Source organism: Enterobacter sp. AN-K1 (assembly GCF_020971765.1).
In the GTDB taxonomy this organism is placed as follows: Bacteria; Pseudomonadota; Gammaproteobacteria; order Enterobacterales; family Enterobacteriaceae; genus Enterobacter; species Enterobacter hormaechei_C.
Genome location: NZ_CP087390.1, coordinates 2,803,000 through 2,860,670 on the forward strand (window position 1 = coordinate 2,803,000; position 57,671 = coordinate 2,860,670).

General features: G+C 53.5%; 46 protein-coding genes, 1 tRNA gene and 1 pseudogene (1 of these 48 running past the window's edge). 28 read left to right on the forward strand and 20 right to left on the reverse strand.

Annotated features, from left to right (window positions below; all coding sequences use genetic code 11):
• The first annotated feature begins 232 nt into the window (after positions 1-232).
• From LOC22_RS13410 to LOC22_RS13430, 5 genes are all read left to right on the forward strand, one after another.
• Complete coding sequence (locus tag LOC22_RS13410; RefSeq protein WP_015572526.1) at positions 233-685, forward strand: YhcH/YjgK/YiaL family protein; 453 nt, start codon at positions 233-235, stop codon at positions 683-685.
• A 236-nt stretch (positions 686-921) separates the two neighbouring features.
• Positions 922-1,830, forward strand: coding sequence for a 2-keto-3-deoxygluconate aldolase (yagE, locus tag LOC22_RS13415; RefSeq protein ID WP_023302991.1), 909 nt, complete (start codon positions 922-924; stop codon positions 1,828-1,830).
• Between the two features lie 14 nt (positions 1,831-1,844).
• Positions 1,845-3,812 (forward strand): xylonate dehydratase YagF, encoded by a 1,968-nt coding sequence (gene yagF / locus LOC22_RS13420; protein WP_045344401.1) that lies wholly within the window; start codon positions 1,845-1,847, stop codon positions 3,810-3,812.
• 226 nt (positions 3,813-4,038) lie between these two features.
• A complete protein-coding gene (locus LOC22_RS13425) occupies positions 4,039-5,421 on the forward strand; it encodes an MFS transporter (RefSeq protein WP_063157504.1) in 1,383 nt (460 codons plus the stop codon).
• Positions 5,422-5,432: 11 nt separating this feature from the next.
• Positions 5,433-7,043, forward strand: coding sequence for a glycoside hydrolase family 43 protein (locus LOC22_RS13430; protein ID WP_230238958.1), 1,611 nt, complete (start codon positions 5,433-5,435; stop codon positions 7,041-7,043).
• Positions 7,044-7,047: 4 nt separating this feature from the next.
• Here the strand turns inward: LOC22_RS13430 and xynR are convergent, their stop codons facing one another.
• The 3 genes from xynR to argL all read right to left on the reverse strand — a co-directional run bounded on the left by xynR (position 7,048) and on the right by argL (position 9,089).
• Positions 7,048-7,806, reverse strand: a complete 759-nt coding sequence (gene xynR, locus LOC22_RS13435; RefSeq protein ID WP_032652348.1) for a DNA-binding transcriptional repressor XynR — start codon at positions 7,804-7,806, stop codon at positions 7,048-7,050.
• A 213-nt stretch (positions 7,807-8,019) separates the two neighbouring features.
• The gene (gene argF, locus LOC22_RS13440; RefSeq protein WP_230238959.1) at positions 8,020-9,024 is read right to left on the reverse strand and encodes an ornithine carbamoyltransferase; all 1,005 of its coding nucleotides are present in this window, start codon (positions 9,022-9,024) and stop codon (positions 8,020-8,022) included.
• The gene (argL, locus tag LOC22_RS13445) at positions 8,994-9,089 is read right to left on the reverse strand and encodes a putative translational regulatory protein ArgL (RefSeq protein WP_213083700.1); all 96 of its coding nucleotides are present in this window, start codon (positions 9,087-9,089) and stop codon (positions 8,994-8,996) included. Before argL ends, argF begins: the two co-directional genes overlap by 31 nt.
• A 99-nt stretch (positions 9,090-9,188) precedes the next feature.
• On the opposite strand from argL, the gene rraB reads away from it, so the two are divergent.
• The 10 genes from rraB (at position 9,189) to pglZ (ending at position 24,040) form a co-directional block, all read left to right on the forward strand.
• Complete coding sequence (rraB, locus tag LOC22_RS13450; RefSeq protein WP_015572533.1) at positions 9,189-9,614, forward strand: ribonuclease E inhibitor RraB; 426 nt, start codon at positions 9,189-9,191, stop codon at positions 9,612-9,614.
• 46 nt (positions 9,615-9,660) lie between these two features.
• Positions 9,661-10,419 (forward strand): tRNA isopentenyl-2-thiomethyl-A-37 hydroxylase MiaE, encoded by a 759-nt coding sequence (miaE, locus tag LOC22_RS13455; RefSeq protein WP_230238960.1) that lies wholly within the window; start codon positions 9,661-9,663, stop codon positions 10,417-10,419.
• 30 nt (positions 10,420-10,449) lie between these two features.
• A complete protein-coding gene (locus tag LOC22_RS13460) occupies positions 10,450-11,172 on the forward strand; it encodes a topoisomerase II (RefSeq protein WP_230238961.1) in 723 nt (240 codons plus the stop codon).
• A gap of 106 nt (positions 11,173-11,278) precedes the next feature.
• Positions 11,279-11,363, forward strand: a tRNA-Leu gene (locus LOC22_RS13465).
• Between the two features lie 487 nt (positions 11,364-11,850).
• Entirely contained in the window at positions 11,851-12,612 is a 762-nt protein-coding gene (locus LOC22_RS13470) for a hypothetical protein (protein ID WP_230238962.1), read from the forward strand.
• 4 nt (positions 12,613-12,616) lie between these two features.
• The gene (locus tag LOC22_RS13475) at positions 12,617-13,159 is read left to right on the forward strand and encodes a BREX protein BrxB domain-containing protein (protein ID WP_126349336.1); all 543 of its coding nucleotides are present in this window, start codon (positions 12,617-12,619) and stop codon (positions 13,157-13,159) included.
• Between the two features lie 14 nt (positions 13,160-13,173).
• Positions 13,174-16,647, forward strand: coding sequence for a BREX system P-loop protein BrxC (gene brxC / locus LOC22_RS13480; RefSeq protein WP_230238963.1), 3,474 nt, complete (start codon positions 13,174-13,176; stop codon positions 16,645-16,647).
• A 95-nt stretch (positions 16,648-16,742) separates the two neighbouring features.
• Complete coding sequence (locus LOC22_RS13485) at positions 16,743-20,204, forward strand: Eco57I restriction-modification methylase domain-containing protein (protein ID WP_230238964.1); 3,462 nt, start codon at positions 16,743-16,745, stop codon at positions 20,202-20,204.
• Positions 20,201-22,000, forward strand: coding sequence for a DUF262 domain-containing protein (locus LOC22_RS13490; RefSeq protein WP_230238965.1), 1,800 nt, complete (start codon positions 20,201-20,203; stop codon positions 21,998-22,000). The genes LOC22_RS13485 and LOC22_RS13490 overlap by 4 nt, the downstream gene beginning before the upstream one ends.
• A 3-nt stretch (positions 22,001-22,003) precedes the next feature.
• Positions 22,004-24,040, forward strand: coding sequence for a BREX-1 system phosphatase PglZ type B (gene pglZ / locus LOC22_RS13495; RefSeq protein WP_230238966.1), 2,037 nt, complete (start codon positions 22,004-22,006; stop codon positions 24,038-24,040).
• Between the two features lie 67 nt (positions 24,041-24,107).
• Here the strand turns inward: pglZ and LOC22_RS13500 are convergent, their stop codons facing one another.
• The 3 genes and pseudogenes from LOC22_RS13500 to LOC22_RS13510 all read right to left on the reverse strand — a co-directional run bounded on the left by LOC22_RS13500 (position 24,108) and on the right by LOC22_RS13510 (position 29,598).
• Entirely contained in the window at positions 24,108-25,922 is a 1,815-nt protein-coding gene (locus LOC22_RS13500; protein ID WP_230238967.1) for a DEAD/DEAH box helicase family protein, read from the reverse strand.
• Between the two features lie 81 nt (positions 25,923-26,003).
• Positions 26,004-28,001 (reverse strand): DEAD/DEAH box helicase family protein, encoded by a 1,998-nt coding sequence (locus LOC22_RS13505; protein ID WP_230238968.1) that lies wholly within the window; start codon positions 27,999-28,001, stop codon positions 26,004-26,006.
• Between the two features lie 598 nt (positions 28,002-28,599).
• A pseudogene (locus tag LOC22_RS13510) lies at positions 28,600-29,598 on the reverse strand (IS3 family transposase).
• 504 nt (positions 29,599-30,102) lie between these two features.
• On the opposite strand from LOC22_RS13510, the gene LOC22_RS13515 reads away from it, so the two are divergent.
• Positions 30,103-30,708: a hypothetical protein gene (locus LOC22_RS13515; RefSeq protein ID WP_230238969.1), complete on the forward strand. Its 606-nt coding sequence runs from the start codon at positions 30,103-30,105 to the stop codon at positions 30,706-30,708.
• Positions 30,709-30,861: 153 nt separating this feature from the next.
• Here the strand turns inward: LOC22_RS13515 and LOC22_RS13520 are convergent, their stop codons facing one another.
• Together LOC22_RS13520 and LOC22_RS13525 are read right to left on the reverse strand one after the other, a co-directional pair.
• Positions 30,862-31,377: a hypothetical protein gene (locus LOC22_RS13520; protein ID WP_230238970.1), complete on the reverse strand. Its 516-nt coding sequence runs from the start codon at positions 31,375-31,377 to the stop codon at positions 30,862-30,864.
• 748 nt (positions 31,378-32,125) lie between these two features.
• Positions 32,126-32,995 carry a phosphorothioated DNA-binding restriction endonuclease gene (locus tag LOC22_RS13525; RefSeq protein ID WP_047736971.1) on the reverse strand — a complete coding sequence of 290 codons (870 nt, stop codon included), beginning with the start codon at positions 32,993-32,995 and terminating at the stop codon, positions 32,126-32,128.
• Positions 32,996-33,295: 300 nt separating this feature from the next.
• Between LOC22_RS13525 and LOC22_RS13530 the strand changes: the two genes are divergently transcribed.
• The gene (locus LOC22_RS13530; protein ID WP_196359071.1) at positions 33,296-33,769 is read left to right on the forward strand and encodes a SymE family type I addiction module toxin; all 474 of its coding nucleotides are present in this window, start codon (positions 33,296-33,298) and stop codon (positions 33,767-33,769) included.
• An 89-nt stretch (positions 33,770-33,858) separates the two neighbouring features.
• Here the strand turns inward: LOC22_RS13530 and LOC22_RS13535 are convergent, their stop codons facing one another.
• The 4 genes from LOC22_RS13535 to trpS form a co-directional block, all read right to left on the reverse strand.
• Entirely contained in the window at positions 33,859-34,107 is a 249-nt protein-coding gene (locus tag LOC22_RS13535; protein WP_063151063.1) for a bacteriocin immunity protein, read from the reverse strand.
• Between the two features lies 1 nt (position 34,108).
• Positions 34,109-35,767: an S-type pyocin domain-containing protein gene (locus LOC22_RS13540; protein ID WP_196359072.1), complete on the reverse strand. Its 1,659-nt coding sequence runs from the start codon at positions 35,765-35,767 to the stop codon at positions 34,109-34,111.
• A 3-nt stretch (positions 35,768-35,770) separates the two neighbouring features.
• A complete protein-coding gene (locus tag LOC22_RS13545) occupies positions 35,771-36,253 on the reverse strand; it encodes a hypothetical protein (RefSeq protein ID WP_196359073.1) in 483 nt (160 codons plus the stop codon).
• Between the two features lie 251 nt (positions 36,254-36,504).
• On the reverse strand, positions 36,505-37,506 hold the full coding sequence (gene trpS, locus LOC22_RS13550; protein ID WP_230238971.1) for a tryptophan--tRNA ligase: 1,002 nt from the start codon (positions 37,504-37,506) through the stop codon (positions 36,505-36,507).
• A gap of 199 nt (positions 37,507-37,705) precedes the next feature.
• Between trpS and fosA the strand changes: the two genes are divergently transcribed.
• Positions 37,706-38,131, forward strand: coding sequence for a FosA/FosA2 family fosfomycin resistance glutathione transferase (gene fosA, locus LOC22_RS13555; RefSeq protein ID WP_126495422.1), 426 nt, complete (start codon positions 37,706-37,708; stop codon positions 38,129-38,131).
• On the opposite strand, the gene LOC22_RS13560 is transcribed toward fosA, so the two are convergent.
• Positions 38,117-39,124 (reverse strand): LacI family DNA-binding transcriptional regulator, encoded by a 1,008-nt coding sequence (locus tag LOC22_RS13560; protein ID WP_047745270.1) that lies wholly within the window; start codon positions 39,122-39,124, stop codon positions 38,117-38,119. The two genes, fosA and LOC22_RS13560, sit on opposite strands and share 15 nt — an antisense overlap.
• A gap of 185 nt (positions 39,125-39,309) precedes the next feature.
• Between LOC22_RS13560 and LOC22_RS13565 the strand changes: the two genes are divergently transcribed.
• A complete protein-coding gene (locus LOC22_RS13565) occupies positions 39,310-40,398 on the forward strand; it encodes a cellulase family glycosylhydrolase (protein WP_017383880.1) in 1,089 nt (362 codons plus the stop codon).
• Between the two features lie 45 nt (positions 40,399-40,443).
• Positions 40,444-41,838, forward strand: coding sequence for an MFS transporter (locus LOC22_RS13570; RefSeq protein WP_032647113.1), 1,395 nt, complete (start codon positions 40,444-40,446; stop codon positions 41,836-41,838).
• Positions 41,839-41,877: 39 nt separating this feature from the next.
• Here LOC22_RS13570 and LOC22_RS13575 read toward each other — a convergent pair whose 3' ends face one another.
• The 4 genes from LOC22_RS13575 to LOC22_RS13590 are packed head-to-tail and all read right to left on the reverse strand — an operon-like array spanning position 41,878 to position 46,624.
• Positions 41,878-42,699 carry an alpha/beta fold hydrolase gene (locus LOC22_RS13575; protein ID WP_015572558.1) on the reverse strand — a complete coding sequence of 274 codons (822 nt, stop codon included), beginning with the start codon at positions 42,697-42,699 and terminating at the stop codon, positions 41,878-41,880.
• Between the two features lie 30 nt (positions 42,700-42,729).
• Entirely contained in the window at positions 42,730-44,349 is a 1,620-nt protein-coding gene (locus LOC22_RS13580) for an MFS transporter (RefSeq protein WP_023303025.1), read from the reverse strand.
• On the reverse strand, positions 44,346-44,753 hold the full coding sequence (locus tag LOC22_RS13585; protein WP_023295860.1) for a DoxX family protein: 408 nt from the start codon (positions 44,751-44,753) through the stop codon (positions 44,346-44,348). The genes LOC22_RS13580 and LOC22_RS13585 overlap by 4 nt, the downstream gene beginning before the upstream one ends.
• A complete protein-coding gene (locus LOC22_RS13590) occupies positions 44,753-46,624 on the reverse strand; it encodes an amidohydrolase (protein ID WP_047732735.1) in 1,872 nt (623 codons plus the stop codon). The genes LOC22_RS13585 and LOC22_RS13590 overlap by 1 nt, the downstream gene beginning before the upstream one ends.
• Positions 46,625-46,844: 220 nt before the next feature.
• On the opposite strand from LOC22_RS13590, the gene LOC22_RS13595 reads away from it, so the two are divergent.
• The 5 genes from LOC22_RS13595 (at position 46,845) to LOC22_RS13615 (ending at position 54,070) form a co-directional block, all read left to right on the forward strand.
• Complete coding sequence (locus LOC22_RS13595; RefSeq protein ID WP_230238972.1) at positions 46,845-47,531, forward strand: hydrolase; 687 nt, start codon at positions 46,845-46,847, stop codon at positions 47,529-47,531.
• 61 nt (positions 47,532-47,592) lie between these two features.
• A complete protein-coding gene (locus LOC22_RS13600; protein WP_017383875.1) occupies positions 47,593-47,814 on the forward strand; it encodes a DUF1427 family protein in 222 nt (73 codons plus the stop codon).
• The gene (locus tag LOC22_RS13605) at positions 47,811-48,071 is read left to right on the forward strand and encodes a XapX domain-containing protein (RefSeq protein WP_003863056.1); all 261 of its coding nucleotides are present in this window, start codon (positions 47,811-47,813) and stop codon (positions 48,069-48,071) included. The genes LOC22_RS13600 and LOC22_RS13605 overlap by 4 nt, the downstream gene beginning before the upstream one ends.
• 23 nt (positions 48,072-48,094) lie before the next feature.
• Positions 48,095-48,475, forward strand: coding sequence for a response regulator transcription factor (locus LOC22_RS13610; RefSeq protein ID WP_047056636.1), 381 nt, complete (start codon positions 48,095-48,097; stop codon positions 48,473-48,475).
• 9 nt (positions 48,476-48,484) lie between these two features.
• Positions 48,485-54,070 carry an ATP-binding sensor histidine kinase gene (locus LOC22_RS13615; protein ID WP_230238973.1) on the forward strand — a complete coding sequence of 1,862 codons (5,586 nt, stop codon included), beginning with the start codon at positions 48,485-48,487 and terminating at the stop codon, positions 54,068-54,070.
• 3 nt (positions 54,071-54,073) lie between these two features.
• Here LOC22_RS13615 and LOC22_RS13620 read toward each other — a convergent pair whose 3' ends face one another.
• Both LOC22_RS13620 and LOC22_RS13625 read right to left on the reverse strand, forming a co-directional pair.
• Positions 54,074-54,691 carry a response regulator transcription factor gene (locus LOC22_RS13620; protein WP_032104365.1) on the reverse strand — a complete coding sequence of 206 codons (618 nt, stop codon included), beginning with the start codon at positions 54,689-54,691 and terminating at the stop codon, positions 54,074-54,076.
• A gap of 179 nt (positions 54,692-54,870) precedes the next feature.
• Positions 54,871-55,257 carry a VOC family protein gene (locus tag LOC22_RS13625; protein WP_017383871.1) on the reverse strand — a complete coding sequence of 129 codons (387 nt, stop codon included), beginning with the start codon at positions 55,255-55,257 and terminating at the stop codon, positions 54,871-54,873.
• Positions 55,258-55,345: 88 nt separating this feature from the next.
• Here LOC22_RS13625 and LOC22_RS13630 point away from each other — a divergent pair, with 88 nt between their 5' ends.
• Together LOC22_RS13630 and LOC22_RS13635 are read left to right on the forward strand one after the other, a co-directional pair.
• The gene (locus tag LOC22_RS13630; protein ID WP_015572566.1) at positions 55,346-55,948 is read left to right on the forward strand and encodes an ATP-dependent Clp protease proteolytic subunit; all 603 of its coding nucleotides are present in this window, start codon (positions 55,346-55,348) and stop codon (positions 55,946-55,948) included.
• Positions 55,949-56,082: 134 nt separating this feature from the next.
• Positions 56,083-57,204 carry a cupin domain-containing protein gene (locus LOC22_RS13635; protein WP_015572567.1) on the forward strand — a complete coding sequence of 374 codons (1,122 nt, stop codon included), beginning with the start codon at positions 56,083-56,085 and terminating at the stop codon, positions 57,202-57,204.
• A 38-nt stretch (positions 57,205-57,242) separates the two neighbouring features.
• Here LOC22_RS13635 and LOC22_RS13640 read toward each other — a convergent pair whose 3' ends face one another.
• Entirely contained in the window at positions 57,243-57,428 is a 186-nt protein-coding gene (locus tag LOC22_RS13640) for a hypothetical protein (RefSeq protein ID WP_015572568.1), read from the reverse strand.
• 219 nt (positions 57,429-57,647) lie between these two features.
• Between LOC22_RS13640 and LOC22_RS13645 the strand changes: the two genes are divergently transcribed.
• Positions 57,648-57,671, forward strand: the 5' end (the start) of a protein-coding gene (locus LOC22_RS13645; protein ID WP_003863067.1) for a DUF2171 domain-containing protein. Its footprint extends 210 nt past the window's final position; the window shows 24 of its 234 coding nt (coding positions 1-24); its start codon is at positions 57,648-57,650; its stop codon lies beyond the right edge, outside the window.

A 57,671-nucleotide genomic window follows, 5' to 3' on the forward strand; every position in this document is an offset into this window, starting at 1 on the left:
GTTTTGTGAGTTATGTTTTAAATTCAGTGAGTTAGATCCTATGTGCAAAGTGCATGAAATGAGGTTATGCATAACCACTGCATAAATGCCTGTGTGCAATTAACAGTGGATTAACACATTTCCCGATAAACATGCGCTGACGCAAATCTTGTCAAAAAAGGGCTGGTATGGAAGAGGCAACTCTCGTATAAAACATAAAAATGAAACAATGTTTTAATCTGAGGGTTGTATCATGATTATTGGCAATATTCATCATCTCCAGTCCTGGCTGCCAGAAGAGCTGCGCCAGGCCATTGAGCACGTTAAGGCCCACGTTACCGACGCAACGCCGACCGGTAAGCACGACATCAATGGCAACAGCCTGTTTTATCTGGTTTCGGAGGACATGACCCAGCCGTTCGCCGAGCGTCGCGCTGAATACCATGCACGCTATCTGGATATTCAGATTGTGCTAAAAGGTCAGGAAGGGATGACCTTCAGTACCCTGCCGCACGGTACGCCGGACACCGACTGGCTGGCGGACAAAGACATCGCGTTCCTGCCGGAAGGCGAGCAGGAGAAAACCGTGGTGCTGAGCGAAGGGGATTTTGTAGTGTTCTGGCCGGGCGAAGTGCATAAGCCGCTGTGCGCGGCGGGAGCGCCGGCGCAGGTGCGTAAGGTTGTGGTGAAGATGCTGGTAGAGTAACCCCTCACCCCGGCCCTCTCCCAAGGGGAGAGGGTGTAAAAGTTCCCTCTCCCCTTGGGAGAGGGTTAGGGTGAGGGAACCAGACCGCACCCACGCATAATGTGATCCAGCTTAAACTTCCCGCACTCCCTCCTCATCTCCCATTTACCTGCGCTTTTTCTGCGTCATAGTATGATCGTTAAATTAATGAACGCTGTTCTATAATGTAGAACAAAATGATTCAGCAAGGAGATCTCATGCCGCAGTCCGCGTTGTTCACGGGTATCATTCCCCCTGTCTCCACCATTTTTACCGCCGATGGCCAGCTCGATAAACCGGGTACCGCCGCGCTGATCGACGATCTGATTGCTGCGGGCGTCGACGGCCTGTTCTTCCTGGGCAGCGGCGGCGAGTTCTCCCAGCTCAGCGCCGAAGAGCGTAAAACCATTGCCCGGTTTGCGATCGATCATGTCGATCGTCGCGTGCCGGTTCTGATCGGCACCGGCGGCACCAATGCCCGGGAAACCATTGAGCTGAGCCAGCACGCGCAGCAGGCGGGCGCGGACGGCATCGTGGTGATCAACCCTTACTACTGGAAAGTATCGGAAGCGAACCTGATCCGCTATTTCGAACAGGTGGCCGACAGCGTCACATTGCCGGTGATGCTCTATAACTTCCCGGCGCTAACCGGGCAGGATCTGACCCCGGCGCTGGTGAAAACCCTCGCCGACTCGCGCAGTAACATTGTCGGCATTAAAGACACCATCGATTCCGTCGCCCACCTGCGCAGCATGATCCACACCGTTAAAGGCGCCCATCCTCATTTCACGGTGCTGTGCGGCTACGACGATCATCTGTTTAATACCCTGCTGCTCGGCGGCGACGGGGCGATCTCGGCCAGCGGCAACTTTGCCCCACAGGTGTCGGTAAATCTTCTGAAAGCCTGGCGGGATAACGACGTGGCGAAAGCGGCTGAGTATCATCAGACCCTGCTGCAAATCCCGCAGATGTATCAGCTGGATACGCCGTTTGTGAACGTCATTAAAGAGGCGATCGTGCTCTGCGGTCGTCCTATTTCTACGCACGTCCTGCCGCCAGCCTCGCCGCTGGACGAGCCGCGCAAGGCGCAGCTGAAAACCCTGTTACAACAGCTCAAGCTCTGCTGAGCCGGACGATAACGATGACCATTGAGAAAATTTTCACCCCACAGGACGATGCGTTTTATGCGGTGATCACCCACGCGGCGGGGCCGCAGGGCACGCTGCCGCTGACCCCGCAGATGCTGATGGAATCCCCCAGCGGCAACCTGTTCGGTATGACGCAGAACGCCGGGATGGGCTGGGATGCCAACAAGCTCACCGGCAAAGAGGTGCTGATCATCGGCACCCAGGGCGGCATCCGCGCCGGAGACGGGCGTCCGGTTGCGCTGGGCTACCACACCGGACACTGGGAGATCGGCATGCAGATGCAGGCGGCGGCGAAGGAGATCACCCGCAACGGCGGGATCCCGTTCGCCGCCTTCGTCAGCGATCCGTGCGACGGCCGTTCTCAGGGCACGCACGGCATGTTCGACTCCCTGCCGTACCGCAACGACGCGGCGATCGTGTTTCGCCGCCTGATCCGCTCCCTGCCGACGCGCCGGGCGGTGATCGGCGTGGCAACCTGCGATAAAGGGCTGCCCGCCACCATGATTGCGCTGGCTTCCATGCACGATCTGCCGACCATTCTGGTGCCGGGCGGGGCGACGCTGCCGCCCACCGTGGGGGAAGATGCGGGCAAAGTGCAGACCATCGGCGCGCGCTTCGCCAACCATGAGCTCTCCTTGCAGGAGGCCGCCGAGCTGGGCTGTCGCGCCTGCGCGTCGCCGGGCGGCGGGTGTCAGTTCCTCGGTACGGCGGGCACCTCGCAGGTAGTGGCGGAGGCGCTGGGTCTGGCGCTGCCGCACTCTGCACTGGCGCCGTCCGGGCAGGCGGTGTGGCTGGAGATCGCCCGCCAGTCGGCACGCGCGGTCAGTGAACTGGATAACCGTGGCATCACCACGCGCGATATCCTCACCGACAAAGCCATCGAAAACGCGATGGTGATCCACGCGGCGTTCGGCGGCTCCACTAATTTACTGCTGCACATTCCAGCCATCGCCCACGCGGCGGGCTGCACGATCCCGGACGTTGAACACTGGACACGCGTCAACCGCAGGGTGCCGCGCCTGGTGAGCGTGCTGCCCAACGGCCCGGACTATCACCCGACCGTGCGCGCCTTCCTCGCGGGCGGCGTGCCGGAGGTGATGCTCCACCTGCGCGATCTCGGCCTGTTGCATCTGGACGCCATGACCGTCACTGGCCAGACAGTGGGCGAGAACCTCGACTGGTGGCAGAGCTCGGAGCGCCGTAAGCGCTTCCGCCAGTGCCTGCGCGAGCAGGACGGCGTGGAGCCGGATGACGTGATCCTGCCGCCGGAGAAGGCAAAAGCGAAAGGGCTGACCTCGACGGTCTGCTTCCCGACGGGCAACATCGCGCCGGAAGGATCGGTGATCAAGGCCACGGCGATCGACCCGTCGGTGGTGGATGACGATGGCGTTTACCGCCACACTGGCCGGGTACGGGTGTTTGTCTCGGAAGCGCAGGCCATCAAGGCCATAAAGCGGGAAGAGATTGCGCAGGGCGATATCATGGTGGTGATCGGCGGCGGGCCGTCCGGCACCGGTATGGAAGAGACCTACCAGCTTACCTCCGCGCTGAAGCATATCTCGTGGGGCAAGACGGTGTCGTTAATCACCGATGCGCGCTTCTCGGGCGTGTCGACGGGGGCCTGCTTCGGCCACGTATCGCCGGAGGCGCTGGCGGGAGGGCCGATTGGTAAGCTGCGCGATAACGACATCATTGAGATTGCCGTGGACCGCCTGACTCTGACCGGTAGCGTGAACTTCATCGGTACCGCGGACAACCCGCTGACGCCGGAAGAGGGCGCGCGCGAGCTGGCGCGGCGGCAGACGCACCCGGACCTGCACGCTCACGACTTTTTGCCGGACGATACCCGGCTGTGGGCGGCATTACAGTCCGTGAGTGGCGGCACCTGGAAAGGCTGTATTTATGACACCGATAAAATCATTGAGGTAATTAACGCCGGTAAAAAAGCACTCGGCCTTTAATTATTTTTTGAGAGAAAGTCGTCTGCGGAAAATATTCCGCGGGCGGTTTTTGCTTGTCTTTAATTTACTAATTTAAACAATGACTTATGATATATCGTTGGCGTCACAAAAGCGAAATAACGTAATTCAGAAATAAGATATGATCATTGCTGGTTAATTGAGCATCTCATTACACTCCATTAACACGATGTTGTAATTCAGCACACTACATAAGGGTGTAATTCTGATGACGCAATTAACCATGAAAGACAAAATTGGCTACGGGCTGGGTGATACCGCCTGCGGCTTCGTCTGGCAGGCCACGATGTTCCTGCTGGCCTATTTCTACACCGACGTGTTCGGTCTCTCCGCGGGCATAATGGGGACGCTGTTTTTAGTTTCCCGCGTGCTCGACGCCGTGACCGATCCGCTGATGGGGCTGCTGGTAGACCGCACCCGCACCCGCTACGGCCAGTTCCGCCCGTTCCTGCTGTGGGGCGCCATCCCGTTTGGCATCGTCTGCATGCTGACCTTCTACACGCCGGACTTCTCCGCGCAGGGCAAAATCATTTACGCCTGCGTGACCTACATTCTGCTGACTCTGGTCTACACCTTCGTTAACGTCCCGTACTGTGCCATGCCGGGGGTGATCACCGCGGACCCGAAAGAGCGTCATGCCCTTCAGTCCTGGCGTTTCTTCCTCGCCGCCGCTGGGTCGCTCGCCATCAGCGGCATCGCGCTGCCGCTGGTCAGCATCATCGGCAAAGGGAACGAGCAGGTGGGCTATTTCGGCGCCATGTGCGTGCTGGGTCTGAGCGGCGTAGTCCTGCTTTATGTCTGCTTCTTCACCACCAAAGAGCGCTACACCTTTGAGGTGCAGCCGGGTTCGTCGGTGGCGAAAGATCTTAAGCTGCTGCTGGGCAACGGCCAGTGGCGGATCATGTGCGCCTTCAAGATGATGGCGACCTGCTCCAACGTGGTGCGCGGCGGGGCGACGCTCTACTTCGTGAAATACGTGATGGATCACCCGGAGATGGCGACCCAGTTTTTACTTTACGGCAGCCTCGCCACCATGTTCGGCTCGCTCTGCTCCTCCCGTCTGCTGGGCCGATTCGACCGCGTCACCGCCTTTAAGTGGATCATCGTCGCTTACTCGCTCATCAGCCTGCTGATTTTCTTCACGCCAGCAGAGCATATTGCCCTGATTTTCGCCCTCAACATCCTGTTCCTGTTCGTCTTTAACACCACCACGCCGCTACAGTGGCTGATGGCCTCTGACGTGGTGGATTACGAGGAGAGCCGCAGCGGTCGCCGCCTCGACGGGCTGGTGTTCTCCACCTACCTGTTCAGCCTGAAGATTGGCCTGGCGATTGGCGGGGCGGTGGTGGGCTGGATCCTGGCCTGGGTGAACTACTCCGCCAGCAGCAGCGTGCAGCCGGTCGAGGTACTGACCACCATCAAAATTCTGTTCTGCGTGGTGCCGGTGGTGCTCTACGCGGGCATGTTCATCATGCTGTCGTTCTATAAGCTCACCGACGCCCGCGTGGAGGCCATCAGCCAGCAGCTGATCAAGCACCGCGCGGCGCAGGGTGAGGCCATTCCCGACGCCGCGACAGCCGCATCCCATTAACCGGAGGCAACATGGAAATCACTAACCCGATACTCACCGGCTTCAACCCGGACCCGTCCCTGTGCCGCCAGGGCGAGGACTACTACATCGCCACCTCGACCTTCGAGTGGTTCCCGGGCGTGCGCATCTATCACTCCCGCGACCTGAAAAACTGGTCGCTGGTCAGCACGCCGCTGGACCGCGTGTCGATGCTGGACATGAAGGGCAACCCGGACTCCGGCGGTATCTGGGCGCCGTGCCTGAGCTACGCCGACGGCAAATTCTGGCTGCTCTACACCGACGTGAAGATTGTCGATTCGCCGTGGAAAAATGGCCGCAACTTCCTCGTCACCGCGCCGTCCATCGAAGGGCCGTGGAGCGAGCCGATCCCGATGGGCAACGGCGGGTTCGATCCGTCCCTGTTCCACGACGACGATGGCCGCAAATACTACCTCTACCGCCCGTGGGGGCCGCGCCATCACAGCAACCCGCACAACACCATCGTGATGCAGGAGTTTGACCCGCAGACCGGCACCCTCTCGCCCGAGCGCAAAACGCTGTTTACCGGCACGCCGCTCTGCTACACCGAAGGGGCGCATCTTTATCGCCACGCGGGATGGTACTACCTGATGGTTGCCGAAGGCGGCACCAGCTACGAGCACGCCGTCGTGGTGCTGCGTGCAAAAACCATCGACGGGCCGTACGAGCTTCACCCGGATGTGACGATGATGACCAGCTGGCACCTGCCGGAGAACCCGCTGCAAAAGAGCGGCCACGGCTCGCTGCTGCAAACCCACACCGGGGAGTGGTATATGGCCTACCTTACCAGCCGCCCGCTGCGCCTGCCCGGCGTGCCGCTGCTGGCCTCAGGCGGACGCGGTTACTGTCCGCTGGGGCGCGAGACCGGCATCGCCCGCATTGAATGGCGCGATGGCTGGCCGTACGTGGAGGGCGGTAAGCACGCGCAGCTGACCGTGAAAGGCCCGCAGGTGGCGGAGCAGCCCGCCGCCGTTCAGGGTAGCTGGCGGGATGATTTCGACGGCAGCACGCTTGACCCTGAATTGCAGACTCTGCGCATTCCGTTCGACGACACCCTCGGCTCACTCACCGCGCGCCCCGGCTATTTACGGCTCTACGGCAACGACTCGCTCAACTCGACCTTTACCCAGTCGACGGTGGCGCGCCGCTGGCAGCACTTCACCTTCCGGGCCGAGACGCGGATGCAGTTCTCGCCGGTTCACTTCCAGCAGAGCGCGGGGCTGACCTGCTACTACAACAGCAAAAACTGGAGCTACTGCTTTGTGGACTACGAGGAGGGGCAGGGCAGAACGATTAAGGTTATTCAGCTCGACCACAACGTGCCGTCGTGGCCGCTGCACGAGCAGCCCATTCCCGTGCCGGAGAGTGCGAAGAGCGTCTGGCTAAGGGTGGATGTGGATGCGCTGGTCTACCGCTACAGCTACTCGTTCGACGGCGAGACGTGGCATGCCGTGCCGGTGACGTATGAGGCGTGGAAGCTGTCGGATGACTATATCGGCGGGCGCGGCTTCTTCACCGGCGCGTTTGTGGGGCTGCACTGCGAGGACATCAGCGGCGACGGCTGCCACGCGGACTTCGACTACTTCACCTACGAGCCGGCCTAACGGCTCAGGCCGGGTAGCCCAGCGCGCGTGAGAGCTGGAGCCCAGCCTGCTGAAGCTGCTCGCGGAAGTTAGCCAGCTCAGCGTCGTCCACGCGCGAGGTCAGCGTCGACAGGCTCAGGGCGGCGATGACGCGGGACTCGTGGTTCCACACCGGCACCGCCACGCAGCGCACGCCCTGCTCGTTCTCTTCGCTATCCAGGGCGTAACCCTGCTCGCGGGTCTGCGCCAGGGCACTCATTAAGGCTTCGCGAGAGGCAAGGGTAGAAGGGGTATAGGTGGTGTACTGATAGCCCTCCAGCAGGGCGTTCAGCTCGGCCTCGCCCAGCCAGGCAATCAACACTTTGCCGATGGCGGTGGCGTGAACCGGCAGGCGGCGGCCGATGCGCGAATAGGCGATGGCAGCGAGCTTGCCTTCAATCTTCTCGATATAGACCCCTTCACGCCCGTCCAGGATCCCCAGATGGGTCGTCTGCCCGGTCCGCCGGGACAGCTCCGTCAGCCAGCCTTTCGCCTTCTGCCGAATATCCATCGAGCCCACGACAAAATGCCCGCGCTCGACCAGCTTCATGCCGAGGCGATACTTACCGTTCTCCGGGTTCTGATCGATATAGCCGTGAAGCTGGAGGGTTTTCAGCAGCGAGTGGAGGGTACTCTTGCTCAGCCCCATCAGTTTGCTGATGTCGGTGATCTTAAGCTCGGTGGCCTGCTCGTTGAACAGGTCGAGGATCTGCAACGCACGTTCAACAGACTGAATAATCGGCATAATGCTGGTATGTCCACGCTGGAATTAAGGCGAAAACGTACCTTTTTCGGGGTGAAAAATCAATTGAGTAGAGCGGGTTGTGGGAGAAAGGGCATCAGCCGCATCGTCGCCTGATTTGCCCGGCGGCGCTGCGCTTGCACGGGCCTACGGGCTGGGTTTTCTCCCTCTCCCTGTGGGAGAGGGCCGGGGTGAGGGCACCAACGCGCAGAGGACTCAACCCCCAAGCGTCGCCACCATCACCGCCTTAATCGTATGCATCCGATTTTCCGCCTGGTCGAACACGATGCTCGCCGGCGACTCAAACACCTCGTCCGTCACTTCCATCCCGCCGTGCAGATCGAACTCTTTCGCCATCTGCTTGCCGAGCGTGGTCTGGTCGTCATGGAACGCCGGCAGACAGTGCAGGAACTTCACGTTCGGGTTGCCGGTCAGCGCCATCATCTGCGCGTTCACCTGATACCCGCGCAGCAGCGCGATACGCTCCGCCCACTTCTCTTTGGCTTCGCCCATCGACACCCACACGTCGGTATAGATAAAGTCCGCGCCCTTCACGCCCGCCGCCACGTCTTCCGTCAGGGTGATTTTCCCGCCGTGCTTTTCCGCCAGCGCGCTGCACTCTGCCACCAGGCTCTCTTCCGGCCAACAGGCCTTCGGGGCCACCAGGCGTAGATCCAGCCCGGTCAGCGCCGCCGCTTCCAGCATCGAGTTGCCCATGTTGTTGCGCGCGTCGCCCGCGTAGACCAGCGTCATCTCGTTAAACGCCTTGCCCGGCAGGTGCTCCTGCATGGTCAGCAGATCCGCCAGCAGCTGCGTCGGGTGGAACTCGTTGGTCAGCCCGTTCCACACCGGCACGCCAGCATACTGCGCCAGCGTCTCGACGACTTCCTGGCCGTGGCCGCGGTACTGAATGCCGTCGTACATCCGCCCGAGCACGCGTGCGGTGTCCTTAATTGACTCTTTATGCCCAATCTGGCTGCCGCTCGGCCCTAAATAGGTAACGCGCGCGCCCTGGTCAAATGCGGCAACTTCGAAAGAGCAACGTGTACGGGTCGAGTCTTTTTCGAAGATGAGCGCGATGTTTTTGTCAGTAAGCTTTTGTACTTCCTTGCCCTTTTTTTTATCGGCTTTGAGCTGTGCGGCAAGGGTCAGCAGAGAAGTGAACTGTGCAGGGGTAAAGTCGAGCAATTTCAGAAAGTGTTTCTTGTACAGATCAGACATTTTATCCTCGCATGGCGAACGCCACTTATTGAATTAAAATTCACTTTATATGTGTAATTATTCATTTGCAACCCCGTTTCACAAATCTTTCCAACAAAGGTGGAGGCAAACCCGTCCGTGTGTGAAAATAGAAGTATCTGCCGCACTTTAAAGAGGATTGAGCCATGGCAAACCCGGAACACCTGGAAGAGCAACGCGAAGAGACGCGTCTGATTATTGAAGAGCTGCTGGAAGACGGTAGCGATCCGGACGCGCTGTACACCATCGAACACCATTTCTCTGCGGACGACTTTGAAGCGCTGGAAAAAATGGCCGTGGAAGCCTTCAAGCTGGGTTACGAAGTGACCGAGCCGGAAGAGCTGGAAGTGGAAGAGGGCGACACCGTCATCTGCTGCGACATCCTGAGCGAAGGCGCGCTGAAGGCGGAGCTGATCGACGCGCAGGTGGAACAGCTGATGAACCTGGCCGAGAAGTTTGAAGTGGAATACGACGGCTGGGGAACCTACTTCGAAGATCCGAACGGTGAAGACGGCGAAGAAGGCGACGACGAAGACTACGTCGACGAAGACGACGACGGCGTGCGTCACTAAGCGTTTCAGGCGGTGGCGTGCGCCACCGCTTTTTCAAGGCAGAACCATGGATTACCCGCAGATACTCGCCCCCGTACTCAACTTCCTCCAGTGCCCGACCCCGCAAGCATGGATTGATAAAGCCCGCGACCCGGCGAACCTGCCGCTGCTGCTCACCGACCACATGGTGTGCGAGCTCAAGGCCGCCCAGACCGCGCTGCTGCTGGTGCGTAAATACGTCGCCGACGAAAGCGGTGCCGACGCGCTGCTCGACTGGCTCAAACCCTATGAACAGTTCACCTTCCGCGACGGCCCGGAGCCGGACTTCATTGCCCTGCACAGGCAGATTGGCAAAAGCGTGATGCCCAAAACCGACGACCCGTGGGGCCAGGCGCTCATCGACAGCATGGTGCTGCTGATTAAAGAGGAGCTGCACCACTTCTGGCAGGTGCGCGAGGCGATGCTAGCCCGCGACATTCCGTACGTCAAAATCACCGCCAGCCGCTACGCCAAAGGGATGCTGAAGGAAGTGCGCACCCACGAACCGCTGACGCTGATCGACAAGCTCATCTGCGGCGCCTACATCGAAGCCCGTTCCTGCGAACGCTTCGCCGCGCTGGCCCCGTTCCTCGACGATGACTTACAGAAGTTCTATCTCTCGCTGCTGCGCTCGGAAGCGCGCCATTATCAGGACTACCTGACGCTGGCCCGGCGGGTGAGCGACGACGATATCTCACCGCGCATAAAGCTTTTTGGCGAAATTGAAGCCACACTTATCTCGACACCGGACCACGAGTTTCGCTTCCACAGCGGCGTGCCGGTGTAAACCGGCACAACTCAAGGATAAGGATGCGAGATGAAAAAAACGTGGATCAGTACGGTCGTTGTTATTGTCGCGGCCGCCGCCGTGGCGTTCTGGGTGTTCTTTGACAGGCAACGCCCTCCGGAAGCGCAGATTGATACCACCCTTAACGCGATGCCTGCCTGGCAGGTGATTAAGGAGCAGGAGCCCGCGCTGCATGAGCGCATCCTCGACCAGATGGCAGCCCTGCAAAAAGCGGGCGAGCCGGAGCAGCAGATTATCGACACCATCCAGCCGCAGATCCTGCATTTGCAGATGTCGCGCCTGCAAAACGCGCCGGACGCCAACGTGGTGAACTACATGACCATCAACATGGAGCAGACTGCCGCCATCCAGAAGGTGAGCGACGACGCCTGCTTCCGCTTCCTCTACCCGATGGTGAAGGGCGGCGTGAATCCGATGCGCATGCTGGATAAAGACCTGATGACGCGGCGAATGCAGGCCGACGCCGACATGATGCGCGCGGCCTACGGCAAAAACCGCCACACCGTGACCCCGGCCGAACGCGAGGCGGCAGTCGAAGATGTGCGGCCGATTATGAAACAACTAGCCGATAAGTACGGCGAGGACATCCAGCTGTTGCAGATGCCGGAGAAGGCGGTGGGCAAGGAGAAGCTCTCCTGCGATATGGTGCAGGACATGTGGGCGAAGGTGCTGGCGCTGCCGGAGCAGAAGGCGGCGGGGGTGATTCGGCTGGCGGTGTCTGAGCTGGAGTGACGAAGGGCGCTGGTTTTTTGGGCACTTAGCGCGGGTTTCGCGCGTCGTCGCTTGCAAGGCGGCGCGCGACAGGTATAATCCACAACGTTTCCGCATCCCCTTCAGTGCCGAAGTGGCGAAATCGGTAGACGCAGTTGATTCAAAATCAACCGTAGAAATACGTGCCGGTTCGAGTCCGGCCTTCGGCACCATCGGAACATCAATAGACGTCAACGGACGTCTTTTTTTGTGCCTGAAATCCAGTATCCGCAAGGCTTTCCTCGCTTTTTCAATCTTGCAAAGTCAATCTACACCTTAGTGATGCCGGTGCAACTACGGGTTAACATTTGCACCCTCATCGAACAATTGAAAGGATACTCAACATTGCTATGAGGAATGTCAATGTTCGTACAGCCAAGCCTGAAGCAAAAGCTTGTAAACTGACCGAAGGAAAAGGCATGTTTTTGCTGGTTCACACTAACGTTGTTACTGCGATTGTGGGCAGATTTTCAGGATAAAAAGCGTGAAAGTTGAGCTAGTCAATTTGACTTTGGTAATCTTTTTTTCAGTTAAACCAAGATAGTTGCAGAACATGGCTTTATATGTCTGCGAACAATATAATTGGGTGCTAGAGCAGAACGGAAGCTATGTTTTTAATAAAAAATGGCTTTTGGTACTCGGATACGAGGAGGTCTCCTGATGAACCATGAGCAGTTAGCTCAGTATGGATTCAAGTTTGGAAAAAATGGACCTCATGCAGCGCGTTGCATGATGATCGAAGAATTGAAGATATTGCTCCAGGCACGGCCTGAGAACACCTTACAAGAAGAATATAGGGTAAGCATTGTGGATGACAATATTCTCCATAAACCCAGTTCTAGTGCCAGGAAACTAACTTATCGGCACATGGTTGGTCTTTATGGGATGTCTCCGCACATACCTTTGTTCAAATTTTTTCGTCAACTTTGGGAGCTATCTGAAGAAGCTCAGCCTCTACTCGCACTGCAATTGGCTATTGCAAGAGATCCACTACTTCGAGAATCTGTTGGAGTCATTACGGCACTTAAGCCTGGGCAAATCTTACCCAGAAGCGTTATGGAAGAACACCTAGCAAAAGACGATCCAGATCGATTTAGTCAGGCATCACTTCAGTCATTTGCTCGAAACATTAGTGGCACCTGGACTCAATCAGGTTATCTTTCGGGTAAGGTTAAAAAACAACGTACTGACCCAAAAGTAACGTATGTGAACGTGGTTTTTGCTCTACTTCTTGGGCACTTCCAGGGGCTTTCAGGTAAACGTTTGTTTGATAGTTTTTGGATGAAACTATTACCAGTTGATGAAACAACTTTGTATGAGCTTGCATATAGAGCAACTTTGCGCGGCCTGATTAATTTCAAACAAGCCAGTGAGGTCGTTGAAGTGTCTTTTGCACCTCTGAATCTCCTAGTTAAGGAATAACGTAATGTCTGACAGATTGTCAAAATTACTGAAAAGTTTTTCCAGTCACATCAGTGTGCCATGGGGTAAAAATATCTCAGCTGAAGAGAAAGCTATCTTTGTCGTATATGACAAAGAGGATGAGCTTAAGCTTCGTGCTCGCATGACTGAATTTGAGCATGCATGCATCGAAAGCGAGCACCCATGGCTGTTGTTGGACTTGACCAATGAGTTCCCTTACTGGATGGCCCGACAGGACTACAAAGAGGCTTATTTCGAAGATCCAGAGTATCTGGAAGGAAGCTATGACTATTTTGCTGAAGAGCTTGTGTCGAAACTCCATGAGCAGATTAATGCGCACCAAACACCTGAATCTGTAGTGGCTCTTATGGGATGTGGGACCATGTTCGGCTTTGTATCAGTCTCCGCTTTAGTTAAATCTTTAACGACTCAAGTACAGGGACGCTTGGTGGTATTTTTCCCCGGAGAATATCATGAGAATAACTACAAACTGCTCGATGCCAAAGATGGCTGGGGATATCAAGCCACTGCGATCACCATAGCTTAACTAGGTAAAGAATAATGCTAAACCGCGAAATTTATAAACTTGACCCTCTGGAAAGCAAATTGGCCAACAACGGTGTGGCTGAGGTAAAAGATGATCTCTCCAAAGGGGCTCTTGAAACATTAGATTATGAGCTGCGGACGTTTGTCTGTAGCGGGGCTTATGCCAAAGGCATGGCTGATATTCTTAGCAACTACTTACGAAACGTTAAAAGTTCTGGTGAACAACCTGCAGTTTGGATTTCAGGCTTTTTCGGTTCTGGGAAATCGCATCTAGCTAAAATGCTCAGAACCCTTTGGGTGAATCAGAAAATGGAGAGCGGAGCAGATGCTCGCTCATTGGTTGAGTTACCCGATGATGTACGACAATATTTTGACGAACTTTCAACATTGGGAAGTCGACTGGGAGGACTTCATGCCGCGTCAGGAACTTTGGGGGCGGGAGCAGAAGACAAAGTTCGATTAGCCTTGTTGGCGATCATTTTCAAATCAGCTGGGTTGTCTGAGCAATATCATCTTGCCCAATTTGAACTTTGGTTAAGATCTGAAGGGGTGCTTGAGCAAGTAAAAGCTTACATCCAACAGCATGCCAAAGGTAAAGAAGGCGAAGACCTTTGGAAGAAAGAACTGCGCAATCTCCATGTTTCACCAGTCATGGCGAATGCGCTGTTACATGCTTTACCATCTCTTGGAAGTGATGCTAAAGAAGTACGAGATATGCTGCGTGCGCAATATAAAATTGTTGATGATGTATCAAATACGGAAATGGTTCAGTCGATTGTTGATGCATTGTCAAATGAAGGCGAAATGCCCTTAACTTTGGTTGTTCTTGACGAGGTTCAGCAGTATATCGCTGATGATCCAGATCGTGCTCATCTTGTGCAAGAGACCGTTGAAACATGCTGTAAAGCTGGCGCACTTAAGTCGAAATTGCTTTTCGTCGCCACAGGGCAAAGTGCCTTATCCGGGTTGCAAAACCTGCAACGCCTTATGGGGCGTTTCCAGATTTCTGTTCAGCTTGAGGATACTGATGTCGATGCGGTAATCCGGAAAGTTATTCTCCAGAAGAAAGAAACTGCCAGAGCTGAGATCGAATCCGTGGTACATCATAACCTCGGTGAGATTAATCGTCATATGAGTGGTTCTGTTATTGAAGCTCATAAAGACGATGAAAAATGGATGGTTGCAGACTATCCGTTACTGCCAGTGCGTCGTCGTTTCTGGGAGCGAGTCCTTCCTGCGCTGGATAAAACCGGAACCGGATCCCAACTTCGAAATCAGTTACGTGTAGTGCATGAGGCCACAAAATCTACGGCGCTTAAACCGTTGGGTTCAGTTGTCCCTGCCGATTTTATCTATGAACAAATTGCAATCAACCTGCTACAAACGGGTGTTATTGGCAAAGAGATCTACGAAAAGATAGCTCGCTTCAAGGCTGGGGACGAAGATGAAGTCCTCCAGGGTAGAGTGCTTTCGTTGATACTACTCATTAGTAAACTACCAACGGATATTAATCACGGTATTGCCTCAACGGAAGCTTTCCTCGCTGATTTGCTTCTGGAACATTTAAGTGATGGTAAGCATGAACTGAGAGCAAAATTGCCACATTTAATTCAACAACTGGTTGATGACGGCGACTTACTGCCAATGAATACTAGTGCAGGTGTTGAATACAGGTTGCAAACGCTTGAAAGCCAGCAGTGGCATGATACTTTCAAACAACAACAAAATGATCTACGCGGTAACCCACAGCGTTTAGAAACGTTCCGCAGCCTCGAAATAAAAAACCGTGTTAACACTGCCCTAGGGTTTGGTAGCGTTAATCAAGGGGTCAGTAACGAACCCCGTAAGATCACCGTGTGTTTCGAACAGGATCTTCCTGCCGATGCTAAAAAAAATCTCTATGCTCATGTACTTGAATGTAAAGAAAAAGCTTTCGAGGATGCAGTGCGTAGTGCGAACCCTGATGACGCCACTATTTTCATTCATGTTCCATCCATTCGCCGTAATGAGCTACTGAGCGCAATTGTCGATTTTAAAGCGGCGGAAACAACTCTGGAAGTGAGTGGGATACCCTCTACGGATGCGGGTAAAGACGCTCGCGCTGCAATGGAGCACCGGAAGTATGAAGCTGAGCGCACCAAGAAACTGATCCTCAAAGAAATTATTGATGGTATCCAGGTACAAATGGCTGGTGGGAGCGAAGTATCTGGCGACACGCTAGTTGAGCAGTTCCAGAACGCAGGTAAGAAAGCATGTGAACGGCTCTACACTGAGTTTAAGCCTGCAGATCAAAAAGGATGGGATAAGGTATTTGAGCGTGCAAGTAAATTCGCTGATGCCAATGCGCTGGAAGCTGTAGGTCATAATGATGAAGTGGAAAAGCATCCAGTCTGTGTCGCCATTAAACGCTACATCGGTGTTGCAAAAAATGGGGCTGAGATACGAGATAAATTTATGTCAGCTCCTTTCGGCTGGCCGAAAGATACCGTTGACGGCGGGCTCTTTGCCATGTTGGCAGCCGGTGTGCTGAAAGCAAGTGATTCTCAGGAAAAATCAGTTGATGCGAAAAGTTTGGAGCGCAGCAAGGTATCTCAAACTAACTTCCGTCCTGAGACCGTTAGTCTGTCGCCACGACAGCTGGCGGGCATCAAAAGTTTGATTCATGCGATTGGTTTGAACTGCACAAACGGTGAAGAACAATCCAAATTACGCGATGCGATAGATGCAGCCAAGCAACTGGCGCGCAAAGCAGGTGGAGATGCCCCACTACCGCTGCCGCCAAAAGCAGAGCTGCTTGTCGAAGTCGAAAGGCTTTCTGGTAATGAACAGTTAATGGCTGCGTATGAACGACATAGCAACATCATCGATGAAGTGGAGCGTTGGAAAGGGCTTGCTGAAAAAGTATCCGCCAGACAGGCGCGTTGGGGGGAACTGAAGGCTGCGCTTAAATTTTGCCAAAACTTAGTTGGCTATGATGAGCTAATGAAAGAGGTGCATGCGATTGAGCAAAATCGAAGCCTGCTGGTCGATCCTGATCCCGTACAGCCGCTGCTGAAGCAGGTAATAGAAAAAATTCGCGTTGCCATTTTGAAAAAGTACGAAGATTTCCAAACGGAATATAACGAGTGCTTAAAAGATGTGCAGGAAGATGCAATTTGGAACCAGCTTTCTAATGAGCAGCAGGAGCAATTGCTGAAAAAGCACCATCTGGATAACCTGGAAATGTCACCTTTGTCCGGTAATGACAGAGTACTCGAATGTATTGAAAACACTTCATTAGCGCAGTGGAGCGATAAAACCTCAGCCTTGGCAGGCCGTTTTAGCCGTATGCGTCAGGATGCGGTTGATCTGTTGGTGCCTAAGGCACAAATCGTCCATTTGCCAAGATCAGTCATTGAGACCGAGGCGGAGCTCGATATCTGGCTGGCAAAGGTTCGACAAGACGTTATGGCTGCTTTGGCAGAAAATCGCCCCGCATCTCTGAAATAACTATTCACCGCATTTGGGCCCTGACAATCATGTCAGGGCTCCTGATTTGAATCGAAATGCATAATTAGAAATTAAACTTCATTTAAGAGTTCTACATGCGACAGCCACTGGATAAAACACTTAGAAATCAACTGGAAAAAACCGTTGTTAGGGCCCGTGAACTGATAGAAAAAGCAGCGTCAGAGGCGTTAACTCGTTTAGGTGTAGAAATAGCGGAAGTGCCTGCTTATCTGAACGATAATGAGCGTAAGCTGCGTAATCGCCTGCGTGCCCATGCCCGTCAGTTGGGTGACAAGCTGCAATCTAATGGTAAGCAGAGTATTGAACACCTGCGAGCAGAAGTCAGTTATGAGCACTGGCATCGTATGTTATTTGCCCGTTTTCTGGAGCAAAACAATCTCTTAATGCTGGATAAATATCTTGCTGTAACGCTGGCAGACTGTCAGGAATATGCCCAAGAAGAAGGTTGCAAAGATGGCTGGGAACTGGCTGGGAAGCTGGCTCAGAAAATGTTACCCCAAGTATTTCGAACTGACTCTCCTGTGTTTGAGCTGCAGATCCCTGTCGACCATATCCGCGAATTAGAAGATTTAATTTTGACTCTTCCAGGGGAAGTATTTCAGGCCCAAGACAGCCTGGGATGGTGTTATCAGTTCTGGCAAAGCAAACGTAAAGAGGAGGTGAATGCGGCGGGGATTCCGATTGGTGCTGATGAGTTAAGCCCCGTCACCCAGCTGTTTACCGAACCTTATATGGTGAACTTCCTCTTAGATAACAGCCTGGGTGCTTGGTGGGCGAAAAAACAGCTGACGGATGCGGATTTACGCTCGGTCAGTGATGAGAAAACCTTGCGTCAGGCTGCCGCTATCGAGGGTGTGCCGCTGGAATATCTACGTTTTGTTAAAACCAGCAATGAGCAGGGTGAGTTGTGGCAAGCCGCCGGTGGCTGGTTTGATGGCTGGCCACAGGAAGTTCGTGCACTGAAAGCGCTGGATCCGTGCTGTGGTTCAGGGCATTTTCTGGTTGCATTATTCCTGATGCTGGTGCCAATGCGTATGCAGCTTGAAGGTCTTGATGCCAGAAGCGCTGTAGATAAGGTGCTTGCTGATAACCTTTATGGCCTTGAACTAGACAGCCGTTGTGTGGAGATTGCAGCCTTTGCTCTGGCGTTGGAGGCCTGGCGTTATCCGGGAGCTGGCGGCTATCGTAGTCTACCAACTCTGAATATTGCCTGCTCCGGGATGGATGTCAGTGCTGCCACTCAGGAATGGCAGGCCCTGGCTAAACACAATCCAGATATTAGTGAGGCGCTCAAATGGTTTACTCGCACTTTCAAAGATGCCCCTGTACTGGGCAGCCTGATTGACGTCAACGCGGCATATTTTGAAGGAAAAGATGAATGCAAACCTGCGCCTTGGCAAGTTCTTCTTGAAGCACGAACTGCAACCGATGATGAAGCAAAAACAGCGCAGGTGACCGCTCAGGGCTTGGCAATGGCAGCGAAGCTTTTATCTGAAAACTATAACCTAGTAGCGACTAACGTGCCTTATCTGGCTCGTGGCAAGCAGTGCGAGACGTTAAAAGATTTTTGTGAGAATTACTTCCCTGAAGCGAAGACTGATTTGGCTACGGTGTTCCTAGAGCGCTGTATAAATTTCAACCATATAGGCGGCACTTCAACAATCGTCTTACCCCAAAATTGGCTATTTTTGGCTGGTTATAAGAAGCTTCGTGAAAAATTGTTAAAAGAAGAGACTTGGAATCTTGTTGCACGTTTAGGCTCGAAAGGATTTCAGACACCAATGTGGGATTTTAATGTCCAACTGATAACCATAAGTAAAGGGACTCCGCTTCAAGAGGTGCTATTAAGAGGTATGAATGTTTCTGCTTCTAAAACGCCAGTTGAAAAATGTTTATTTTTAAAAAACATTAATATGGAGTCAACGACGCAACGCATTCAATTGAATAATGTTGATTATAGGTTTTCATTTTCACCGATTACAAGTGAAAATAGTTTATATAATTATGCTAGTAGTATTGAGGGGCTAACAACAGGTGATCTCCCTCGTTTTGTTCAATTTTTTTGGGAGAGAAGGAAAATTGATTGTGGATGGGTTCCCTATATGGGGGGAGAAACGACCAAAAAATTTTTTGGTGGAAGAGAGCAGATCTTGAAATGGGATAAAGGACAAGGTGAGTTACAATCATTCCCAACGGCACATAATTTTCCAAGTAAATACATGAATGGCCGAAAAATACTTGGAGAAAAAGGCATTCGAATTGCTCAAATGGGAGTGTTTGCACCAACAATTACCTATGGGGATATATTTGACAAAAATTCAGCAAATATTGTTCCACATGATTCTGATTCAAACTTATTGGCTGCGATTTGGTGTTTTGTTGAAGATGATAATTTTTACGATAAAGTCAAAGAAGTTGACCAGGCGCTTAAGGTAACTAATGCCAGTTTTTTGAAATTAGAATTTGAAAAAAACTATTGGTGTGAGCTTGCTAATGAAAAATATCCTAACGGATTACCAAAAGCTTACACCAACGATCCTACACAATGGATATTCCATGGACATCCTTGCGGCACAGTAATTTGGGATGAATGTAAAAAATGGACTGCTATCGCTGATAAGCGAACCGACGAGACAGTACTACAAGTTGCGGTTGCTCGCCTTTTGGGTTACCGGTGGCCAGCAGAGCTGGATGACAAAATGGAGCTGGCTGATGAGATGCTTCACTGGCTTGGTAAATCTGATGAATTGCTTAAACTCGTGGATGATGATGGCATAGTCTGCCTGCCAGCACTTCGCGGGGAAAAAGCCGCCGCTTCTCGCCTGGAAGGCATGCTGCAGGCTGCCTACGAAGAGGACTGGTCATCCAGTGTTCTCAGTGATCTGCTTGCCAGCGTTGGTAGTAAGAGCCTGGAAACCTGGCTGCGGGATAAATTCTTTGAACAACATTGCAAACTTTTCCAGCACCGCCCGTTTATCTGGCAAATCTGGGATGGTCTTAAAGATGGATTCTCAGTACTGGTCAACTACCATAAGCTCAATTATCAGGGTTTAGAGCGCCTGATTTATACCTATCTTGGGGACTGGATCCGTACTCAGGAGCATGGTTTCAAAGAAGGCATTGATGGTGCAGAAAGTCGTTTGATGGCGGCTAAAAACCTCAAAGACTCGCTGGAAGCCATCCTTAAAGGAGATGCCATCACCGGCAAGAGTGGTCTCGACATTTTTGTGCGCTGGAAACCGTTACACGAACAGCCTATGGGCTGGAACCCGGACTTAAATGATGGTGTTCGCCTTAATATTCGTCCGTTTATGCAGGCACCGGATGTGGATAAGAAGGGGGCCGGTGTTTTACGCACTAAGCCCAATATTAAGTGGGGTAAAGATCGCGGCAACGACGTTGAATCGGCCCCCTGGTATTATCTGGGCCTGCAGTATGGTGAAAAAGAGGGTGCGCGTATCAATGACCACCATATCAGTCTTGCAGATAAACAAGCTGCCAGAGACGAATATGAAAATAAGGAAAATCACGGATGATTAAATCAGTATTCAACTATCCGGTGTCAACCTTGTTGGATATTGAAGCAGGGGTGGTATATGCCATCCCACGTTACCAACGGGAGTACACCTGGGGTAAATGGCAATGGGATGCCTTGTTTGAGGATCTGTTAGAAAACGACCTTAATTACTATTTGGGGTCGATTATCTGTATCAATCAAAGTACAGATACGCTGGCTCTGCAGCAGTTAGAGTTAGTGGATGGCCAACAGCGAATGACCACATTGTCATTATTGTTAGCTGCCATTTATGCAAGCTACAACCAGTTAGGCATTGAACTTGAGATGGAACAACAGATAGAGCTGTATAACCTGAAGCATAAATTGGTGCTGAAAAAGAATGCGGACCAGCCCCGATTAGTACCTCAGGTGCAAAATGCCAACCAGCAGGATTACCTGGCAGTGTTGAAAGAGGCAGGCATTCTTAAAGAAGCTGAGTGGGTTTCCAATGCAGGTAATCGTCGGGTATTTCGTGCCTATCGACATTTTTTAATGCGTATTGAACAGTATGTCAGTGAGAGCGAAACCCCATTGCAGGCACTGAATGCGCTACTTGATAAAGTCAATGCATCTACTCTGGTAAAAATAGAGGTGGCAAGTCATTCAGATGCTTACACCCTGTTTGAGTCACTTAACAATCGCGGTGTACCTCTTACCGCGATTGATTTAATGAAAAACAAGCTACTGGCGAAGATTGAACAGATTGAGCCAGGCAGTATTGATAAGTCTTTTATCAGCTGGACCAAAGTGATGGAAGCCCTGGGGGATGATTATGGGGTACAAGAGCGTTTTTTCCGTCAGTACTACAATGCGTTCAAGCCTGAGTTAAAAGATATCGTCAATGTACCAGTAGCGACGAAATCTAATCTTATTCAAATTTTCGAAAAATTGATTGCTCATGATCCGCATCAATTCCTACAAGCTATGCGCAGTCATTCTGACTGGTATGCGCAGATTGTTGGGAATTGCGAAGTTCCGGATGAACCTAAACTAACAAAACTACTTAAAAGTCTGGATAGAATTCAAGGAGCTCCTTCTTATCTCTTATTGCTAATGTTGTTTGCCAGACGACAGAACTTAGCATTGAGCATTGAGCATATTGAAAAAGTGGTCACTTTGCTGATCAACTTCTTTGTCCGTAGGAACACTACTGATGTGCCTGCTACTCGGGATTTAAACCGCATATTTATGGAGTTAACTGAAATTCTGCAAAGCTGCCACGGTGAGCAGGTTATCAGTGCTATTGCTCATACCCTAGGGTCTGTCAGTACCTCTGATGAGCATTTCCGCCAAGCGCTTAGTGGCGGTCTATACGAAGAAAATAGCTGGGTCTGCCGCTTTATCCTGTGTGCTCTTGAAGAAAGCATGATGACCAAGGAGAACCAAGTAGACCTATGGGCAGTGGAAGGCAAGCAATATGTGTGGACCATTGAGCATGTTTTCCCACAAGGATTAAACATCCCTAATTCTTGGGTAGATATGATAGCGGATGGCGATAAAACGTTGGCGGAGCAATATCGTCAAAGCCATGTGCATAAACTTGGTAACTTGACTATTTCGGGATACAACAGTTCTTTAGGGAATAAGAGTTTTTTGGAAAAACGCGATCGTACGACCCGGGATAAACGTCCTGTAGGCTACAACAATGGTTTGTATCTTAATCAGGAGCTGGTTGTTGCTGATAATTGGTCAATAGCGCAAATTGAACAAAGAACAGCCGCGATGGTAGATAAGGCTATTACTCTGTTTAGTTTACCGGGTGTCGTCGGGAGATAACGAATGCAAGTAATTGATAAATTGATAGAGCAGCTACGAGGTAGTGCAAATTTTAATCCTGCGGTGCAAGAGGCCCCAGCAGCGGTTCTATGGACAGATGAAGCTTGCCAATGGCAAAGTGCTATGCCTTTGATTAAACAATTCATTCCTGAGCTGCTCGAGCTTGGTGAATATCAACCAGAGCAGCGGATTGGTCCGGCAATTTGGTTAAAGTGTGCCATTGCTGGGGTGTTGGAAGAGGTTATGTTACCTGAAGGTCGCACACCAATTATCTATCTTCCTAAAATTGGGCGAAAAGCGTTACGCGCTATCGAAGATTGTCCGGACTATTTACGACCTTTAGCTGAATTGCAATATCGAGGATGTTGGTGGGCCTATAATACAGCAGGTCGTGACTGGAGTATAAGTTCTTTTCTGACAAACCCACGCGTTGGGCTTGAATTAGACGTAGCAAAAGATAAAAACACATTAGAAATTATCCCCCAAATCTTGAAGGATCTTTTAGAATCCCGTATTGAAGACCTACAAGGAAAGCGGTTAGAGGCTAAAGATTTTCAATCATTAGTATTTAATGATCCTATTAAAGATCTACTTGGGTGGCTGAATAATCCCGAAGATAAGCGTAGGCAGTGGGACGACAATAAATGGTCGCTTTTCAGTAATACTTGCTCAAGTCAGTTTGGTTATGAACCAACAGATGCTAATTATTCTCAAATGCTCGCATCCCTTTTATCTGCCCAAGGGGCGTGGCAAGAAGTGTGGCAGCGTTTTGAAGATACCGCACATAACCTATCAGGATTAATCCTTGTCCTTCGTGATGTAACCCCTGATTTAGCTGCTGATTTAAGTCATTATCCTATTGAAAATACTCGCGATGAAAAAAGCCTTGCCGATGCGCTTGCTGACCTTCCTCAACTTGATGTAAACAAAGTTAGAGGAACTATCTGTTCACTATATCAACAGAATAAAGAGCGCGAAAGCTGGCTTTGGTATCGATTAGGAGAATCTAAATACCTCGAGATTTTGGCCCAGCTGGCAAAAGTCGCTGAATTGACCCAGCAAGTGTTCAATCATCAGTCACCGGAAGAGATGGCAGAGCTATATCAGGAGTGCTTCTGGCAAGTCGATGCTGCAGCGTTGCAGGCCATGGCATTGGCAAAAGAACCGGGCCAACAGGAATTAGTCGCAAATGTATTAAAAATAATATATTCCCCTTGGTTGAACGAGGTATCGCTCAACTTCCAACAGTTGGTTAAAAGAAAAGGATATCCCGGGAATACTGAAATTAAGGAAGCGACAGCTACTTACCAGGTTAAAGGGATGGTAGTGTTTTTTGTAGATGGTTTGCGTTTTGATTGCGCTAAAGTATTAGAGCGTAAGCTTACTGCGCGTCATTTGATTATCGATACCAAAACACAATGGAGTGCTCTGCCATCTTTAACTGATACAGCGAAAGCTGCGGTTACTCCTGTTGCTGCACTTTTGAACGGTGCTTATGACACTCAGGATTTTAAGCCTTCAGTAGTGGCAACGGGTAGTGAGTTTAGTAGCTATCAATTAAAAAAAACATTGGCACAACAAGGGTGGCAATACCTGGAAGGATTGGATACTGGTGAGCCTAATGGCTTCGCGTGGCTACAAACAGGTGACCTGGATAACCTGGGACATCAGCAGCAAAGAAAATTACCTCTTGGTATTGATGATGTTCTTGAAGAAATAGCTGATAGGGTTAGCTATTTGTTTGAAGCAGGATGGAAGCAAATCCGTATTGTAACGGATCATGGTTGGTTATGGCTTCCAGATCAATTACCTAAAGCAGATCTTGAAAAACCATTGGTTCGTAAGTACTTATCAAGATGTGCTATTCTCAAGGATAATGCCAGTACGAATTTGCCTCAGGTAGAGTGGTATTGGAATTCCTCAGTGTCACTTGCCATGGCTCCAGGCATCAGTGCATTTACTGCGGGAGATTACTACAATCATGGTGGCCTAAGTTTGCAAGAATGCCTGACACCTGTAATTAAAGTTACTAAGGACTAGAATTTTATTACTTAAAATAAGTTTCATCGAATATTTTCTAAAAGCCGCTTATAACGGCGGCTTTTAGCTATTTGAACACGCTGGAATTGCGGATGCGAGATAGCTGTTTTGTGGTTACTTTTTTTTGTTCTGTCACTCCACTAGAGTAGTTTCCGCGCTGATATAGCACCATAATCGTATCGTCATATTCACAACCTAAGGCTTCACTAATTTCCCGCATATCCTCTCGGTCCATGGCACGTTTGTAAGCATCTTTTTGTTTAGAAAGATTATAAATACTGAATACACACGCAACTATGAGTTTGTCAGCAGTGGTCTCTCCGCCACCAGGATTAACAATTAAGTTGAATTCTACATCTTCACCCAGCTCCAGGCGTGAATTAAAATCCAGCACTCTGCTCTTCGCACAGCTCGGCGAGAAGTCATTATAGGTGACTCCATTTACCCACTGAGCTTTTATCCAGTTCCTATCATCACCTCTCATTGCACGACCAGCTTTAGGATAGGGCGCTCCTTCATTCAGGAATTCGTCACGAATTAATTTGATTGCCTCAAGCAGCTGTGGATCGTTGGTATAGGCGCTGAAATTAGCTTCGGGCTCAGACAATTTTCCAGGAATGACTAGGTAGCTTTGAGTTAGGAATGTTTCCGAATCATCACGTTTTTTGGTGATTACAGTTTCAGTAAAAGGGGTGATAAACATTCCTCGGTCAAAGCCTCTGACTTGATATTTCGCACAAATATCTTCAAATGAATACCGTAACCCATCGAAATCATTCAATTCATCGCTGGCCTCGAGATGATCAAGTAGTTCAGAATACGCTCGAACAGCTTCCAGGTTTGTAAAATGTTTCGCCTGAGTATTCTGGTGGTATCCACATGCTCTGCCAACGTTGGCTTGTACCACTGAGGCTATATTGGCAATAGAGCTATCCCATGTGTTTATTAGCGTGTTTTTCATTTCTTGGCCAAAGTTAATACCAGCGCGAAATCCAGCCACAGTTATAGCGATTATCTTTTCATCAAACATTGCTGCTGTTTCGTACGCTCGTTTGAAGTCATCGATAGATGAGAGTTCGTGATCGTCAACGCCAACAAGCTTTTGACCTATGATTAAGATTTGCTCCTCATCTACACCTTGATTAATCAGTACTTGTTTGGCTGTGTTTGCTTGACTTGATGGAACCCTAATCAGTGACCAGCCTACGCCCTGATGTTCTTTAAACTGGCGTATAAAGCGCTTTTGTAGCAGTGAATCTTCACAAAAATCGCGCTGATCATCATCAAGTTTGACCAGCTGGTTACCGCGATGCATTTGTCGAATGCCATGATATTCATCGCTAGCTTTGTGAAATACCAAAGACGTATTGAAGCTGTGACGGAGAATGGAATCTTCGCTAGCTGAGTAGAGTGAGCTAAATGGAGTTGCGGAAATAAATACAACTTTACAGTCTACATTATCTTGTTCCAGGTAATTAAATACCTTTTCATAGCGAACACTATCAATGCCAGAACCATAGTGACACTCATCGATGATGATGAGCTTAGGTGGTTGGCGCTTAAAATCCGATTTAAGCGCATTATCTATATTTGTGAAGTTACTAACAACGACATTTTTGCAGGGTGCAAGGTCACGCTTTGCTTGCTCTTGAAGTGCCAGATCTGCCATTGTCATAAGATATAAAGTATCTTTTAAGTATTTCCGGTTAGCCAATAATGCATCGGGTAAAGATAGTCTCTGAAGGCAGGCAAGGGCAAGAGCGATACCTGATTTTCCTGACTGCATTTCCGCAGCAAGGATCACTGCTTTTGAACCAGAGTTCAATTTAGTAAATGCTTTCTCAGCAGCGTTGCGTTGGTGTTCAAAAGTATTTTCAGCCATTGAGCACTGGACATAGTTGCGATACTTATTTGAGCTATTCATATGTCAATATAAAGTTTAGGGGGCATGCAGCCCCTTGTATTAATAAGTAGATTCTACTTTGTCAGAGAAATGGGATTCATCGCTAAGCTCACCTGACTGCTCAGGAAGTTCGTTGTGCTGTTTCTTAGCAAGAGTACGTTCAAGGTCATACTCACCGCGCTTGTAGATAACAAGTAGAGTGTCATCATGCTCAACACTAAAGTAGTCGCACATCTCCCAAACATCTTCAAGAGTCATAATTTTCTTTGCGACATTTCGGCGAGAAATGTTGTAAACGCTAAAAATGGTTGCTACCACAAACTTATCTTCAGATAACTCTCCGGAACCAGGTGCTACAACGCGGTTAAACTCTAAATATTCCCCATTATCAATTTGTTGGGTGTGGGTTTTAGTTTTTTCTTTTTGAGTTCCGTCAGCGCGTGCCTTCTCGGGGTTATTGTAACTATCCCCATTGACCCAATGTGCCTTGATCCAGTTCTTGCCTTTACCTCGCATAGCTCGATTACCTTTGACGCTTGGCGCACCTTTAATCGTGAACTCTTTGCGAATAATATCGATCGCCTGAAGAAGATACTTATCTTTGGTGTACTCGGTGAACTCTGCATCATCGTCAAGAAGTTTTGCGGGTACAACAATGTAGCTATCAGTTTTATACGTTTCAACATCACCGATTGGGCGACGACGCTTGTATTTGATAGTTAACCCAACATCCAAACCGTTGACATGGTATTCCTGGCAAACATCTTCAAAAAACTCTTTTAACCCTTCGAAATCAGACGCTGCTTGGTCAGAGCAGGTGTTTTCAAGATGGTCAAGGATACAAGCATAAGCCTCAGCTGCATTTAAGTTAGTGAAATGAGTTGAAGAGTTGTTTTCATGGTAACCACACGCCCTGCCAATGTTGGCTTGCACCACTGCGGCAACACTGGCAACTGTACTATCCCACGTCGAGATGAGATTATTTTTCATCATCGCACCGAAGTTGATACCAGCTCGAGCTCCAGCAACAGTAATAGCGATTAGTTTTTCTTCGAACAACTGAGCATCATCAAACTCCTTTTTGAATTGCTCAATGCTGCAATGTTCATCTTCTGGTACCCCTGCTAATGAATTACCAATAATGTAAACAGCATTCTCATCGATGCCTTGCGATATGAGAAACTGCTTAGCTTCCATCGCCAAACCTGCGGGTACCCTTACGAGTGACCATCCCATACCATTATGACTCAGAAATTGTTGAACAAACTCATCGCGTTGAACGGACTTGCAAAGGAAATTACGACTTTCATCCTCGAGGCCTTTGACCTTACTATTCATTAGCATCTCTCGGACGCCGTAGTATTCATCGCTAGTTTTGTGGAATACCAGACGGGTGTTAAAGTCTCGACGCAAGATTGAGTCTTTTAGGGCCGCTTCAGCAACATTCCGGGCTTGAGTTAATAGTTCTGCATCATTATCATTCTTGGCTTCTTGTTGAAGTTCTAGAGCTTCTTGATATTCAGTCTCTGCCCCATAGAGAGCACCGAAGGGGGTGGCAGAGATGAAGACGACTTTACAGCTATCGTTCTCTTGTTCCAGGTAGTCGAAGATCCTACTGTATCGAACAGCAGTGACATTTGAGCCATAGTGACATTCATCAATAATAATTAGCTTAGGTGGATTGCCTTTAAATTCATTTTCCAATGCCTTTTCGAAGTTCACAAAATTACTGACGACAACGTTCTTGGCAAGCTTGAGGTCTTCTTCAGCTTGTTCTTTGAGGGCGGTATCAGGCATTGTAACTAGGTAAAGTGTGTCTTTTAACTGCTTACGATTGCAAATATCTGTCTCGGAGAGACTTAGTCGCTGTAAGCAACACAGGGCTAGCGAAATACCTGATTTACCTGCCTGCATTTCGGCGGCTGTCACTACTGCTCGCACATTGCCAGTCAAAGCATCAAATACTTTGGTAGCCGCTGTTACTTGGTGCAGATGCAGCGCTTCGCTCTGAAGAACAGAAAGTACTAGTTGTCGGTGTTTTTGTGCTTGTGCGTTCAACTTTAAACCCTGATTTTGTTTAAGTTATTAATATACGTAAGTGATGTTTAGTTTTCATGCGATAGAGTTCTATGTAACCAAACACTACGCAGATGCAAATGTTGGCAACTTTGCACACCGATTTTCCTGAATGAAGCAAAGCTTGAGAGTCTAGGGCTCAAGCTTCTTGTTCTTATGGAAGCCCAATAGCCTCATTATGCGCATTATTCTAGGTCTTAATTGTAACATCTTCGTTTTATTAAGCACGTTGATGAACCACGCAAATGCGTGATTGTTTGATTTGTGGATCTGGCCCCCTCCTAACATCTATAACCGAGCCTATTGCATAAAGTGATATGAAGGGCTTCCCTCTCTAAGGTTGTCAGTGCCATGCTTTACTGGCTGCATAAATCCGGGAGTAACATCGCATGGACATGATGAGAGTTGTTGGATTCACCTCGCCAGTTTGAGTCGCGTACGTTTATCGCATTGGAAGCTTGTTCAACCTCTCATTTTTGTGGGAGAAGCTGCGGTGAGATGGGATTCAGCATGATCTACCCAGTATTAAACACATTAGTCAGTTAGTAATGTCGGTTTGTGTTCCTTAGTTTTTTCCATTTCACCTGCTTGCTGCAAACTCTGATTGCGTCAGATAATTCAGTGAGGAATGTGGCTGACACTCGTTATACTCCAACCTCCAGTCGTTAATAATTTTTCTGGCATGAACAATATCGCTGAACCAGTAGTCATTCAGACACTCATCTCGAAATCGACCATTAAAGATTTCGATAAACACGTTCTGTTTCTGCTTGCCCGGTTGAGAAAGCTGAAGCTTTACGCCGTGCTCAAAGGCCCATTGGTCCTGTGCCCGGCAGGTAAACTCTGGTCCTTGAGCTGTTCTGATCGTTGCCGGATAGCCACGAAATACTGTCCAAAATATGTTTGATCTGAATGACTTATAGATCGAACGCAGCAGTGACTGTCAGGCATTCCTTCGTGAAATCATCGACACAGGTTAGGCACTTGATCCTGCGTCCGGTAGCCAGTGCGTCCATGAAGAAATCTATCGACCACGTCAAGTTAGGAGCAGCAGGACGGAGCAATGGAAGACGTTCTGTTGCCTGTCCTTTAGACGGATTCTACCTGGCCTATGAGATGATAACGGCGGTACACGCGCTTTTGATTAACTCGTTGACCTTCCCGTCGCAGTAGTTGCTATATACGGCGTAACCGAAACGCCAGCGCTAAAGGGCCAGCTAAGTAATGTGCCCGGATAAATACGCATCACCCCCCGGACGCTGCGTCCCATAGCGGAACGTCGACAGGGACAAACCAGCCGCTTTACATATCACTACAATAGCTTCCCGCTAGTGGTCTGTCGTCATTACTTTCAGCTCAACGCCACCTGTAATGCTTCCTTATCCAGTATGATTTCTGCAAGCAACTTCTTGAGACGGACGTTCTCTTCTTCAAGCTACTTAAGCCTTTTTACCTCAGGGACTTCAATGCCACTAAACTTCTTACGCCGGTTGTAAAAGGTTGCGTCAGAAATAGCATTCTTACGGCAAAGCTCACGGGCGGATATGCCAGCCCCGGCATCGAGAAGAATATTGATGATCTATTCGCCTGATAAACGCTACTTCATGTGGATGTCCTCACGTTACTGATGAAGACATAACTAACATCGTGTTGTGTTAATCAATGGGGAGCAGGTCAGTCTCTGAGTATTAGCAACAGCTTTAACTGCACCTTTACTCTGTTAAATCCGTAATGCATCACGAAAATGATTGTGCTACTGCCGAGTAATTTTAATATGAAATCAATAAAATTAAAATGGATAAACATATAAAATGGTTCTGTTAGTTGGTATATCATGTTATAATTTTTTGTTGGGTGAGAAAATAGTATTTGTAGTATAAATTAAAACTGCAAAGAGTGTGAGATGATATATAAAACTACCGTTAATAAACTTGTAATCTTTAACTCCAAACTTGATGTGTCTCAAAAAATAATAAGGAATCTTATTATTGCAGTCGTCACTTGTTTTCTTATAAATTTTCTAGGATTAGACGGTTTGTGGAAGGGGTTATTTATTCTGACTTTGATTTACTGGAGCTTTTCGGTGTTCCATAGTCTAATTGGTATTTATAAAAAAACATATGAAACAATATTGGGTAAGGGGATCCTAATATTAGGCGGCACGCTTTGTGTGAATTTTTCCCTATGTCTTTCAGGTGTGGTGATCAATGATATAACTTCAGTTTCACCAACTAACTTCCCTCACTCCTTGATATTTATTGCGGCTGCGATGATTCCTTTGATTTTGCCTCTTGGTATGATCTTACTGTTCGCGGTTATTTTAGTATCAGCACCCATATGGGGCTGGTTTTTTGTTTATGACGATAAACTAAAAAAAATGTTAATACCAGGATATAAACCTATTCAACAGAGGATTTTACACAAAACTACCTTAATAATCCAAATCTTATCTTTGATAACCTATTGTTCATTTATTTTTCATTTTGCGCAACTCAAAGGCGATGATTATATATCCTATATTAATAGTAAATCTCAAAGTATGATTTACACGCTCGAAATGTTTGATAAAAGTCCATGTGCCAACATTAATAATGCTAAGATTTCATTTTTAGGTGATGGCGATGTGCTGGTTGCGAGTAAGAATAATGATAGATACTCATTTAAGGTCATGAAATGCGAGATGAAATAGTAAAGAATGTTATGGTTATAGCATTCAATTGATAAAGGGAGCTTCGCCATGCTCTTAGTTTCCTTTATGTCGCATATTTCATATATTGGGATGAGACAGTGCTAATCAGAGTACATCTGTCGTTACTAAGCACTTTTTTGCTAAAATAAAAACCTAAACTTCACTCGACCCAAGACTTACAGACAGCTGCCAGTTCTTAGAATTGGCCCTATTTATTATTTCGGGTATTGTTGTCACCAATTTATATCCCGTTATTTTATTATGTAGTACAACTATATGCCTCTCGCCAAGAAGTTCTGATGCTATTATTTCACTCTCAGTAATGGCAAAGAAGAAATTTCTGAAGTCAGGAGTGGTAACCCTTTTTTGATTGCAGGTTTTTAGTTCAATGAATGTTAATGATTTTAATATTCCGGCCAAGGAGTTAATGTCACTAAAGTCAACCTTTACATTTTCAGGGATAGAAATAAAATCAAAGCTTGATGCCTTTATTTCAATATCTTCAAACTGCTTCAGCGCAGCTAGAAGGTTTTTCATGTCTTTCCCTTTAGGTCTTTTTATCCATAAAGCTTGCGAGTCAAGTAAGCTAAGTTCTCCTAATATTCCATTTTCTGAAGAATATCTGGCAATATGTGCCCTCTTTGATTCAATCAATTCAAGTAGACTCACCGTAATTTCCTTTTAGTTTAATATTGCACACAGAAATTTATCACATTTCATTTTTAAGGCAATATTAAATTGCTATTACTCTTTCGATTGTGGGAACAAATGGAACTCATGAGGGGCCGATTCTCGCTCATTGAGACAACAAGTTCTTCGATACAGTTCGTCTTGTACCGAAGGATGTAGATGTGAATATTTGGATGTATCGATGAATGGGCGAAAGTTAGGAGGTATGATGGTAACCAGGGAAAGTATGAAAAAATGGATCATCGAGTGTCTTCAGGAACGGAGTGGTAGCGCTTGGCCACGTGAAGTCTCAAGTATGTATGGGACAGCTACGAGGCTGAGCTTAGGGATTCCGGCGATATGTTGTATACGTGACAATATGACATTCGTTGGGTCGCTCAACAATTGAGAAACGAAGGTACTCTAAAACCAGTAAATAGACGCAGAGATTCGCCATGGGAACTAGCATAGCAAAGCGAGGGTTAGCGTTCATTTCGCAGCCAAATCTGACTTTGTTCTGAGTGGATGAGAATTGATATCTCTGAAGAACACGTTCCTGCCTGCCTGAGTCTTGCTGCGACAGCAATATCAGTGTTCTACAGGTAAGGCTTTATACCCACTCGCAATGTCTATTTTTTGTACGGATTTTAACTTGTGGGTACAAGTGCGGGTATGACTATTTATTCCTGCTTATAAACTACATTGATATTAGTTTGTTAGGTGTAAAATTCGAGTCCGGCCTTCGCACTCATTCTTTAAACACCTCCTTCCTATGCCACTCCACAAACCCCTCCCTTGGATAATTCCCTTTCACCATCGGCAAAGCAATCTGCTTACCAGCAAAATCCCAGAACAGCCGCCCAACAACCCCATTCCCATTCACTGCCTCGGACACTAATACCCGCATACTCTCATCCAGCCCAATCGATCCTTTATCAAACGCCTTATGATGAATTGCACATAGCGCCAGTCCGTTCGGGATCTCACACGGTCCACCAAACTGCTTCCATTTAATATGCGCGGCTTCAAGTCCAACGGAGGCGTTATCATGCCGCATGTTGAATCCGCAGATTGCACACTCATAGTTATAAGCTCGCAGCACCTGCTGGCGGAACAGCGGATCGCGAACCTTACGGATCTGTTGAATATCAAAACCCATCTCATCCGCGATCTCTTCCTGAATGCTTTCAGGAAAGTGCGCTTCAAGAATCTGCTGCGCCAGCGAGCCGATCAGATTTTTGTTCTTATTCAGCAGCGCAAAGTGTTCTTCATCAAACCCGCCTGCGACGTTATGTTCTACAAGTTCTTTAACAGGCGGTTGCTTACTGCCAGTGGTCGAACAGAACTCAGTATTCTTCAGATCCCAAAAACCGTCCCCTTTGAGCCGCCAGAAGGGCATATTTGGGTAATACGCCTTCCTCTGTGGGCCAAAGCGTTCTAGCAGGCTAAGCAACTGTTCGTGGACCTCAGTACCGTAATCAAACAGTCGCGCATGCCCCTGCTGATAGTTCGCCAGCACGTACAGAAGCAATAAAGGTTTATGCGGCGCACGCTGTTCGCCTTTGCGCCAGATGGTGATGTCGGCAATTGCCTGTTCGAGAGTTTTGCTGGAAGCCATCGTGTTACGAAAGAAGGTAAATAATTGCGATGATGCTCGCAAAACCCAGACCAATCAACCCGCAATCAACAAAAACATGACCTTACCGCACACAACTCTATTTCCTGAATCCCCCTCGCAAATTCCAAATTTCCCCTACACCAAACTGCTGTATTTATATTCAGTCCTGTATAATGAGCATCGGAAATAACGCCGAATGGCAAAGGAAGTATCAAAAAATATTTAACGAAGAATTCGCGATATGAAGGTGCTGCAACACCCCCATACCGCTAACCACTAGCAACTGAAAAGGAGTTGAAAATGGCTGCGACGAATTTTAAGCCAGAGTTTACTGTTTGCAAAACAGAATCAGACGCTTTCACCGGCATGATTGAAAACCGCGAGCTGGTACGCAAAAACAGCGCCCGCCGTCTGCACGGCAACCCGCCCAACGCGGCGCCCGTCCATCCCCGCGCCGAAACGCCGCAGGACAGTGCCGCCTGTTGCGAACTGTATGCACGCATAGACATGAAATACCTTCTTCTGGGCGGCGACTGGTTAACCCGCGCGGGCTTTATCAACGGTATGCCCGTAAAAATCCGCGCCATGAAAGACTGCATTGTAATTACGCCCCAGCATACAAGAGAATTATGGGGATGCCTGGAAGGTATGAGTGTGGTGAATATCAATAAACAGAAAGTCGCGCAGTGGCTAAAGACGTTTCCGGGGGCGCTGAATGATACCGGCGATATACCCGTTGTGAAGCGGGGAATCGGGCATGCGATGCCTGAGTAGTTTCTGGCTTCCTACCTAATGTATCCTTGGAGCAATAAAACGATACGGGCATGTCATCCCATGCCCGTATTAGGGAGTCTCAAAGATTGTTATTCTTTAAATCCGGATTTACCATTTTCTTTACGCCACTCCTTAACTTCTCTAACAATGCCTTCCGGACTATAATCTTTACCCTCTTCAGGATAAAAAATCAGGTCAGAGCCTGCGGGGTGCTCGGTAAGTCGTTTAAATTCTCTAACCAATCGATTCTCATCTTCTTCAGTTGGTGCGTCCGCATTGCAAATTTTGCGTACCAGTTCTAAAAATTCTTTTTCTGTGTAATCGCTTAACAGTCTCATATCATTCTCCCTTATGAATTTTGATGTGATGTTTTGGAGTGGTTATTCCCATATTATCAACGTCATACACCTTACCGCCCTGACTGATAGGTTGTATGTGATGAATTTCATAACGTTCTCTTTTTCCAACCGAGTCAGGTGTGCGTGTAAAAGGGGCGTTTCCTTTACGCATACTTGCGCGGTTATTGCTGATAAATTGCTCAAGCAGTCCCGATTCCCTCGATACCTCCAGCCAAAATGCCTTACGAAACTGGTCAAAGTCCGTAAATGTCTGCCCACGTAATCGATCCGCTATCTGGCTTGGAATAGGAGACCCATTCCCCGTATTTGCATCAGATAACCAAATGCCGCTAATCTTCTGTCCCTTGCCTGTGACCTGTCCGGGATTGTGGCGGATATAGACATAAATCGGCGGCACACCGCCCACCGGCAGAATCAGAATATAATCCGCAAACGTCTTCTCTTCCGGTGTCGGGCTGGTCGTCGCACCAATCCCCGCATCCTCCGGCAGCGGATCAACCACAACCGGGTTCGGTATCCTTACCGGGTTATGATTGCCCGTATCCCACGGCTTACTCTCTCCGGTGCGGTCCGGTGTCCAGATGAGGGTGATGCCGGGGTCTTCTTCGGTGGTAAAGGTGTACGCCTGGCGTTGACTATCCCACTCCATCCTGCGAACGCGCACGCTGTCTTTGCCCGGCGGCGTATGCCAGCCGCGCGGTGTCGGGTTACCGCTGGCGTCGTTCTCCCAGGTGAAGCGAACGCGGGTAGGGGCTTCCCGCATCTGTTCGGCACGCATCCTGTCGATGAAATCCTGCTCGCCGTCGTTCAGCTTGCCGGGATACATCCCTATGAGCAGCCCTGCGACAGGTGCACCAAGGCCTCCCGTGGCTATCTCGCCAAGTGCAGCGCCGCGCACGGCCCATGTGCCGGAAGTAATGGTACGCCCGCCAACCAGTACGAGTTCGCTGGCATCGGCGATCGCGTTCCGTGCGGTCCAGTCCCTTTCTTCGGCCGCAACGGCAGCCTGATAGTCCATCTCCTCGTGATGCCCGTTCCACCAGAGATAAAGCGCGCTGCGTTGCTTCGGCTTTGGAATCGCCTTACGCTTTGCCGCCTGGGCGTGCTGCGGGGCGTTGTTGGGCATGGCCTGGTAAAATGCCATCTCGGCAAAGTTGGTGTGCGGCTCACTTTCGGTGCCTGCATCGTTACAGCCTTCACCGCGCAGGCAGGATTTCGCAAAGACCCGGTTGCGATCGCGTTCTTCTGCTTGTCGCTGTGCTTCGGCCACTTCCTTTTTTCGGCGTGTCGCGAGCATGGCCTGATGCTTTTCCTGTGCGATCTGTTCAGGAGAGGGACCGGAGCCGAGCCACTGTCCCGATGGGGCGATCACGCGGTTGGTTCCGTGTGGGCAGCCACAAATGACGACAGAACCATCGACGGCTGAGGCTTGCCCCATCCAGTTAACGCGAGGTTCGCCGTCTGCAACAACGCCCTGCTTGCCGCATTTAGGGCATGCCGTAGTTTTATCGCCAACGCGGATAACGCCGCGACCGTGCTCGGTGCAGTTGGGCAGAGTGCTACAGCATATTGCGCCGGTGGTCGTTCTGTCGCCGTGCAGCGCCTGACCGCGGCCGTAGTTCGTAGAACGGTAGCCCATGGCCTATTCTCCGGGCCAGGTTAAGAAATCCTCTTGAGGTGGAATACCTTCGCGGGTGACCAAATAAGTACTGCCGAGCGGTGTGCTGATAATCTCGTCATCGTTATCAAGCAGGCTGCCGACCAGCGCAACGCCGTGTCCTTTCCACGTAAACGCTTCGCCAGCTGAGGTCATAATCGTGGCGAGCGTTCCATCCGGATAGGCCACACAGTCGCCTTCGACAATGACGCTGGTGTAACTCCCATCGTCCATGAGCATTGTGGCTTCACGATCGACGGGAAGTACCATGCCGCCCAGTCGGGTCTGGCTGCCAGCCGTGGCAATCCGCCAGATTGCGGTGACGGGATGTTGTCGATGAAAGGCTTCCTGTTCGGCAATAATGGCGCGCGCGTCCTCAGGCATGGCGGCCAGTTGTTCATCGGAAAAAGGCGAACGATCTATTTCCGCTTTTAACTCAGCGGTAAATTCATTGGTATAAAGCTGCATGACAATTCCTTGTAGGGGCAGAGGAGTAAATGCAGCAATGCTAGGTTTTAGACTGTAAGGCGAATATACATAAAGTGGTTAATCAGTCGGGCTAAAATCTGAAATAAATAACCAGATTGATATTGGTCATCTTTTAAAAAAGGGATAGCAATGGTTCCTGTTAATTATAAATGTAATACTCGCTGAATTGCCGGTAAATAATATTATGCAGCGCATGTATTATTTAAATACATACGCTGTATGACGTTATTTTAAAACACCGGCACCCCCAGCCCAACCTTCACCTCCCTCAACGTCTCCTGCGTCACCCCCTGCGCCCGTTCCGTCCCGCGCTTCAGCATCGCCATCAACTCTCCCTTGTCCTGCATATACATCGCCCTCCGCTCCCGCATCGGTGCAATCAGCTCCTGCAAACACGCCTCCAGCTCGTTCTTACATACCCGGTCACCCAGCCCGCCTGCCTGATAGTGCGCCTTCATCGCCGCCACTTTCTCCTTGTCCGGATGAAAAGCGTCGAGATACGTAAACACCACGTTCCCCTCAATCTGCCCCGGGTCGCTCACCTTCAGGTGGTTCGGGTCGGTGTACATGGCGCTGACCGCACGGTGAATGGTCTCTTCGCTGGCCGAAAGGTGCAGCGTGTTGCCCAGCGATTTCGACATCTTGGCACCGCCGTCGATGCCGGGCAGGCGGCTGGTGTCGCTCAGCATCGCCTTACAGTGGCGCAGCACAGGGGCGGGCAGCAGGCTGTTCATCTTGTGCACAATCTCGTTGGTCTGCTCAATCATCGGCAGCTGGTCGTCGCCGACGGGCACGCACTCGGCCTTAAATGCGGTGATGTCCGCCGCCTGGCTGATGGGGTAGGCCATAAATCCGACCGGCAGCGAGCGGGCAAAGCCCTTCTGTGCAATCTCGTTTTTCACCGTCGGGTTACGCTCCACGCGGGCGACGGTAACGATGTTCATATACAGCATCGTCAGCTCGGCGAGGGCGGGCAGGGCGGACTGCAGGCAGATCGTGGTCAGGTTCGGGTCGATGCCGGCGGCGAGGTAGTCGGCCAGCACTTCGGGGATGTTGTCGCGGATCTTCTGCGGGTTGCTACCGTTGTCGGTCAGCCCCTGCAGGTCGGCAATCAACACAAACTGGCTGTGCGTCTGCTGCAGCGCCACGCGCTGGCGCAGCGATCCGACGAAGTGGCCGAGGTGCAGCGGGCCGGTTGGGCGATCGCCGGTGAGGATGGTGGGTGCGTTCATAAAGACTCCTTAATGTGCAGTTGCCGAAAGGGGTCTTAGATGTGAGAAAGCCGCCTTTCGGCGGCTATCTGAAAATGAGGAAAACTACTCCGTGCCGCCTTTAAGAAGGCAGCCACCAGCGGTTTACGGTGAGCACGGCGTGGTTTATGTTCATCTCTTTACCGTACCACGTCCGGCGCGAAAAACAAAAGGGCACGTCATGCTGCAATCACTCAACCACCTGACCCTCGCGGTCAGCGACCTGCAAAAAAGCGTCACCTTCTGGCACGAGCTGCTGGGGCTTGCGCTGCACGCCCGCTGGAATACCGGGGCCTATCTCACCTGCGGCGATCTGTGGGTCTGCCTGTCGTACGACGAGGCGCGCGGGAACGTGCCGCCGCAGGAGAGCGACTACACCCACTACGCGTTTACCGTCGCGGAAGAAGATTTTGAACCGTTCTCGTACAGGCTTGAGCAGGCGGGCGTCACCGTCTGGAAGCAGAACAAAAGCGAGGGGGCATCGTTCTATTTTCTCGACCCTGACGGGCATAAGCTTGAACTTCACGTGGGCAGCCTCGCCGCGCGGCTGGCGGCGTGTCGCGAGAAGCCCTACGCGGGCATGGTGTTTACCTCAGACGAGGCTTGAGGCGCGCACCTTCAGCCTGCCCGCCAGCGTCACGTGCGTGGCGGCATCTTCCTGATTGCACAGGTACTCCACCGCCAGCCGTCCCAGCTCGCTGTAGGGCAACTGGATGCTGGTCAGCGGCGGGGTGAGCTGTTCGGAAATCTTCTGGTCGTCGTAGCCCGCCAGCAGCATATCCTGCGGAATGCGCACGCCGTTCACCGCCAGCGCCTGATAGCAGCCAATCGCCAGCCAGTCGCTGGCGCAGAAGATAGCGTCCGGGCGCTCGGCCAGTTCCAGCAGGGAAGCCGTCGCGGTAAAGGACTCGCTGAACTGCCAGTTGGTCTGGCGCACCAGGCCGTCGTCGCACGCGAGTCCAGCCTGCTGTAACGCCGCCTGGTAGCCCGCCAGACGCTGGCGCGAGGCCTCCATCCAGCTCTCGCCGGTGATGTGGGCGATACGGTTGGCGCCGCAGGCGATGAGGTGTTTAGTGACCTGGAAAGCGTTGGCGTAGTCGTCCGGAATAAACGACGGCAGCAGCGGCGAGCCGGGGTCGCGCTGGTTGAGCAGCACCAGCGGGATGCGGGTGCAGTCCTGGAATGCCGTCATATCGACGACGTTCGTGACCGGAGAGGCAAGGATAATCCCGATGCAGTTGCGCTTGTCCAGTTGGCGGATGATGTTCAGGGCCAGTTCCACGTCGTCGCCGTAGTCGTAGACGGTGAGCAGGGTCTCGTTGCGCCACGCCGCTTCCCGCGCCTGGCTGATGGCGTCGATAAACGGGTCGAAGCTCTGCAATGAGCTGACCAGCAGGGCGATCTCCTCCTGGTTGCGCGGAGCGTGAACGGCGGGGAGGCGGTCATAGCCGAGTTCGGTGGCGACGTTGATCACCCGCTGACGGGTGTCGTCGCTGAGCTTGATGTTGCGGGACTGGTTGAGCACCAGCGATACCGTCGCCTGCGACACCCCCGCCGCCCGCGCAATATCGTTCATCGTCACTTTTGTTTTTCGCTTCATCCGTCCTCTCCCTTTCGCGAATTTGCATCATACCCTAACCGCGCGCTTCCGCGCCGTCGATCACGTTTCTCATCCATCGAAGCGTGAACTTTGTGAGAGGCGTCGCTTTTCTGAGCGCCACGATTTGCGCATTTATTCTGCAACTAATATTTATTAGCTAAATATTATCAGTAAGAGGATGCGTAATGAAAGAGCAGTGGAGCAGGGAGCAGGCACAGGCGTGGTATCAGCAGAAAGGCTGGCTGTGCGGGTTTAACTATCTGCCGTCGACGGCGGTGAACTGGACCGATATCTGGCAGGAAGAGACCTTCGATGCCGAAACCATCGACCGCGAGCTGGGCTGGGCGGCGGACGCGGGCTATAACACCCTGCGCATCAACCTGCCGTTCATCGTCTGGGAGCACGACCGCGACGGGCTGATGGCGCGCATCGACCGCTTTTTGACGATTGCCGACGGTCATGGGTTCAGCACCATGCTGACCCTGATGGACGACTGCGGGTTCTCCGGCGACGAGCCGTACCTCGGCCCGCAAAAGCCGCCCGTACCGGGCAAGCACAACAGCCAGGCGGCAGCGAGCCCGGGACGCGATAAGGTGTGCGATCGCGACTGCTGGCCACAGATTGAGCGCTATATCCGCGACGTTGTGCGCCAGTTCCGCGAGGATAAGCGCGTATTGCTCTGGGATCTGTATAACGAGCCGGGCAACCGCGGCATTTTCGCGACCGGCACGGAGGAGGTGTTGTACGACGAGAAGCTGGAAACCTGCGCGCACGAGTTGATGAAGCAGGCGTTCCGCTGGGTGCGTGAGGAAGACCCGACCCAGCCGCTCACCATCTGCGCGTGGCGTCTGCCGGCGGAAGAAGAGGGCGAGACGTTTTACCAGCACCCGCTGGACCAGACCGCGCTGGCGCTGTCAGATGTGGTGAGCTACCACGCCTATACCAATACCGGGCGCATGACGGCGATTATCCAGCAGCTTCAGGCGCTGGGCCGCCCAATCTTCTGCACCGAATGGCTGGCGCGTCACGTGGGCGGCACCATCGAAGAGCAGCTCCCGCTGATGTACATGGCGAAGGTCGCGCCGTATCAGTGGGGGCTGGTGCGCGGTAAAACCCAGACCTGGCTGCCGTGGCCGGTAGTGATGAAGGAGTCCACGGACTACTGCCGCCTGTGGTTCCACGACGTGTTTGAGGAGAACGGTATCCCGTTCTCACGCGCTGAAATCGCGCTGATGAAGAAGCTGCGCAAAATCGCCCCGAATCCGCAGGGCTAATAATAATGACCCGGCGCGCTGTCGCCGGGCAACCAGGTACGCACTATGGCAATGACAATGAAGATACCGTCTCGCGAGTTGTGGTCTTACTTTGGCTATGGTTTAGGTCAGTGTTTTAGCTTTGGTTTAGTGGGTTCGTTTATTAACTATTTTTACACCGACGTGCTGGGGATCTCGGCGCTGGCGGCAAGCACCATCTTCCTGATTGCCCGTGCGTGGGATGCGGTTCACGATCCGCTGTTTGCCAGCATTATGGACACCATTAACAGCCGGTTCGGCAAGTTTCGCCACTTTTTACTGATCGCCCCGCTGCTGATCACCGGGGTCACCCTGCTGGCGTTCTATAAAATCGAAGCGGATATGACCACCAAAATCCTCTACGCCGGGGTGACGTATATCCTGTGGGGGACGCTGTACGCCATCTCCGATATCCCGTTCTGGTCGATGTCATCGGTGATGACCAACGACTCCGGCCAGCGCACCCGCGCGGTGACGGCGGCGATGCTCGGGGTGAACGCCGGGATCGCCTGCGCTAACATCTTCTTCCCAAAGCTGGCAGCGTTCTTCGCCCAGTACAGCAACGATAAAGGCTACTTTATGGCGGCGCTGGTTATGATGCTGGTGGGCCTGCCGTTGATGCTCAACGGCTTTATGCAGATCAAAGAGCGCGTGCCGCCGAGCCCGGAAAAGGTGACGATGCGCGACACCTTCCACAACCTGCGCCAGAACAAGCCGCTGTTTATTGTCCTGCTGTCGTTCTTTTTCTGCGTGTTCCATAACGTGGCGGGCGGTCTCTATATCTACTTCTTTATCAACAATATGGGCGACGGCAGCCTGCAAATGGCAATTGGCGTGATGGGGATAGTGGCGGCGGTGCTGTGCCTGGTCGCCCCGCTGCTGACCCGCCGGATGCAGAAGCGGAAGCTGTTTATGATCCTCTGCGGGCTGGACGTGGCGGTGCGCGTGGTGATGTGGTTCACGGGCTATCAGCACACGGCGTTGCTGTTTGTCCTGCTCGGCCTGAGCACGCTGTTCGTGATGATGACCAACATCCTCACCTCGTCGATGATTGCCGACACCATCGAGTATGCGGAGTATCACACCCACAAGCGCTGCGCGGCGATCACCTTCTCCGGGCAGACCTTTACCGGCAAGATGTCGGTGGCGGTGGGCGGCGGGCTCATCGGCGTGTTTCTGACGATGATCGACTATGTGCCGCAGGCGCAGTCACAGAGCGACAGCGTACTGGCGGGACTGTTCTTCGGGATTTGTTTGTTACCGGCGATAGGCTCGCTGATCCGAATGGGGTTTATGTCGCGCTTTACCTTTACCGAAGAGAAGCATGCGGAGATTTGTCGGCTGCTGGCGGAGCGGAATGCGTCTGCGAAAGCGCCGGGTGGCGGCTGCGCCTTACCCGGCCTACAGGACCAGCCCTTGTAGGCCTGATAAGCGAAGCGCCATCAGGCTTCGCGTAATGACTTACAGCGACTTCACAAACGCCAGCAGATCTTCGTTGAGCTGGTCCTGGTGGGTCAGCGCGAAGCCGTGCGGCGCGTTGTCGTACACTTTCAGCGTGGCGTTTTTGATCATCTCTGCCGCCAGCTTGCCGGTCGTTTCAAACGGCACGATCTGGTCGTTGCTGCCGTGGATCACCAGCGTCGGCACGTCGATTTTCGCCATATCCGGGCGGAAGTCGGTTTCGGCGAAGGCGGTTACGCAGTCGATGGTGCCCTTCAGGGACGCCAGCAGGGCGATGTTCAACGTCTGCGTCAGGGCACCGGCAGAAACGGTCTGCCCGGCGTTGGTGCCGTAGAACGGGGTAGCGAAGTCGCTGATGAACTGGGCGCGATCTTTACGCAATCCGTCGCGAATCCCGCTGAAAACGCTCTGATCGACCCCTTCCGGGTAGCTTTCGGATTTGCCGAAAATGGGCGTTACCGCGCCCAGCAGGGCAAGACCGGCCACGCGTTCGCTGCCGTAGTTGTTGATGTAACGCGTCACGTCGCCGCCGCCCATGGAGAAGCCCACCAGCGTCACGTCGCGCAGATCCAGCGTGGTGATCAGGTCGTTAATGTCGGACGCAAAGGTATCGTAGTCATAGCCGTTCCACGGCTGATCTGAACGCCCAAACCCGCGACGGTCAAAGGCGATGGTGCGGTAGCCGCGCTCGGCCAGGAAGTTCAGCTGGCTGTCCCACATGTCCCCGTCCAGCGGCCAGCCGTGGCTGAAAAGAACCGGTTTTCCCGCGCCGCAGTCTTTGTAATAAATCTGCGTACCATCTTTTGCCTTAAACGTTGCCATAGTGTGTTCCTCTACAGGTGATTGTTATGTTCAGACCGGCGCGACCAGATAACGAATTGCCGGTGATGTTGTGCCCTGATGAAAAGCCAGAACGCGGCTCTGCAACAGGAGGTCATTCATGGTGTGGCGCTCCTGCTGGCGCAGATGCTCGATCCAGGAACCCATCAGGAAGGTTTCGATAAACAGACCCGGACGTTCAATATCTTCGTACACCGCCCAGCTCATCGCCCCGGCGCGGCGGCGCACCCGGCGTAGCTCGTGCACGGCCTGCAAAAACGCTTTCGCGTTCTGCGGGTCGATGATGTACTCATGCGAGACCAGCACCGGGCCACGCTCGTTCGGGAGTTCAATCTCCACCCCGTCCAGCGGCTGCCCGCTCAGGTCGAGATTTAAATCCGGATCTTTCTCCAGCTTCCAGCGGAACACCGTCATGCTCGCCAGCACCATCCCCAGCGTGGCGACAACCAGCGAAGCCGGAGTGCCGAACTGCGAGGCGATCTGGCCCCAGACGGCGCTGCCTGCGGTCATCGAACCGAAAAAGACCGTCAGATACACCGCCAGCGCCCGGGCTTTTACCCAGCGTGCGGCGCTGCGCTGCGCGCCAAGGTTGAGGGTGGAGAGCACCGCAATCCACGCGAAGCCGGTAAAGAACTCAAACAAGTTTAGCAGCCAAAAGTGACGTACAAATGCCAGCGCCAGCATGGTGATCGCAAACGTCAGGCTGGCGGCCACCATCAGCCGATCGGCGTTCAGCCGCTGGCGCAGACGCGGCAGCAGGATGGCCCCGGCAATGGCGCCAAGGCCGATACACGCCAGCATCACGCCGTAGCCCGCCGGGCCTAAGCCCAGCTCGCGGCGCGCCACCAGCGGCAGCAATGCCCAGCCCGCGCTGCCGAAAACAAAAAAGGCCACGGTGCGCACCAGCACGTTGCGCAGCACCGGCGCGGCGTGCACGTAGCGAATCCCGGAGCGCACCGCAGAGAAGAAGTGCTCCGGTGGCAAACGCTGCACGGACGGTGCCGGACGCCAGCGCCACAGCACCCACGCCACGCCCATCACGGACAGCGCGTTCAGGGCAAACACCATCCACGGCCCGGCAAGCGACAGCAGAAAACCGCCCAGCGCAGGGCCAATTGCCCGGCTGATATTGACCCCGAGCGAGTTAAGCGCCACGGCGGAACCCAGCTCGGGCTTGCTCACCAGGTCAGGGACAATCGCCTGAAACGGCGGCGAACTCATGGCCGCACCCACGCTCAGCAGAAATGTCGCCGCCAGCAGAACGGTGGGGGTGACGTGTCCGGTAAAAGAGAGCAGCGTCAGCCCGGCGGCGGCAATGAACACCCACAGCTGGGAGAAGAGCAGGTATTTACGTCGATCAACGATGTCCGCCATCACCCCGGACGGCAGGGCGAAAAGGAACATCGGCAGGCTGCTCGCCGCCTGCACCAGCGCGATATCTAAAGGATCGGCGCTGAGCGTCAGCATGCTCCAGTTGATACCGACGTCGCTCATCCATGAGCCGACGTTAGAGACCACCGTGGCGATCCACAGCATGCGGAACACCGGCTGGCTCAGCGGCTGCCAGGGTGAAACCGCGGGGGCGGGCGTCGTCTCGACGTGTGCGTCGCGAACGTCGTTTACCTGGGTCATGCGAACCTCTCCGTTGTTTTACGCTGCACTCGCCACTGGCCCGGCCCGGTAAGGGCGAGGGTGGTGAAGATAATCAGCAGCAGCCAGCCAAACTGCCCCTCGGCAATCGACCAGTTCGGGTGGACCGCCAGCATCGCCACCAGCAGCACGGCGATAATCGGCAGGCACGCCAGGCGGGTGTAAATCCCCGCAATGATAAACAACGGGCAGATCACCTCGGCGACGATCGCCGGGATCAGACTGGCGTAAGGCCCGAAGCCGAACGGATCTTCAATGCGCGTCAGCTCTTCGCTGAAGTGCAGCACCTTCGGCAGGCCGTGCACGTAAAGCAGCAGCAGGCTGCCGGTCAGGCGCAGAAAGAACAGCCCCGGATCGATCCGGGGCGAAGCGTCATTTTGTTTCATCAGAATGCAAAGCAGCTGCAACCCAGCGCCCCCCAGAAAGCGTTATCGTCGGATACCGGCATCTCTGACGTGCGGGCAAAGTCATGCTGGTGGTTGTGAACCCCGCACGGGCCGCTACAGTGGTGAGCCATACTCATACCCACGCGTGCGGCCTGCGGCGGCGCGCTGCGGTAGTGGCCCGGCACCTTCACCACCGGGGACCACTCGGGCAGGACCGGAATGGCGGGCGGCGCGAGTGGGCCAAAAGCGCCTGCGGCATAGACGATATCGCCGTTCACCACGGTGAGGACGGACTCGATGCCCTTGATCTCCTCCTCCGGCACGCGGAAGTAATCTTTGCTGAGCACCGCCAGATCCGCGAGCTGGCCCGCTTTGATCTGCCCCTTCTGGTTCTGCTCGCTGGAGAACCACGCGCTGCCCTGGGTCCAGAGCATCAGGGCGGTATCGCGATCCAGACGGGCGCTGTGATCGTACATCTGCATCCCGCCAACGGTGCGGCCGGAGACCAGCCAGTAGAGCGCGGTCCATGGGTTATAGCTCGCCACGCGGGTGGCGTCCGTTCCCAGGCCCACCGGCACGCCGGTCTCGAGCATTTTTGCCACCGGCGGCGTGTGGCGGGTGGCTTCGATGCCGTAGCGCTCGGCAAAGTATTCCCCCTGGAAGGCCATGCGGTGCTGCACGGCAATACCGCCGCCGAGTGCTTTGATGCGGTCAATGTTGGCCTGCGACACGGTTTCGGCGTGGTCGAAGAACCAGTGCAGCCCGTTGAACGGAATGTCACGGTTCACCTTCTCGAACACGTCCAGCATGCGGCTGATGGATTCGTTGTAAGTGGCGTGCAGGCGGAACGGCCAGCGGTGCTCCACCAGATGGCGCACTACGCGCTCCAGCTCGTCCTCCATGCCCGGCGCGAGATCCGGGCGCGGCTCGAGGAAGTCTTCAAAATCGGCGGCGGAGAAGACCAGCATCTCGCCCGCGCCGTTGTGGCGGAAGAAATCGCTGCCCTGGCCCGGCGTAAGCATATCGGTCCATTTTTCAAAGTCTTCCAGCTCGTGGCCCGGACGCTGGGTAAACAGGTTGTAGGCGATGCGGATGGTCATCTGCTTTTTCTCGTGCAGCTCGGCAATCACCTCGTAATCTTCCGGGTAGTTCTGGAAGCCGCCGCCCGCGTCGATGGCGCTGGTCAGCCCCAGACGGTTCAGCTCGCGCATGAACTGGCGCGTGGAGTTGACCTGCTGCTCCAGCGGCAGCTTCGGCCCTTTCGCCAGCGTGGCGTACAAAATCATGGCGTTCGGACGGGCAATAAGCATTCCGGTCGGGTTGCCGTTGGCGTCGCGCTGGATCTCCCCGCCCGGCGGGTTTGGCGTGTCTTTGGTGTAGCCGACCACCTTCAGCGCGGCGCGGTTGAGCAGGGCGCGGTCGTACAGGTGGAGGATAAACACCGGGGTGTCAGGCGCGGCGTCGTTAATTTCGTCCAGGGTCGGCATGCGGCGCTCGGCGAACTGGAACTCGCTCCAGCCGCCCACCACGCGCACCCACTGGGGCGACGGCGTGCGCAGGGCCTGCTCTTTTAGCATCCGCAGGGCGTCGGCCAGGGACGGCACGCCTTCCCAGCGCAGCTCGAGGTTGTAGTTCAGCCCGCCGCGGATCAGATGCAGGTGCGAGTCGTTCAGGCCGGGGATGGCGGTGTGGCCTTTTAAGTCGACCACCTTAGTGCCGTCGCAGTGGTGTTGCATCACCTCGGCGACGGTACCCACTTCCAGAAATTTTCCGTCGCGCACGGCAACGGCTTCCGCGACAGGATTCTCGCGATCGACGGTGTGAAACTGGCCGTTAACCAGAATGAGATCGGCTTTACCGAGGGTAACCATAATAGCTCCAGACTAAGAGGGGAATGGTCAGGATTATGGGAACCGGTTTCGGCAAAGATCCAGTTATACAATAGGATAGGTATACCAAAGTATAACTATACCTAAGGTTAACTATACGAAGAGATAATTACACCACAGCGCTGTGGGTCATAGGATGAACGCGATTTTATCGGCGTGCTGTTCGCGGCGATTTTAACCTTTAACCTCACTGGATAATCTTATGACCACTTCTAAGCTCGAAGTCTTAACCCCTGCCAACTGTCAGATCATCTTCATCGATCACCAGCCACAGATGGCGTTCGGCGTGCAGTCTATTGACCGCCAGGTGCTGAAACACAACACCGTGGCGCTGGCGAAAGCGGCTAAGGTGTTCAACATCCCAACCATCATCACCACCGTTGAGACCGAAAGCTTCTCCGGCAATACCTATCCGGAGCTGCTGGACGTGTTCCCGGGCCAGGACATTCTGGAGCGTACCTCCATGAACTCCTGGGACGACCAGAAGGTGCGCGACGCGCTGAAGACCAACGGCAAGAAGAAGGTGGTTGTCGCGGGCCTGTGGACCGAAGTGTGCAATAACAGCTTTGCCCTGTGCGCGATGCTGGAAGGCGACTACGAAATTTATATGGTGGCAGACGCCTCCGGCGGCACCTCCAAAGAAGCCCACGACTTCGCGATGCAGCGCATGATCCAGGCGGGCGTGATCCCGGTGACCTGGCAGCAGGTGATGCTGGAGTGGCAGCGTGACTGGGCGCGCAAAGAGACCTACACCGCGGTGATGGATATCGTGCGCGAGCACTCCGGCGCCTACGGAATGGGTGTGGATTACGCCTACACCATGGTGCACAAAGCGCCGTCTCGTCAGAAGAGCGAGCACCGCACCTTAGCGCCGGTTCCGGCACGCTAAGTCCCGCTGGCGGGCTGGTCCCTCATCCGGCTCGCCGCTGCCTTTTTCTCTGGAGTTCACAATGAGTACAGGGTTGATATCCCTCGCGGCAGGCGTGTTGATTGGCCTGATGTATGCCGTGCTGAAGGTGCGTTCCCCCGCGCCGCCCGCGCTGGCGCTGATTGGCCTGCTGGGGATGCTGGCGGGGGAACAGGCGATGCGTCATCTTTTATCCCGCGACAATCCCGCGGGCGTGCAGGTGACGGTTCCCCACGTTCAGCACCTGTCCGGAGCGTCATCATGAAGGCCTGGATTATTTCGCTGGTGTGCGGGGTCGCGGCTGGGGTACTTTACGCCCTGCTCGACGTGCATTCCCCGGCGCCGCCGGTCGTCGCGCTGCTTGGCCTGTTCGGCATGCTGGTGGGTGAACAGCTGATCCCCATCGGACGGCGTCTGGTGAGCCGCGAACCGTTGACCCTGGCCTGGTTTCGTCATGAATGCGTACCGAAGATCAGCGGTACCGCGCCCCCAGCGCCCGCGAAGGAAAGCCGCGACGCGTAACGATTTGTTTGAGGAAAGACAGCATGACGCTGCCGTGGCGCATTGCCATCATTGATGACGAACGCTCTGTTCGCAGCGGGCTCAGTAACCTGCTGCAATCGGAAGGGTATGCTACCGATACCTTCGATTCGGCAGAGGTGTTTTTGAGCCACCCTCTCGCCCTGTCCGGCGCGTCGCTGGTGATCACCGACATCAAGCTGCGCGGCATGAACGGCATCGAGCTGTTTGAGAAGCTGCGGTTGCTGGCCACGCCGCCACCGCCAGTACTGTTTATCTCCGGTCATGCTGATGAAAATATGCAGCGGTATGCACTCAGTCTGGGCGCCGCTGCATTTTTGCGTAAGCCGATTAACATCGATATTCTGCTGGATCATATTCAGCGGGAGCTGACCCGCCGACAATAAGGATCGCGGATGAACGAACATACGTCGCCTGCATTTTGGCCCGCCCGGGGAAGTCTCCATGAAGGGCGGGCTTTTGTTCTGAAAGAGGATGTCATTTTTACCGTGCTGGCGCAGGAGGGCGGCATCTCCTGGATGAACGGGCGACATCCCCAGTCCGGCGGTTCGTTTATTATTGCCACCGCGGTCAGCGATGAAGAAGAGGAGCGGGCAACGCGGCTGCTGAAAAACGAGTTTGCCCTGCGCGACCGGCTTCATGACGGCTGGGCTATCCGGCCCGTCGCTTCAACCCAGTACCGCGGACGTTTTGCGCTGGTCTACGCGCCGTTCTGCTTTGAACTGCTGGCGTGCCGGGCAGGTAAGGCGATTTCCGGGATCGCCCGCTTTATCGAAATGGCGATCCGCATCTGCGGTCCCCTGCGCCAGATGCATCTGCACAACCTGATCCACGGCGATATCAAACCCGGGGCGTTCTTCGTTCATCACGACGCCACCTGCCGTCTTTGCAGCTTCGGTCTTTCCTGCGGCACCTCCGACGCGTTCTCCCAGTCCCGGCTTGCCGCGTCTGGCGGCACGCCCGCCTACATGTCACCGGAACACACCACGCGTACCCGGCGCGCCGTCGACAGCCGGAGCGATCTCTACAGTCTGGGTATCGTGCTTTATGAACTTCTGACCGGGCGATTGCCGTTTGAACTGAGCGCTGATGACCAGACCAACTGGGCGCATTACCACATTGCCTCTGAGCCGCTTGCGCCGGGGCGGGTGCGCCCGGACGTACCCGGCATGCTGTCGACCATTATCCTTAAGCTGCTGGAGAAGAATCCGGAGAATCGCTATCAGACCGTCGACGGGCTGATTGCCGACCTCAGGCGCTGCCAGGCGACGCTGACCGCCGAAGGTGAGATCGTCGACTTTATTCCCGGCCAGCAGGATCGCTCTCCGGCGATCCATCTTGCCGATTCGCTTTTCTCTGCGCATCCGCAGGCCAGCGACGTCATCGCCGCGTTTGAGCGGGTCAGCCAGAGCGGTGCGCCGGAACTGGTGACTATTGGGGGGCCTTCGGGGATCGGCAAATCTTCCGTGATCGCCACCACGCTGAAATCGCTGCAACAGCGCAAGGTGCTGCTGGCGGTGGGCAAGGTCGATCAATATTCTCCCACGCTGCCCTACGGCGTGCTGAGTTCGGCGTTTCGGACGCTCACGCTGCACCTGCTCGGGCTGCCAGCCGGGGAGGTAGCGACGTGGAAAATCCGCCTGTCGCGCGCGCTGGAAGGCTTCGAGGAGCTGGCCGTCAGCCTGGTGCCGGAGCTGAATTTACTCCTTGAGAACAAACCGCGTTTCTCTGCGGATACCTTTTCCATCGACGCGCGGGCGCGCTTCAGCCATATGGTGCTGGCGCTGGTGAAAACCTTCGCCACCCAGGGCGCGCCGCTGGTGCTGCTGCTGGATAATGTGCAGTGGATCGACGCCGCCAGCCTGCAAACGCTCGATCACCTGCTGCGCGCCTGCGGCGCCATCCCGCTGCTGGTGGTGATGGCGCACCGCGATCTCAGTTCGCTTTCTGAGCCCACCTTGCAGACCGCGCTGGCGAGCCTGCCGGAGGCGGCGCAACACGCCACGACGATTGTACCGCAGCCGCTGTCGGTGAAGGCCGTGGCGCGCTGGCTCGGGGGGATTTTTCATGCCCGCAGTACCGGTACCGCCGATCTTGCCACGCTGATCCATGAAAAAACCGGCGGCAACCCGCTGTTCGTGCAGGAATTTTTCCGCCGCATCGTCGATGACGGACTGGTGGTGCACAACAAATATCAGGGGAAATGGCATTACGATCTCCAGGCCATCCGCGCCCGGCACTACACCGAGAACGTGGTGACGCTGGTGCTTGAACAGCTCAAGGAGATGCCCGACGAGACGCGCCGCCTGCTGGGCAGCATCGCCTGCCTCGGCTGCACGGGCGAGCTGGAGATGCTGTGCCGCGTGGTGGGGCGGTCGGCGGCGGAAATCCGCTACGCGCTTCATCCGGCGGTGACCGCTCAGCTGATTGTGCTGACGGAGAAAGAGTACGCTTTTACCCACGATCGGGTGCAGGAAGCCGCCTTTGCCCTGCTGGATGAGGGCGAGAAAAGCCATCTGCACCTGACCACCGCCAGCCTGCTGGCGGATGCCGCGCGGCAGACGGCGGGCAACGAATTGCTGTTCCGCGCGGTTCACCACGTCAGCGCCGCGCTGGACTGCATCCAGCCTGCACCCCAGCGGCAGCGATTCCGGGAGCTGAGCCTTCAGGCCGCGCGGCGTGCGAAGCGTACCGGCGATTACCTTTCCGCCTTAAGCTATATCCAGACCGCCAGAGCGCTGGGGAATGCGGGCCCGGTCTCGGACTTTATGCTGGATATCGAAGAGGCGGGCTGTGAGTTTGCGCTCGGACACCTGGAGCGCACGCGTGCGCTGTGCGATGCGATCCTCGGTTCACCGGGCGGGCTGACGGAGAAAGCGCTGGCCGCCAACCTGCTGGCGGAAGTTTATATGCGCCAGTCGGAGATCCGCCTGGCGCTGGAGGCGTCGTTATGCTGGCTGGGCGTGTTCGGGATCCAGATCAGCCGCTACCCGGAAAATGCCGAATGTGACGAGGCCTGGCAGCAGTTCTGTCAACGCACCGCCGACGCGCCGCAGAACCCGTTTTCTCAGCTTAAGCTGATGGAGAGCGCAGAGACCGAAGCGGTGATGAACCTGCTTTACAGCGCCAGTATTTTCGCCAGCTTTACCTGCCCGCGCCTGCACTTTTTACTCCTGTGCCGGATGATGCACCTCACGCTCGATCACGGCATCACCGGCGCCTCCACCACGGCGATGGCCTGGTTTGGCGTGCTGATTGGCCACCGCTACGCCGAATACCGTCTCGGGTTTGAGTACGGCACGCTGGCTCGTGAGCTGGTGAACCGCCACGGCTATGATGCCTATGAAGCCAAAACCCTGCTGCCGCTCGATCAGCTCAGCGTCTGGACCCAGCCGCTGTCGTACACTATCGAGTGCGCCAAGGCCTGCTTTACCTCGGCGGTAACCCACGGCGACATGACGATGGCCTGCTTCGCGGCCTGTCATCAGATCATTAACTTCCTCTCCCGGGGCGATCATCTGGATGGCGTGCTGACCAGCATCGATCGCGGTCTGGCCTTTGTGCGCAAAACGGATTACCAGGACATTGAAACCGTTCTGCACATTCAGCGCCGCTACGTGGAGTTTTTACGCACGCCGGTGACGGGCCCATGGAGCGCCGCCCAGGCGCTGCCTGACGATCTGCTGCCCGCGCCGCCGGAGCAGGCGCCCGAGCAGACCTCGACCATGCTCTTCTGGTACTGGCTCTATCGCGGGATGGCGCACTTTTCCTGCGGCGAATACGCCGACGCACAGGCGGATTTAGAAATGGCGGGCTGGTATGCGTGGTCCGCGCCGGGTCATATTCATCTGCTGGATTACCATTTTTACAGCGCGCTGGCGCTCTCCCGCCAGCTCACCCCGGAAACCTTTTCGGCGGATTATCGCCGCAGTATTCATCACCATTACGACAAAATAGCCCTCTGGGCGCGGATCAATCCGGGCACGTTTGCCGATAAAGAGGCGCTGATTTATGCCGAAATCGTCCGTCTGGACGGCATGAACAGCATCGCGCTGGAGCAGTATGAAAAAGCGGTGCGATTCTCGCGGGAGGGCGGGTTTAACCCGATCAATGCCCTGTCGCACGAGCTGGCCGGGCGTTTCTCGCTGGCCTGCGGCTACCCGACCGCCTCCGACGCCCATTTCCGCGGCGCGATTGCCGCCTGGGGGCGCGTCGGGGCGCAGGCCAAGGTGCGCCAGCTGGAGCAGGATTTCCCCCATCTGCTGGCCTCCGGGCAGAGCCGCGCGTATGACACGGCGGCGTTTGCCCAGAACGAGGTGATCCGCGATTTACAGAGCGTCATCAAAGCCTCACGCGCCTTATCCGAAGAGATCAACCTTGAACGTTTAATCGAAAACCTGATGACGCTGCTGCTTGAACGGGCCGGGGCGCAGCGTGGCCTGCTGCTGCGCGTCAGCGATAATCACATCCCGGAGATTGAAGCCAGCGCCTGGACCAGTACCGACGGCGTGCGGGTGCGCATCCTGAAAGCGTCACCGATGGCGACGGACATGCCGCTGTCGGTGCTGGCCGCGGTGATCCGCACCGGGCAGGAGATCCGCACCGGCAAACCGGAGGAGTTCCACCCGTTCAGCCAGGATCCGTATCTGGTGACGTCCGGCGCCGCCGTGATGTGCGTGCCGATGTTCAAACAGGCGCGGCTGGTGGGGATTCTGTATCTGGAAAACCGCCTGATGCCGGAGGTGTTTACCGCCGAACATTCGCGCGTGGTCAGCCTGCTGGGTGCGCAGGCGGCGGTTTCGCTGGAGACGGCGCGGCTCTACGCCGAGCTGCTGGCGGAAAACATCCAGCGCCGGCGGGTGGAGAAAGAGCTGCGCGCCAGCCAGACCTCACTGATGCTGGGCGAGCAGATCAGCCATACCGGCAGCTGGCGCTGGGAACTGGTGCAGGATCTGATGTTTATGTCCGAAGAATACGCCCGTATCCTTGGCCTGCCGGAGCAGCAAAAGATGATCTCAATGGCGGAGTTTTTGACCTTCGTGCATGAGGATGATTATGGCCGGATCAGCACCCTCGTTAATCAGAGCGTGCGTGACGGGCTGTCGATGCGCGCGGAGTTTCGCATCATCCGCACCGACGGCTCCGTTCGTTACATCCTCGGGATTGGCGATCCGGTGGGGGTGGGCAGCGAGGTGAATGAGTATTACGGCATCATTACCGACATCACCAGCCAGCGGGCGGCGGAGGATGCGATGCGGGTGGCGCAGGCGGATCTGGCGCGGGTCTCACGAGCCACTACCGTCGGGCAACTGACCTCCTCGATCGCGCACGAGATCAACCAGCCGCTGATGTCGATTGTCTCGAACGCCGGCGCAAGCCTGCGCTGGCTCAACCGCGATCCGGCGCGGCTGGAAAAAGTGCGCGAGGGGCTGGAGGAGATCGCCGCCGAGGGCGAGCGGGCAGGGGAGATCATCCGCAGCATTCAGTCTCTGACGCGCAAACAGGACCCCACGTTTACGCGAATCGATCTGCACTTCCTGATCCACCACATCATTATGCTTTCCCGCAGCGAACTTGAGCTGCGACACATAAGCGTTGATTATCTTCTGAACGCTGACGACAGCTTTATCATCGGCGACAGCGTGCAGATCCAGCAGGTGTTGCTTAACCTGGTGATGAATGCGATGGAAGCGATGGCGGAAGTGACGGATCGCCCGTGCAGCATCACGATCGCCACCGCGAACTGCGCTGAAGGGAAGGTGATCTTTGAGATCGCCGATACCGGCAGCGGCATTGAGCCGGAGCTCACCGAGCGGATCTTTGACTCGTTCTATTCGACCAAAGCGCAGGGAATGGGGATGGGGCTGACCATCAGCGCCAGCATTATTGAACGGCACCGGGGGAAACTGAGCGCGCGCCGCAGAGAGCCGTACGGCACGGTGTTTACCTTCGCGTTGCCGCTTGCCGGACAGGAGATGTAACGGTTATTCCGCTGGCTGATGTTTGGTCAGGCGCTCGACGGCCCTGACCAGTTCAGCCACGGAGCGGACCTGCATTTTCTCCATCACCCGGCGGCGGTGCACTTTCACCGTAATCTCACTGACGCCCAGCTCGGCGGCGATCTGCTTGTTGAGCTTGCCGCTGACGGCCAGCTCAAGCACCTCATGCTCACGCGGCGTGAGGGAAAGATGGCGCTGTTTCAGGGCGTAGTGCTCTTTGACGCGGGCGGCGTTGTGCTGTGCCAGCCTGAGCGCGGATTCGATGGAGCCGATGAGCGCGCTGGATTCAACGGGCTTAGTGAGAAATTCGTAGGCCCCGCCTTTGATCGCCCGGACGGACATAGGGATGGTGCCGTGGCCGGTGAGAAAGATGATCGGTATTTCCCGGCCGCTGTCTTTCAGCGCATCTGCGACATCAAACCCGGTTATCGTGGGCATTTGCATATCGAGGATCACGCAGGAGGGCAGATCCTCAAAGGGATGGCTGAGAAAGGCTTCTGCTGAGGAAAAGCCAAGGGCATATATATCCGCAGATTCCAGCAGCCTGACAACGGACTGCCTGACTGTGTCATCGTCATCAACCACATAAACAATGTGTTCCATTCACCGCCCCGGTGTTGATTTAAATGTCGAGGATGTAAACAGTCACTATGGCTACGTAAGAGACTGTTTATGCTGACTTTCATCTTAACACATTAAATATCATTATCATTTAGCAATATGATAACCATATGAAGTATAGCGAGCTGGAGCGGAGGCGATGAAGGAACGAAACGCTGTTTTTATGCACCGACAAGCTCAATACGGTTGCCGTCCGGGTCCGCAATCACCGCTTCATAGAAACCGTCCCCGGTCATACGCGGGGCGCTGAGCAGGGAGCCGCTTGCCTGCGCCTGCGCTGCCATACTGTCCACCTGCGCTTTGCTGCCGACGTTGATGGCGATATGCGCCCAGCCGACAAATTCCGGGTGCGAAGGTGCACTGGGCAGGCCCGGCAGCGTCATCAGCTCGATGGTCGGCCCGTCATCCAGGGTAATAAAGTGAGATTTAAACCCCGGACGATTTTTGCTGACGTAGCGGTCATTACTGCGGCCGCCAAACACCGTTTCCCAGAACTGAACCTGCGCGTCCAGGCTGCGGGTCCAGAGTGCGACATGTGCAATATTCATAAGATCCCTCGTTATTTGTCTGTGAGGACTTTCACCGGTAAAACAGGCTACACTCTGGTTTTGAGCGCGACAAGCTGAGGAAACAACAATGCACTACACACTGAAAGAAAGCGACAAGGAAAAAGCGGAAGGAACAAACGGCGCGGGCGCTCTACAGCAAAAACTGCTGGAATCCCGTTCGATTGTCATCTCCGGAGAGATTAACCAGGAGCTGGCCCAGAAGGTCATCACTCAGATGATCCTGCTGCAAAGCGTCAGCAACGATCCGATCAAGCTGTACATCAACAGTCAGGGCGGCCATGTAGAAGCGGGCGACACCATCCACGACTTCATTAAGTTTATCCGTCCGGAAGTGCATGTGATCGGCACCGGCTGGGTGGCGAGCGCCGGGATCACCATCTTCCTGGCGGCGAAAAAAGAGCACCGCTACGCTCTGCCGAATACCCGCTTTATGATCCACCAGCCGCTGGGCGGCGTGCGCGGTCAGGCAACGGATATCGAAATCGAAGCGCGCGAGATCATCCGCATGCTGGAGCGCGTGAACAAGCTGATTGCTGACGCCACCGGCCAGCCGCTGGAGAAAGTGAAGAAAGACACCGACCGTAACTTCTGGATGTCACCGGCGGAAGCGCTGGACTACGGCATCGTGGGTAAACTGATTACCCATTATGACGAGCTGAACCTGGATTAAGTTTAAGCCGGCGTGTGCGTCGGGTGACGGCTTCGCCTTACCCGACCTACGCGCGCTCGATTGACCCATGACAAGTTCCCCCCTCGCTGTCTCTTCTATAATCGCGCCTGTCTCCCCTCTCACTGGTGCTACCCATGGCGTATCAACTGAACCTGAACTGGCCGGAATTTCTTGAAAAATACTGGCAAAAACAACCCGTTGTGCTGAAAAATGCCTTCCCGAATTTTGTCGACCCCATTACCCCTGATGAACTGGCGGGTCTGGCGATGGAGCCGGAAGTTGATAGCCGCCTGGTAAGCCATGCTAACGGCAAGTGGCAGGCGAGCAATGGCCCGTTTGAGCATTTCGATAACCTCGGTGAAACCGGCTGGTCCCTGCTGGCGCAGGCGGTGAACCACTGGCATATGCCCGCGGCAGAGCTGGTGCGTCCGTTCCGCGTCCTGCCGGACTGGCGTCTCGATGACCTGATGATCTCCTTCTCCGTCCCGGGTGGCGGCGTTGGGCCGCATATCGATCAGTACGATGTGTTTATTATCCAGGGGATGGGCAGCCGCCGCTGGCGCGTGGGGGACAAGCTGCCGATGCGTCAGTTCTGTCCGCATCCGGCCCTGCTGCATGTCGATCCGTTTGAGCCGATCATCGACGAAGATCTGGCCCCGGGCGATATCCTCTACATTCCGCCTGGATTCCCGCATGACGGCTTCACCCATGAAACCGCGCTCAACTACTCCGTCGGTTTCCGCGGGCCGAACGGTCGCGATCTGATCAGCAGCTTTGCCGACTACGCGCTGGAGAACGATCTGGGCGGCGAACATTACAGCGATCCGGATCTGACCTGCCGCGAACACCCTGGCCGCGTGGAGCAGTACGAGCTCGATCGCATTCGGCAGATGATGATCGACATGATTAGCAAGCCAGATGATTTTACGAAATGGTTTGGCAGCTTCGTCTCCACGCCGCGTCACGAGCTGGATATTGCCGCCGCCGAGCCGCCGTATTCCGCAGAAGAAGTGCTCGACGCGCTGCAAGGGGGCGAAACGCTCTCCCGCCTGAGCGGACTGCGCGTGCTGAACATCAACGGCAGCGTCTTTATCAACAGCGAACAGCTGGAAACGGCGGATGTGAACGGGGCGGACGCGCTGTGCCGCTTCACCGAGCTCGGCCAGGCTGAGCTGGGCGATGCGCTGAATAATCCGGCGTTTGTGGAAGAGCTGACCGGTTTGATTAACCAGGGCTACTGGTTCTTCGACGAGTAACAGCAGGCGGCGTTTAGTCAGGCTAAACGCCGCCAGGTTCAAACCAGCATATTACAGGCCTTCCAGTAGTTAAGAAGCCGCTCATCGTCGCGCTCTTTCTCCGCTTTGATTTTCATCGCCCGGGCGAGATTTTCTCGCGATACTTCATGGCCTTTTTGCACGATGTCTAAAACCGCTTCACCAAGAGCCAGTGAAATTTCTGCCCGATTATTGCGAATCGTCATAAATACCTCCTCGTTGGTTGCGATAATTTAATTATGAACGGGAGATAATCAGTCGGTAATAATTCATCTCATTCTTATTTTTTCATTTCGGCGTTAAGTAGACTTAATATTCAGTTCTGTCAATGATGTTTCAAAATGCTAATAAGACGTTTAAGCCTGAATTTATGCGCTACAGTTAATTTTGTGCAACAGGCAAATAACCGAAACAGGAGAATAATTATGGTAGATAAAAGCGCAATTAAG

Bases quoted from the DNA above. Each gene is read 5' to 3' on its own strand.
- LOC22_RS13410 (WP_015572526.1), top strand. From the start codon at position 233: ATGATTATTGGCAATATTCATCATCTCCAGTCCTGGCTGCCAGAAGAG.
- yagE (WP_023302991.1), top strand. From the start codon at position 922: ATGCCGCAGTCCGCGTTGTTCACGGGTATCATTCCCCCTGTCTCCACC.
- yagF (WP_045344401.1), top strand. From the start codon at position 1,845: ATGACCATTGAGAAAATTTTCACCCCACAGGACGATGCGTTTTATGCG.
- LOC22_RS13425 (WP_063157504.1), top strand. From the start codon at position 4,039: ATGACGCAATTAACCATGAAAGACAAAATTGGCTACGGGCTGGGTGAT.
- LOC22_RS13430 (WP_230238958.1), top strand. From the start codon at position 5,433: ATGGAAATCACTAACCCGATACTCACCGGCTTCAACCCGGACCCGTCC.
- xynR (WP_032652348.1), bottom strand. From the start codon at position 7,806: ATGCCGATTATTCAGTCTGTTGAACGTGCGTTGCAGATCCTCGACCTG.
- argF (WP_230238959.1), bottom strand. From the start codon at position 9,024: ATGTCTGATCTGTACAAGAAACACTTTCTGAAATTGCTCGACTTTACC.
- argL (WP_213083700.1), bottom strand. From the start codon at position 9,089: ATGAATAATTACACATATAAAGTGAATTTTAATTCAATAAGTGGCGTT.
- rraB (WP_015572533.1), top strand. From the start codon at position 9,189: ATGGCAAACCCGGAACACCTGGAAGAGCAACGCGAAGAGACGCGTCTG.
- miaE (WP_230238960.1), top strand. From the start codon at position 9,661: ATGGATTACCCGCAGATACTCGCCCCCGTACTCAACTTCCTCCAGTGC.
- LOC22_RS13460 (WP_230238961.1), top strand. From the start codon at position 10,450: ATGAAAAAAACGTGGATCAGTACGGTCGTTGTTATTGTCGCGGCCGCC.
- LOC22_RS13470 (WP_230238962.1), top strand. From the start codon at position 11,851: ATGAACCATGAGCAGTTAGCTCAGTATGGATTCAAGTTTGGAAAAAAT.
- LOC22_RS13475 (WP_126349336.1), top strand. From the start codon at position 12,617: ATGTCTGACAGATTGTCAAAATTACTGAAAAGTTTTTCCAGTCACATC.
- brxC (WP_230238963.1), top strand. From the start codon at position 13,174: ATGCTAAACCGCGAAATTTATAAACTTGACCCTCTGGAAAGCAAATTG.
- LOC22_RS13485 (WP_230238964.1), top strand. From the start codon at position 16,743: ATGCGACAGCCACTGGATAAAACACTTAGAAATCAACTGGAAAAAACC.
- LOC22_RS13490 (WP_230238965.1), top strand. From the start codon at position 20,201: ATGATTAAATCAGTATTCAACTATCCGGTGTCAACCTTGTTGGATATT.
- pglZ (WP_230238966.1), top strand. From the start codon at position 22,004: ATGCAAGTAATTGATAAATTGATAGAGCAGCTACGAGGTAGTGCAAAT.
- LOC22_RS13500 (WP_230238967.1), bottom strand. From the start codon at position 25,922: ATGGCTGAAAATACTTTTGAACACCAACGCAACGCTGCTGAGAAAGCA.
- LOC22_RS13525 (WP_047736971.1), bottom strand. From the start codon at position 32,995: ATGGCTTCCAGCAAAACTCTCGAACAGGCAATTGCCGACATCACCATC.
- LOC22_RS13530 (WP_196359071.1), top strand. From the start codon at position 33,296: ATGGCTGCGACGAATTTTAAGCCAGAGTTTACTGTTTGCAAAACAGAA.
- LOC22_RS13535 (WP_063151063.1), bottom strand. From the start codon at position 34,107: ATGAGACTGTTAAGCGATTACACAGAAAAAGAATTTTTAGAACTGGTA.
- LOC22_RS13540 (WP_196359072.1), bottom strand. From the start codon at position 35,767: ATGGGCTACCGTTCTACGAACTACGGCCGCGGTCAGGCGCTGCACGGC.
- LOC22_RS13545 (WP_196359073.1), bottom strand. From the start codon at position 36,253: ATGCAGCTTTATACCAATGAATTTACCGCTGAGTTAAAAGCGGAAATA.
- trpS (WP_230238971.1), bottom strand. From the start codon at position 37,506: ATGAACGCACCCACCATCCTCACCGGCGATCGCCCAACCGGCCCGCTG.
- fosA (WP_126495422.1), top strand. From the start codon at position 37,706: ATGCTGCAATCACTCAACCACCTGACCCTCGCGGTCAGCGACCTGCAA.
- LOC22_RS13560 (WP_047745270.1), bottom strand. From the start codon at position 39,124: ATGAAGCGAAAAACAAAAGTGACGATGAACGATATTGCGCGGGCGGCG.
- LOC22_RS13565 (WP_017383880.1), top strand. From the start codon at position 39,310: ATGAAAGAGCAGTGGAGCAGGGAGCAGGCACAGGCGTGGTATCAGCAG.
- LOC22_RS13570 (WP_032647113.1), top strand. From the start codon at position 40,444: ATGGCAATGACAATGAAGATACCGTCTCGCGAGTTGTGGTCTTACTTT.
- LOC22_RS13575 (WP_015572558.1), bottom strand. From the start codon at position 42,699: ATGGCAACGTTTAAGGCAAAAGATGGTACGCAGATTTATTACAAAGAC.
- LOC22_RS13580 (WP_023303025.1), bottom strand. From the start codon at position 44,349: ATGACCCAGGTAAACGACGTTCGCGACGCACACGTCGAGACGACGCCC.
- LOC22_RS13585 (WP_023295860.1), bottom strand. From the start codon at position 44,753: ATGAAACAAAATGACGCTTCGCCCCGGATCGATCCGGGGCTGTTCTTT.
- LOC22_RS13590 (WP_047732735.1), bottom strand. From the start codon at position 46,624: ATGGTTACCCTCGGTAAAGCCGATCTCATTCTGGTTAACGGCCAGTTT.
- LOC22_RS13595 (WP_230238972.1), top strand. From the start codon at position 46,845: ATGACCACTTCTAAGCTCGAAGTCTTAACCCCTGCCAACTGTCAGATC.
- LOC22_RS13600 (WP_017383875.1), top strand. From the start codon at position 47,593: ATGAGTACAGGGTTGATATCCCTCGCGGCAGGCGTGTTGATTGGCCTG.
- LOC22_RS13605 (WP_003863056.1), top strand. From the start codon at position 47,811: ATGAAGGCCTGGATTATTTCGCTGGTGTGCGGGGTCGCGGCTGGGGTA.
- LOC22_RS13610 (WP_047056636.1), top strand. From the start codon at position 48,095: ATGACGCTGCCGTGGCGCATTGCCATCATTGATGACGAACGCTCTGTT.
- LOC22_RS13615 (WP_230238973.1), top strand. From the start codon at position 48,485: ATGAACGAACATACGTCGCCTGCATTTTGGCCCGCCCGGGGAAGTCTC.
- LOC22_RS13620 (WP_032104365.1), bottom strand. From the start codon at position 54,691: ATGGAACACATTGTTTATGTGGTTGATGACGATGACACAGTCAGGCAG.
- LOC22_RS13625 (WP_017383871.1), bottom strand. From the start codon at position 55,257: ATGAATATTGCACATGTCGCACTCTGGACCCGCAGCCTGGACGCGCAG.
- LOC22_RS13630 (WP_015572566.1), top strand. From the start codon at position 55,346: ATGCACTACACACTGAAAGAAAGCGACAAGGAAAAAGCGGAAGGAACA.
- LOC22_RS13635 (WP_015572567.1), top strand. From the start codon at position 56,083: ATGGCGTATCAACTGAACCTGAACTGGCCGGAATTTCTTGAAAAATAC.
- LOC22_RS13640 (WP_015572568.1), bottom strand. From the start codon at position 57,428: ATGACGATTCGCAATAATCGGGCAGAAATTTCACTGGCTCTTGGTGAA.